We start from the raw sequence: 57671 nt of genomic DNA, 5'->3' as shown, positions 1-57671 counted from the left end.
AGTGGATCCAGGGCGACCAGGTGCGCCTCCTCGTCGAACACGCCGACCGCTGGTTCGCCACCCAGCACGAGTGGTCCCCCGCCTGGCGGGACGCCTTCGGCATGGGCGACATCTTCCTGACCGTCCCGCCGGAGCGGCTGGAGGCGCTCAAGGCGGAGGTGTGGGAGGTGCTGGAGCGCTACCAGCGGGAGGCCGAGCCGGTCGACACGGCCGAGCCCGCCGATCCGCAGGCCCGTCCGGTGCAGGTCTTCCTGGCCGCCTACCCGCTGCGGGACGGCCCCCGATGAGCGCGAGGAGCGAGCCGGGTCTGCGAGCCCCGCAGTCGCGAGTGGAGGTCATGTCGTGAGCGCGCTTACCGTCCGTCAGGTCCGGCGTCGTTACCTCACGCTGTACGGCCTGCGCTGGCTGCCCACGGGGATGATGATCCCGGTGATGGTCCTGCTGATGCAGGAGCGGGGTCTGTCGCTGCCGCAGATCGGCCTGGTCGGCACCGCGCAGGGCCTGCTGGTGCTCGCGTTGGAGCTGCCTACCGGCGGCTTCGCCGACGCTCTCGGTCGCCGGCCCGTCCTGCTCGCCGCCGGCGCGCTCAACCTCGTCTCGCTGTCACTGTTCGCGGTGGCCGACTCGTTCTGGTTGTTCTTCCTGGTCTGGGCGTTGCAGGGGATCTACCGGGCGCTTGACAGCGGCCCCCTGGAGTCCTGGTACGTCGACGCCACCCTCGCCGCGGACCCGCAGGCCGAGTACGAGAAGGGCCTCGGGTACGCCGGCACCGTCATCGGCGTCGCCATCGGCGGCGGCGCGCTGCTCAGTGGCGGCCTGATCGCGCTCGGTCCGCTGGGACCGGTCAGCGCGCTCACCGTGCCGGTGCTGGCCGCGATCATCGCGCAGGCGGTGGCGCTCGTCGCGTTGGTCGTCCTGCTTGTCGAGGAGCGGCCGGCCACCGGATTCGCGGCGGTGCGCGCCTCGGTGGTGCAGGCGCCCCGGATGATCGGCCAGGCCGTCGGCCTGCTGCGCCGGTCCCGGGTGCTGCTGGCCCTGGTGGCGGTGGAGCTGTTCTGGGGCTTCGGCATCGTCACCTTCGAGTCGCTGCTGCCGGTGCGGCTCGCCGAGGTGATCGGCGATCCGGAACGCGCCGCCGCGCTGCTCGGGCCGGCCAGCTCGGCGGCCTGGCTCGCCAATGCGGCAGGCGCGGCGCTGACCCCGCTGCTGCTGCGCTGGCTCGGCGCGGCGCCCGGCGCGGCCCTGCTGCGCATCCTGCAGGGCGTGACCGTCGTCGGGATGGGGCTGCTCGCCGGACCTGTCGGGGTGTTGGTGGCCTACCTGGCCTGTTACGCCGTGCACGGCGCGTCGAACCCGCTGCACAGTGGCCTGCTGCACCGCCAGGTCGACGGTCCGTACCGGACCAGCGTGCTCTCGCTGAACTCGATGATGGCGCAGCCGGCCGCCGCGCTCGGCGGGGTGGTGCTGACCGCGATCGCCGCCGCCGCCAGCGTCAGCACCGCGATGGTGGTCGGCGCGGTGGTGCTGGCCGTCGCCGCCCCGCTCTACCTGCCCGCCTGGCGGGCCGGCCGCAACGCCGCCGCCGATCCCGCCGACCCACCCGCGGTTCCCGTGCCAGTCGAGCAGCGCTGAGGCCGTGTCGCAGTCCTCGGGCCGCCGGTCGGTCCGGGGACTGCGGTGCGGGCCCGGGCGCCTCAGGCGAGGCGGACCGAGGTGACGTGGTGGGTGCTGGTGAAGCCGAGCCGGCGGTAGAGCCGCACCGCCCCCACGTTGTCCGGGTAGACGCCGAGCCCGACGGTGTCGTGCCGGGCCAGCAGCGCCCGGGTCATGCCTGCGGTCAGCGCCGCGCCGAGGCCCCGGCCGCGCTGGTCGGGGGCGACGGTCAGGCCCGCCAGGAACCCGACGTCGCCCCGGCTGCGGTCCGCGCCGCACGCCACCAGCCGGCCGCCGGCCCGGATGCCGTACCAGTCGACCACCCGCGGATCGCCCGGCCGGGTGGTGGTGCTCGGGAACGCCTCGTCGACAAGCGCGTGCAGCGCCGGGCGGTCGGCGTCGGTGAGCCGTACGACAGGCTGCTCGTCCGGCTGGGTCGGTGGCGCCACGGTGGTCCAGTGGAAGTCCCAGTCGACCTGCTCGGCCACCGGTAGTCGGGCGGCCAGCAGGGCGGGGTCGAGCCGGGGGAGGTGCAGCCGGTGCTCCGGCCGCAGCACCCCGTCGGCGACAAGCGTGGCGCAGATCGCCAGCACCGGCGCGACGGGGCCGACGGCGTCGGCGCCCAGCCCGCGCTCGGGCGGCAGCAACCACAGCACGGCCCCGTCGCGCCGGTACCCGTGCGCCGGCACGCCCGGCGAGAGCGAGTGCCTGACGAACGGGTGGTCACCGGCCGCGGCCAGGATCGCGGCCCGGTCGTGGATCGCCTGGTCGTCGGTGATCATGACGGTCAGCCTAGGAGCCGCCGTACGGGCGAGCGCGCCCGGTCCGGCAGCGCGCGGGCCGATCCACTGTCGAGATTGGCGAGCCGACCGATTGGGTACATCACGCGCCGACCTACTGGGAACCCCCACCGGAGGACCGACATGCTCGCCATTCTCGCCGCCATCGTCTTTGGCTTCGCCCTGCTGCTCGACCTGCTCAACACCGACTTCGGCGCGCCGGACCTGTTCAACTGGAACACCCTCGTGCTCATCGGCCTGCTCCTGCTCTCGCTCTACCTGGCCGGCGTCGGCAGCGGCCCGCGCGGCGGTGGCGGCGGCCGCTGGTACCGGGGCCGTCGTCCCGGCCGTGGCTGACCGAGACCGATCAGCGGTGGCCCGGCCCGCAGCGCGATTCCGGCGTCGCGGGTCGGGCCCGGTACTGTCTTCGTGATGGAGTCCGACGCCCTCTTCTCCCTCGGTGCGCCCACCGGGCCGCGCAGCGCGCCCGAGGGGCCCGCCGGTGTCGACGGCTTCACTCCGGTAGCGGACGATTCGCCCCTGCCCGTCCGCATGCGGCCCGTGAGCCTGGACGAGTTGATCGGGCAGGACCACCTGCTCGCCCCCGGCGCGCCGTTGCGGCAACTGGTCTCCGGCGGGGCGCCCATGTCGGTGATCCTCTGGGGACCGCCCGGCAGCGGCAAGACCACAATCGCGCACCTGGTGGCCGGTGCCACCGACCGCCGCTTCGTCGCCATGTCGGCGCTCTCGGCCGGTGTCAAGGACGTCCGGGCGGTGATCGAGACGGCCCGTCGCCAGCGCCGCTCGGGCGGCCCGCAGACGGTGCTGTTCATCGACGAGGTGCACCGGTTCAGCAAGACCCAGCAGGACTCGCTGCTCGCCGCAGTCGAGGACCGCACGGTCACGCTGCTCGCGGCGACCACCGAAAACCCGTACTTCTCCGTCATCTCACCCCTGCTGTCGCGGTGCGTGCTGCTCACCCTGCAACCGCTCGACGACGACGCGGTCCGCGGCCTGCTGCGCCGCGCGGTCGCCGACGAGCGCGGCCTGGGCGGCACGCTGACCCTGGCCACCGACGCCGAGGACCACCTGGTCCGGCTGGCGTCAGGGGACGTCCGCAAGGCGCTTACCGCGCTGGAGGCGGCGGCGGCCTCGGCCACGGCGCTCGGCGTCGGGCGCATCGACCTGGCGACCGCCGAGCAGGCGGTCGACGTCGCGGCGGTGCGCTACGACCGCGACGGCGACGCCCACTACGACGTGGTCAGCGCGTTCATCAAGAGCATGCGCGGCTCGGACGTGGACGCCGCGGTGCACTGGCTGGCCCGGATGCTTGTCGCGGGGGAGGACGCCCGGTTCATCGCCCGCCGGCTGGTCATCTTCGCCAGCGAGGACGTGGGCATGGCCGACCCCACCGCGCTGAGCGTGGCCACCGCCGCCGCGCACGCCGTGGAGTACGTGGGCCTGCCCGAGGTGCAGCTCAACCTGGCGCAGGCGGTTATCTACCTGGCCACCGCACCGAAGTCGAACTCGGCCACCACCGCGATCGGCGCGGCCATGGCGGACGTACGGGCCGGCCGGGGTGGCCCGGTGCCCCGTGGGCTGCGGGACGCGCACTACGCAGGCGCCCGAGGGCTGGGCCACGGCACCGGGTACCGCTACCCGCACGACGACAAGCGCGGCGTGCTCACCCAGCAGTACGTCCCGGACGACCTGGTGGGCGTCGACTACTACCAGCCCAGCCCGCACGGGGCGGAACGGTCCGTGTCGACGCGGCTGCCGTTGCTGCGCCGGATCGTACGCGGCCTGCCGGCCCCACCCGCCCGCCCCGAAACCCCGCCCGCCTCCTCGCCCGCGACAGCGGGCCCGTCGGTGGCGGCCCCGACCGTCGGGTCAGCGGTAACGCCGCAGCCCGATCCGACGCTTGCCGGTCGGAACGGCCGGTCGGCCACGGATGCGGGCGGGCCCGGCACGAAGCAGGACAGCGGCACGAACGCCGCAGGAGAGGGTCAACAGTGAGATCGCGTGGTGCGGACCGCCCCGACGAGGGCCCGGACGAGCGGCGTGATCCCCGCGCCAAGGGCCGCCGCTGGGGACGAGGCCGAGCCGAGGCCGAGCCGGAGGAGCCGGTGGCCGGCGAGGAGTTCGGTTGGATCGACGACCTGCGCTCGGCCAAGCAGCAACGCGGCGAGCTGGGACCGGACGGCGCCCCGGCCGAGCCCGTGCCGCCGCGCGCGGGTGCGCCGACGCCGCCGGACGCGCCGCCCGGTCCACGCCGCCCCGACGCGGAGGCCGCCGGTGCGCGCCGCCCGGTCGACGGGCCCTGGCCGGGAGAGACGCCCCCGTCGGGTCGCCGCCCGGACGCCCGCCCGCCCGCCGACCGCGAGCACTCCGACCGCCCACCTGCCGACCGCGTCCGGGCCACCGGGCCCGCGGGCCCCGTCGCGGGCCCGCCGACGCCGCGCGGCGCTCCGCCGGTCCCCGGCACCGGGCCCCGAGCCGCCGCAGCGCCCCTCGCGCCACCCGCCGCCCGCCCGGGCGGCGGTGACCCGGCCAGTCCGCCCGGCCCTCGCCCGACGACACGCGGTCCCGCCGGCCCGGCCCGACCGCGTCCGACAGTGGGACCGTCCGGCCCGCACACGGGGCAGCCGACCGCGGGTGGCCCGGCCGGCCACCGCCCGGATGCCGCCGCCCCGACCGGGCGGGCGGACGCGATGCCGCCGCTGCGCCGGCCGGACGCCGTGCCGCCGGGCCGCCGACCCGGACCCGACCCGACCGGGAGTGGCCGGCCGCTGACCGGTGACGGCCCCCCCGCCGGGCGACGTACGACAGGACCCGGGCCCGATCCGGCGCGACCCGCCGCGACCGGTCCGACCCCCTTCGGTGGGCCGCCGGTAGGCGTCGCGCCGCAGGTTGCCGACGGGCTGCGAGCCGACCCCGCGATCGACAACGACCCGCGCACGGCCCGACGTCGTCCCGGCCCGGTCGACCCGGGAGCGCCGGAGCCCGTGGGCCACACCCCCCCGACCGGGGGTGGTCGCCGCCGTGCCGCCGAGCCGGACGGGCCTGTGGTGCCCCGCTCGGGCAATGCCCCACCGATGCCCGAGGCGCCCGCCGCGCCCGCAGCCGCAGCGCCAAGTGCCGGGGTCGCCGGCGCCGGGCCTGCCAGCGTCACGTCCACCGACGGCACCGGCCGCCGTCGCGCGGTCCCCGACGACCAGGGCCGGCGCACGCCGACAGGCGGTGAGCCGCGGGCCGACCGCCCGGAGCGTCCGGCCGACTGGCTGCGTCAGGCCGGCCGGCTGCCACACACCGACCCCGGCCTGCCGGTGGTAAACCGCCGAGGCGGCGACGCGCAGGCCCCGACCGCGAACAGGCCCGTCGGCCGCCGCGCCGCCCCGCCGCCCGCCGGTGATCTGACCGATCGCTCCGGTGGCCCACTGGCCGTACCCGATCCGGCCGCGGAACGCGCCGCCGGCCGCCGTCCCGTCGGGCCACCCGCCGACCCGGGCGCGGACGCTCCCACCGGCCGCCGGGCCACCCGACCCGGTGCGCCGGAAGTCACCGGAGAGCAGGCGAGCGGTTCCGTTCCTCGTCCGCCGGTCACCGGTGAGCGGCCCGTCGGCCGTCGAGCCGCTCCGGGAACCGCCTCGGATCCGATCAACCGACGCCGCCGCCCGCCTACCGAATCCGGCCCCGAGGGACCCACCGGGCGTCCCGGTCCGGTGGACGACCGTGGCGACGACCCGTACGCCGGTCCTGCCGGCGGCGGACGACCCGCGCCCGCCCGGGGCGGCCGCTCCGCTCCGCCCGGGGGCCGGGCCCGACTCGCGCCCGGCGACGCGCCGGTCTCCGGCGCCGGTCGCCGTGGTTCCGACGGTCCACCCCGTCCCGGCGGCGTGCCCGAGCGGGGTGCCGCCCGTCCCGGCGGCCCGGCTCGCGCCGCCGTGCCGCCGGGCGCTGGTCCGGACGGTCCGCCCCGGCCTCGCGGGGACGGCCAGGCTCGCGCCGCCGTGCCGCCGGGCGCTGGTCCGGACGGTCCGCCCCGGCCTCGCGGGGACGGCCCGGCTCGCGCGAACGTGCCGCCGGGCGCCGGTCCGGACGGTCCGCCCCGCCCCGGCACTGCCCGGCCCCGTCCGGACGGCCCGGACGGTCCGGCTCGCGCCGCCGTCCGCCCGCCGGGCGTCGGGCAGCCGCCCGCCGGCGACGACCGGGCGGGTGTCGAGCACGCCGGCCCCGGGTCACCCGTGGCCGCGCGTGCTGCCGCTCCGCGACCGGCGGACCGTGCCGCGGGCCGCGCCCTGCCGCCGCCACGTGAGGCCGGCCGGCCCGAGCCCAGCGGCGTCGCCCCCGTGCCACCGCCCGGCCGCCCCGGCGAGCCGGTCGGTGTGGCCCGCGCCGCCGTCGTGGTGCCCGCCGCGACGGCGCCGATCGCCGAGCCGACCGACGGGCCCGCACTGCGCGCGGCAGGCCAGGATGCCTCCGCCGACGACGACGCCCCGGGCGCCCGATCCGAGGTACGACGGCAGTCACGCGAACGTCGCCGACTCCGGGTGGCCATTCTGGCGCTGGTCAGCGTCGTGCTGCTCGGCGCGGTGCCGCTCTTCTTCGGGGTTCGCACGCTGAGCCGGGATCCGGTCTTCGACAACCTGGACCAGCTCGGCGTGCCCGCTTGGGCCGCGACGAAGACTGTCGACGACGTCAGCGGCAGCCGTTGGTGCCTGCTCGACTGCCGGCTGCGTGAGCGCACCGTCACCTCGGAGAAGTCGCCGGAGGACACGACGAAGGTCTACGAGGAGGCGCTGCGCCAGGACGGCTGGCAACCGTGGAAGGTGAGCCGCTGCCCGGAGCAGAAGACTAAGGGCAGCTACACCTGCTGGCGTCAGGACGAGCTGACCCTCGACCTGTGGGTACGGGCACCTGCCTGCGTGCCACCACCGGTCGACGGGGAACCGGCGATCGTGCCGTCGGTGGAGCCGTCGGCCGCTGCGGGGGAGTGCACCGGCTCGTTGGTGTCGGTGAAGGTGCGCAACGCGATCGACGACGAGCGGACCAGGCCGCAGCCCAGCACCGATCCGTCACTGACCGGAGAGGACCCGTACCCGACGGTCAGCGGGGATCCGCTGGGCGACGTGACACCCTCACCGTCCTGAGCCGCTCTCCATCACGGACGGTAGGGTCTGGGGCTGGCGGGCCTGCCCGTGCCCGGCGACCGGCGACGGCTCGGTGGGTTCGGAGGGCACCACTGTTGTGCGTTCCGGGGACGTCGGGTCCGGCGGAACTCTGCTTGAGGAGGACAGGCGTGGGCGACATTTTGGCGATCGCGGCGCTGATCGCGGCGAGCGCGTTCGCGGTGCTGGTGCTCATCCTGACGCTGCCCATCCTGCGGCTGCGGCACACGGTGGACGCCACCACGCGGATGATCAACGACGTCAACGATCGGACCGGACCGCTGCTCGGCGACGTGAACACCACTGTGAAGAACGTCAACGTCGCGCTGGAGCAGGTGCAGACCTCGCTCGACGGCGTGAACCTTCAGCTGGCGAAGGTCGACACGATGACCAGCCACGCCCAGAACGTCACCGCAAACGTGGCCAACCTCGCCACAGTGGTCTCCGCCGCCGCCGCGAACCCGCTGGTGAAGGTGGCCGCGTTCGGCTACGGCGTGCGTAAGGCCGCCGCCGGCCGCCGGCACGCCGAGACCGAGCGCGAGGTGCGCGACACCATCAAGCAGCAGCGACGGGCCGCCCGGCGCGGCAACAGCTGACCGGCCGGCGTACCAGGAGGTAGCGAGACATGAGGCGCTTGTTCTGGCTCGGCATCGGCGTGGCCGTCGGCGTGATCGTGGTCCGCAAGGCGACCCGCACCGCCCAGGCGTACACCCCCGCCGGCATCGCCAGCTCGTTGTCGGAATCCGCTGGCGGCCTGATGGAGTCGCTGCGTAGCTTCGTGGAGGACGTCCGGGTCGGGATGGCCGAGCGCGAGCAGGAGATCCACCAGGCGTTCGCCCAGGGCGAGGCGTTCGACGACCAGTTCGCCGAGCTGCGGGAGGACCCGCGGATCGGCGATCGAGACATCTTTCCGGAGGAACACCAGCGATGAAGACGGCGGAGATCAAGCGGCGGTACCTCGCCCACTTCGAGGCGAACGGTCACGCCGTGGTGCCGTCCGCTCCGCTGCCCGCCATCAGCGACCCGAACCTGCTGTTCGTCAACGCCGGCATGGTGCAGTTCGTGCCCTACTTCCTGGGTCAGCAGACCCCGCCGTACCGGCGGGCGGTGAGCGTGCAGAAGTGCATCCGCACCCCGGACATCGACGAGGTCGGCAAGACCAGCAGGCACGGCACGTTCTTCCAGATGAACGGCAACTTCTCCTTCGGCGACTACTTCAAGGCCGGCGCGATTCCGCTGGCCTGGGAGTTGTCCACCAAACCGATCTCCGAGGGTGGTTACGGGCTGGATCCGGAGCGGATCTGGCCGACGATCTACCTCGACGACGACGAGGCGTTCGAGATCTGGCGGTCGGTGGGTGTGCCGGCCGAGCGGATCGTCCGCCGGGGCAAGGCGGACAACTTCTGGTCGATGGGCATTCCCGGCCCGTGCGGTCCGTCGTCGGAGCTGTTCTACGACCGGGGCCCGGAGTACGGCGCCGAGGGCGGGCCGGCGGTCGACGAGGACCGGTACATGGAGTACTGGAACCTCGTCTTCATGCAGTTCGAGCGCGGCCCGGGCACGACCAAGGAGGACTACCCGATCCTTGGTGACCTGCCCGCGCAGAACATCGACACCGGCATGGGCCTGGAGCGGATGGCCTCCATCCTGCAGGGCGTCGACAACCTGTACGAGATCGACGAGGTCCGGCCGATCCTGGCCCGGGCGGCGGAGCTGACCGGCAAGCGCTACGGCGCGCACTCGGGGCACGTGGCAAGTGAGTCGCACCCGGACGACATCCGGCTGCGGGTGGTCGCGGACCACGTGCGGACCGCGCTGATGCTGATCGGCGACGGCGTGACCCCGAGCAACGAGGGTCGCGGCTACGTACTGCGTCGGATCATGCGCCGGGCGATCCGGTCGATCCGGCTGCTCGGCTGGCAGGACCGGGCGCTGCCCGAGCTGCTGCCGGTCGCGCGGGACTGCATGGCGCCGTCGTACCCGGAGCTGGCGACCGACTTCGACCGGATCGCGCAGTACGCGTACGCCGAGGAGGAAGCCTTCCTGTCGACGCTGCGCGCCGGGACGACGATCCTGGACACCGCGATCGCCGAGACCCGCACGGCGGGCGGCACGGCGCTGTCCGGGGCGAAGGCGTTCCAGCTGCACGACACGTACGGCTTCCCGATCGACCTGACCCTGGAGATCGCGGCGGAGCAGGGCCTGAAGGTCGACGACGAGGGCTTCCGCCGGCTGATGGCCGACCAGCGGACCCGGGCGAAGGCGGACGCGCAGGCCCGCAAGACGGGGCACACAGACGTGTCGGCGTACCGGTCGGTGCTCGACGCGGGCGGCCCGGTGACGTTCACCGGCTACAGCGAGGTGGCCCGCGAGTCGCGGGTGCGGGCGCTGCTGGGCGCCGACGGCCCGCGTCAGGCGGCGACCGAGGGTGAGACAGTCGAGTTGGTGCTCGACACGACCCCGTTCTACGCCGAGGGCGGTGGCCAGCAGCCCGACCACGGCATCATCACCGTCGGCGACGGTCAGGTCGAGGTGCTCGACGTGCAGCAGCCGGTGCCCGGCCTGATCGTGCACCGGGCGCGGGTCATCCGGGGTGAGGTGCATCCCGGCGACACCGGCTACGCCGAGATCGACACCACCCGGCGGCGGGCGATCTCCCGATCGCACACGGCCACCCACCTGGTGCACCAGACCATGCGCAACTTCCTCGGCGAGTCGGCCACCCAGGCGGGTTCGTTGAACGCGCCGGGCCGGCTGCGGTTCGACTTCAACACCCCGACGGGTGTGTCGCCGACAGTTCTGCGGGACGTGGAGCAGCAGGTCAACGAGGTGCTCCTGGCGGACCTGGAGGTGCACGCCTTCATCACCTCGCTTGACGAGGCGCGGCGGATCGGCGCGATGGCGCTGTTCGGCGAGAAGTACGGCGAGGAGGTGCGGGTCGTCGAGGTCGGCGACTACGCCCGGGAGCTGTGCGGCGGCACGCACGTGGCCCGCTCGGCACAGCTCGGCCTCGTGAAGATCCTCTCCGAGTCGTCGATCGGCTCCGGTGTCCGCCGGGTCGAGGCGCTCGTCGGCATGGACGCCTTCGGCTTCCTGGCCAGGGAGCACCTGCTGGTGTCCCGGCTGGCCGAGCTGTACCGGGTGCCCAACGACCAGGTCGCCGACCGGGTGGAGCAGACAGTCACCCAGCTCCGGGACGCGGAGAAGGAGTTGGAGAAGCTGCGCGCCCAGTTGGTGCTGGGCGGGGCGGGGGCGCTCGCCGCGCAGGCCAAGGATGTGCGCGGGGTGGCGTACGTGGGCACCGAGGCGCCGGAGGGCGCGGCCGGCAACGACGTACGGACCCTGGCGCAGGAGATTCGCGGCAAGATCGACCCGGCGCGGCCGGCGGTGGTCGCGGTGGCGGCCCGGGCGAACGGCAAGGCGTCGCTCGTGGTGGCGGTCAACGCGGCAGCCCGTGGTCGGGGCCTGGCCGCCTCGGACCTGGTGAAGGCGGCGTTCTCCGGGCGCGGCGGGGGCAGCCCCGACCTGGCCCAGGGTGGCGGCCTGCCCGCGGCCGAGGCGCCGAACCTGCTGCTCACCGTCGAGAAGGCGATCACCGAGGCGTGATGGACGGTAATGGTCGACCAGGGCGGGCCGATCGGTCCGCCCTGGTTCGTCGACAGCCGAGGGGTGACCTTCGGTGAGCGGGTTCACACGGGGTGTTCGCATCGGCGTGGACGTCGGCCAGGTGCGGGTCGGGGTGTCCCGCTCGGATCCGGACGGGGTGCTGGCCACGCCGCTTGTCACCCTCGCCCGCGATCTCACCGCCGCGCCGGACGCGGTGCCGAGCGACATTGCCCAGCTCGTGGCGTTGGTGGCCGAACACGAGGCGGTCGAGGTTGTCGTCGGCCTTCCGGTCAATCTGGCCGGCAAACACGGTCCCGCGGCGGTCGGGGTGAAGGCGTACGCTGACCGACTGGTCGACGTGATAGCGCCCGTACCGGTAACGCTTACCGACGAGAGGATGTCGACCGTGGTCGCTTCTCGTAGGCTTGCCGAACGTGGCGTCCGAGGTAAACGTCAACGTGCGGTTGTCGACCAGGCGGCCGCGGTGGAGATCCTGCAGAGCTGGCTGGACGCGCAGCGGAGGCGGACGTAATGATCGACGATCTGGACCTTGGGTTCGACGAGCCGGACCGGGGTGAGAAGGGCCGGCATCGGCGCAGCTTCGTCCGTAAGCGCGACGGCGGCTCCAGCTCCGGGGGTCGCGGCAAGACCTTCCTGGCGCTGCTGATGGCCCTGCTCCTGCTGGGCGGCATCGGTGGCGGCGCGTTCTACGGGTTCGACCGGATCCAGAACTACTTCGTCACCCCCGACTACGACGGCGCCGGGTCCGGCGAGATCACCGTCGAGATCAAGAACGGCGCGCTGCTCGCCGACATGGCCGACGCCCTGGTGGCCGCCGACGTGGTGAAGAGCCAGAAGGCGTTCATCGAGGCCGCCGAGGCCAACTCCCGCAGCAAGAACATCCAGCCGGGCACGTACAAGCTGCGTAAGCAGATGAGCGGCGCGAGCGCCGTGACGGCGATGCTCGACCTGAAGAACAAGATCGTCAACGGGCTGACCATCCCCGAGGGTCGGACCAGCATGAACATCTACAAGCTGCTCTCCGACAAGACCAAGATCCCGGTCAAGGACTTCCAGGCCGCCGCGAAGGACCCGGAGGCGCTCGGCGTCCCGGACTGGTGGTTCAAGCGCGACGACGGCAAGAAGGTCGTCAAGTCCGTCGAGGGCTTTCTCTACCCGGACACGTACGAGATCCCGCCGAAGGCCACCGCCGAGAGCATCCTCAAGCTGATGGTGGACAACTTCCTCTCGGTGACCGGCGAGATGAAGTTCGCCGACCGGGTGCAGAAGGAACGCAAGGTCAGTCCGTACGAGGCGCTGATCGTGGCGTCGCTCGCGCAGGCCGAGGCCGGTAACAAGGACGACCTCGGCAAGGTCGCCCGGGTGGCCTACAACCGGGCGTACGGCGAGTTCGACTGCAACTGCCTGGAGATGGACGTCACGGTCAACTACTACCTGGAGTCGATCGGCAAGCCGACGAAGTCGTCCAAGCAGATGACGGCGTCCGAGCTTGACGACCCGAAGAACCCGTACAACCGCAAGCTGCGCGGCATGATCCCCACCCCGATCAACAACCCGGGCAAGCAGGCGCTCGAAGGGGCGATGGACACGCCGGTGGGCAAGTGGCTCTACTTCGTGGCGATCGACAAGCAGGGCCACTCCGCCTTCGCCGATACGTATTCTGAACATCAGCGCAACGAGGCCAGGGCCCGCGAGGCCGGCATCATCTGACGATTTCCGAGCACCGAAAAGGCTCCCTTCCCGCGCCGGGAAGGGAGCCTTTCTGGTCAGGCCGGAAACACTATTTACGGTGTCGTTGTCAGTGGCTGGTGCCGGTCCACGAGCCGGTGCGCGGGTTCAGGAACGTCCACACCCCGTTGCTGTTCTGCTTGCGCAGCGCGAACGTGCGGTTGTACCCGTAGTAGAAGTACCCGGTCTGGGTGCTCGTGTCGTAGCCGGTGTTGCGGTTGACCGCGCCGTACGCCTTGCCCCAGGTCTGCGGCCCGACCGACCCGTCGATGCCGATGTTCATCACGTCCTGCCAGGTCCTGGTCTTGGCGGCGGTGTTGGAGCCGTACTCGCCGTCGATGAAGCTGGTGCCGACGGTGCCGCTCAGGTCGTCCGCCCAGATGATGGACTGCCAGAGCCGCACGATGTTGCCGGCGCGGACGCACGAGCTGGACGCGCACAGCTCGTGGTTGTCCGACCAGCTGCCCGCCGCGCTGTCCGCACGCGCGGGCGCGGCCGCCAGCAGCGACATGCTGAAGGCCGCGGCAATCGCGATGAGGACGCGCAGAATCCGTTTGTTCATGGTTCCCCCCAGTTTTCGATCGATCGTCCTGCGCCGAATGCTTTCATCGGCGTCGATGAAACGTCAAGCGAAAAACCGTCGGCGCGGTCGACGAAGGGTGGTGCGGCGGTCGGTGCGGTGGGTAGGGTCGAGGCGACGTGTACGGGGGGCGGACATGACGCGGACCGTGGTGGCCCGTCGGGCCGCGGTGCTGGGCAAACCCATCGCGCACTCGCTGTCCCCGGTGATCCACACCGCCGGCTACGCCGCCGCCGGGCTCGCCGGCTGGTCGTACACCCGGATCGAGTGCGCGGCAGCGGAGCTGCCGGCCCTGGTCGCCGGCCTGGGCCCGGAGTGGGCCGGGCTGTCGGTGACCATGCCGGGCAAGGAGGCGGCGCTCGCCGTGGCCGACGCCGCGTCGCCGGTCGCCGTCGCCGTCGGCGCGGCCAACACGTTGGTACGCCGACCGGACGGCTCCTGGTACGCGGACAACACCGACGTCGGCGGCATGGTCGAGGTGCTCACCGGGGCCGGAGTGGTGCCCGGCGCCGCCCTGACAGTCCTCGGCGCGGGGGGAACGGCTCGCGCCGCGCTCGCCGCCGCCGCGCGGCTGGCCTGCTCGTCGGTAAGCGTGGTGGCCCGCCGGCCGGAGGCGGTCGACGAGCTGCGTCCGGTGGCGGCCGCGCTGGGCATCGCGCTGACTGTTGGCGCCTGGGCGGACGCGCCTCGGCATCTCGCGGCCGCCGACGTGGTCGTCTCCACTGTGCCGAAGGGGGTCGCCGATCCACTGGCCGGTGCCGTGACCTGGCGGTCGGGGGCGGTGTTCTTCGACGCGCTCTACGATCCGTGGCCCACGCCGATGGCCGCGGCCGCCCTCGGGGCCGGCCTGCGGGTGGTGTCCGGATTGGACCTGCTGCTCGCCCAGGCGGTCGGGCAGTTCGAGCAGTTCACCGGCGTGGTCGCGCCGAGGGCGGCGATGGCCGCCGCGCTGGCGGCCGCACCCGTCGCCTGACGCCTTTCGCCGGGGGTCTTGATGTCCGTCCTGATGCTTCTCGCCATCGGTGCCCTCAGCGTGCTGGTGCTGGTCGCCGCGCTCGGGTACGGCTCACTTGGTTGGCCCTTTGTGGCAGTCATTGCCATCGTGGCTGCTGTCGTGGTCGTCCAGCTGTGGCGGAAGGGCCGCTCGGGTGTGGTGCGGCCGCACGACGGTGGCAGGCAGCATCTGCTGCTTGGCGGCTTGGCCACGGCGCTGTGGCTGGTGGGAGTGGCCCTGTACCTCACCTTCGACCTTTCGGTGCCGCTCTACGCGCTGGCGCTGCTCCTCGTCCCGTGCGTGACCTTCCTGGTCGCTGGACTCCTGCAACGCCGTAGCTGACGACCAGGCGGTGCGTTCGACGACCCATCGGCGTCTGACCACGCTGAAGTCTCCGCTGTGGGCCTTCCTTAGCTGACGGTTAAGACGCGCTTACGGGAAACTGTCCTGCCCGCGACATGCCCTGGTCGTCGATACGCTGCTCACGGTTATCGCAGCAGACACAGGGAGTTCTCCTTGACCAGGCATGGACTGCACCGCATCACCCGGCTCCGCAACGGTCCCCGGCGCAAGGCGATCGCGATCGGCGTGGTCGGGGGTGCGGTGGTGGCCGGCATCGTGGCCACCATGATGCCGCTGCTGGCCAGCGACGATCTGTCGATCCGCGCGGTGGCCGACACCACCGCGACGGTGGTGACCCAGGACGGCGACAACGCCACCAAGACGACCCTGGCGACCTGCCCGGCGCGTTGCGACGGCAACCCGCGTGGTGGCCGGGAGGCGGTCGTCGAGTTCGCCGTGACCACAGTTCCGGCCGCCGCCGTCAACGTCCGGGCGACGTTGCGTATGCACGCCTGGCAGCAGTTCGCCGCCACGGTGACGGCGCACGCCTCGGCGTTGAGCGCCCGCGAGACGCGCCCGACCCCGGCGACGGCGGGGGCCGCGCTGGACACCGTGACCGGCGTGGCCAAGGGCGTCAACGAGTGGGACGTCTCCAAGCTGGTCACCGGCAACGGCACCTGGACGGTGTCGCTCGCCCAGACCGGCCTCGAGACACGCGTCTACTGGGGGTCGGTCGAGAACCGCAACCCGGACCTGCGGCCCAGCCTGGTGATCAGCTACGACCTCGGCACCCCGCCGTCGTCGACGCCGACGACCCGTCCGACGCCGCCGCCCTCGCCGAGCGCGCCGCCGACCACCGCCGCGCCCAAGCCCACGCCGACGGTCGCGCCGTCCCGCACGCCCACGCCCACGGGTAGCCCGGAACTTCCGTCCGGCAAGTGCGGCCAGGTGTCGGACACACTCGTCCCCTCCTGCGGCGCCTGGTGGGGGATGTACTCACCCGCCAACGCGGGCAGTGGCTGGGACCACGGCAAGGCCATCGCGAACGTCGAGGCGCAGGTCGGGCGCAAGTTCGACATCGTGCACCGCTACCACGACTTCTCCAACGCCGGCAGCAACGGCGCCTTCCCCGACGCGTACGAGTCGCAGCAGATGCGCGAGGGGCGGCTGATGTTCTTCGCCTGGGAGTCGCGCGACTTCTCCGCCGGTACGACGCTGAAGTGGTCCGATGTCTACAGTGGCCGGCAGGACGCCACGATCGACGCGGTCGCCGGCCGCATCCGGGCCGCCAAGGTGCCGGTGTTCCTGGGCTTCGACCACGAGCCGGAGGACGAGCCGAACAAGGGCAGCGACGCCGACTTCGTCCGCGCCTGGAAGTACGTGTACGAGCGGTTCGCCAAGGCCGGCGCGGACAACGCGGTCTGGGTGTGGACGATGATGGGCTGGTCCGGGCACTACTCCCGGTACGCCGGCCTGTACCCCGGCGACCGGTACGTCGACTGGGTGGCCTATGACCCGTACAACTTCCACGTCTGCAACGGCAGCACCGTGTGGAAGAGCCCGAGCACGACTGTGGACGGCTTCTACCGGTGGCTCGACGAGAACGGCATCGGGGCCGGCAAGCCGCGGATGCTCGCCGAGTTCGGCACGAACTTCAACTCCGCCGACAAGGGAGCCAAGCAGCGCTGGTTCCAGGAGTTCCCGGCGGCCCTGAAGGCTCACCCGAAGATCAAGGCAGCCATCTACTTCAATTCGCCGGGCATGACCACCCGCACGGCGACCTGTGACATGACGATGAACCACGACGCGTCCGCAGTGGCCGGCTTCACGCAGGCCGGCAAGGACGCGTACCTGCGGCAGCCCACCGGAGGGAGCCGCTGAACGAGATGACGACATCGTGAACGCCGACACCGTTCATCGGGAGTTCGCTGGCTGATCCTCCGGCGTTCTGTCGGCTAGCAGATTCATGCACCGCCCAATCGGCGGATGCGCCTACCAGGCTGGGCGAGGCACGCTACCTCGGGTTCTCATCCATCTTGGAGGCGCAGCGTGCCCAAACTCTCGCACTTGTGGCGGTTGTCAGGACGACGTCGTACTCGGGCGGGGGTGGTCGCCCTGGCGACCGTCGCCGCGGTGCTCAGCGTGCCCTCGGTGTCCTCGGCGGCGGTGGTGCCGGTCCCCGAGACCGCGACCCTGGTGTCCGGAAATCCCAGCGACACGACCCCGCACGCCCGCGACGGTGAGACCCGCGCCTTCGCGCAGGTCGGCAACACCGTCTTCGTCGGCGGCAGCTTCACCCAGCTCCGGCAGACCGCCAGCTCCCCGTGGATCACGCAGCGCTACCTCTTCGCGTACGACCGCACCACCGGCACCATGTCCACGACCTTCCTGCCGGTGCTCGACGGCGCGGTCAACACGTTGCTCGCCGGCCCCGGCGGCACGCTCGTCGTCGGCGGCGCCTTCAAGAACGTCAACGGCGTCTCCCGCAAGAACCTGGTCGCGTTGAACCCCGCGACCGGCGCGACAATCGACAGCTGGGTCGGGCGCTCCGACGGCGGCACCGTCCGCGACCTGGTGCTGTCGGGCAACTCGCTCTACGTGGCCGGCGCGTTCAACTGGCTCAACGGCACCGCGCACGCCGGTCTCGCCCGGCTCAACGCGACGACCGGCGCGATCGACCCGACGTTCGCCGTCGACGCCACAGTGGGGCGGAACAGCACCACGTCGTACGTGTGGACGATCGACGTCACGCCGGACGGCCACACCCTGGTGCTGGGCGGCAACTTCACGCTCGTCAACGACCTGCCGCGCAACCAGATCGCGCTCGTCGACCTCACCGGCACCCCGACGGTGCTGGACTGGAGCACCGACAAGTACGTGCCGCCGTGCGCGGCCCCGGCCACGTTCGTGCACTACGTGCAGGACGTGCGGTTCGGTGAGGACGGCAACTGGTTCGTGGTCGGCTCCAACGGCGGCGGCGGTTGGCCGACCGCCTACTGCGACGCCCTGGCCCGTTTCGAGACCCCGGCCCGGGGCGCCGGCCAGCTCGCCACCTGGATCGACTTCACCGGTAACGACACCATCACCTCTGTCGAGGTGGCCGACAACGTCATCTACCTCGGCGGGCACTTCCGGTGGCTGAACAACCCGAACGCCAGCGACACCGCCGGCAACGGCGCGATCGACAGGCTCGGCATCGGCGCGGTCACCCCGGCCACCGGCCTGCCGGTGAACTGGAACCCGCGCCGCAGCGGCAGCGCCTCGATGCCCGCCGGCACCACCGCCTGGGGCTCCGCGGTGCCGGTGCTCTGGCGCGGCTCGGACGGCCTCTACTTCGGGCACAACTCCGACGGCATGGGCGAGGAGTACCACGGGCGGCTCGGCATGTTCCCGCTCGCCGGCGGGCGCACGTTCACCGCGAAGAACCCGCCGTCGGCGACCACTGGCAACCTCTACGTGGCCACCGCCCCGGGCGCCGTGACCAAGGTGCCGTTCGACGGCGCCGCGCTGGGCACCGCGACCGCGACCAGCCAGCCCGCGTACACGGCGGCGGGCGCGACCTGGCGGGTCGACGACCGGATCTACTGGGCGCACACAGTCGCCGGCACGCCCACCGGCAGCCGGATCGACATCTCGCTGTTCAACGGCGGCGCGATCGGATCGCCGTGGGAGGCGTCCGGTTACAACGACTGGTTCAACCCGGCGCTGCTGACCGGCGCCTTCTATCTCGACGGTCGGCTTTACTACACCCGCACCGGCGCCAACAACCTCTACTACCGCTACTTCGAGATCGACGGCAGCTATCTGGGCGCCACCGAGTTCGCGCTGCCCACCACAGGTGTCACCTGGTCGGGTGTGCGCGGCATGGCCTGGGTCGGCGGTCGGATCGTCTACGGTGCCACCGACGGCACGCTGCGCAGTACGCCGTTCGACCCGACGGCCGCGCCGACCGCAGTGGTCGACGGCACCACGGCGACGGTCATCGCCACCGCGACGCCCGAGTTGTCCTGGTCCACCCCCTCGCTGTTCTTCTCGGTGCAGTAACGGTCCACCGTTCGTAACGGAGCGTCGGTAGATTGTTCACGTTGGGTCGGCGGCGGGACCACCGCCGCCGACCCCACGATGTGGGGGAGGGTCGTTGGTCGGCGCTGCTGGCATCCGCGCGAAACGCGCCGTGCACCTGGTCTTCGCGCTCAAACGCGCCTGGTACAGGCTGCGCTACCGGCGGCTCACGCTCGGCCGGGACGTGGAGATCCGAGGCCGGATCCGGCTGCGCCGGGGCGTACGGGTCAGCATCGGCGACCGGAGCCGGCTCAACAAACTGGTCCGCTTCGCCGGCCCCGGCGAGGTACGCATCGGCGCCGACTGTCTGCTCAACGCCACCTGGATCGGCACCTGGACGTCGGTGACTGTGGGAGACCGGTGCCTGCTGTCCGATTGCGAGCTTCTCGACAACGACTTCCACAACCTGCCGCCCGAGCAGCGGCACGCCCCACCCGGCCCGGCCACGCGTGCCCCGATCGTCCTCGAGGAGAACGTGTGGATCGGCGCGCACGCCCTCGTCCTCAAGGGGGTCCGCGTCGGCCGGGACAGCGTCGTGGGCGCGGCGACTGTGGTGCGCACCGACGTGCCGCCGGGCGTCGTCGTCGTCGGCAATCCTCAACAGACGGTGAAGAAGTTCCATGACTGACGCGACGCCCGCCTCCTGGCCGACGGACAGCCCGTCCTCCGGCACCGCCCGTTCCGTCACGCTCACCGACCTGCTGCGGGTGCCGATGCACCGGCTGCGGCTGGTGGTCGCGGTCGCCCTGGTCGGCCTGCTCGCCGCCCTCGGCTACGTGCTGCTCGTCCCGGCGGCGGTGAGCGCGAGCGCTGTGGTGGCGGTCCGCCCGGTGGTCACCGACGCCTTCACACCCAGCGGTGCGGGCGCCGACCGCGCCGTCAACATGAACGTGGAGAGCGGCCTCGCCACCGGCACCCAGGTGGTCCAGCGCCTCGCCGACGCCGTCGACGGCGAGCCGCGCGAGATCCGCAACGCCCTCGAAGTCGAGGTCCCCACCGGCGGGCAGATCCTGCGCTTCACCTACCAGGCGCGCGACGCGCAGCGGGCGGTGCAGGGAGCCAACCTCGCCGCGCAGGCGTACCTCGACGTGCGGCGCACCATGTACGAGCAGCAGCGCGCCGAGATGCTGCGCTCCTACGACGCCAGCATCACCAAGGTCGCCGCCCAGCAGACCGCCGTGCAGAAGCGGGTCAGCAGCGCCAAGGGCACCGCCGCCGGTGACGCCGCGCTTGCCGAACTGTCCGGAATCAACAACCAGCTCACCCAGCTCAACTCCTCCCGTACCGAGATCGCCGCGGTCGACGTCAACCCCGGCTGGATCACGCAGACCGCCGAGCGGGCACTTGCCACCTCCGCCGGGCACCGGCCGCTCTACCTGGTCGCCGGCCTGCTCGGCGGCGCGCTGATCGGCGTCGTGCTGGCGTACGCCTGGGAGTCGACCGACCGGCGGGTCCGCTCGGTAAGCGACGGTCGGGACGCCACCGGCCTGCCGCTGCTCGGCACGGTGCGCCGGCCGGCGTTTCGGGGCAGCCCCCGGGCCGTCGACGCGGACATCCGCTACGTGGCGATGGCCGTCGCCGAGCGGGTCCGCCAACCGACCCGGGTCGCGCTTGTCACCGCCCGGGAGGACGCCACGGCACTCACCGCCGGGCTGGCCGTGGCGCTCGCCGCCGACGGCCGGGAGGTCTTCGTCGCCGACGACAGCGGCCGCTCCGAACGCCTGCGCGCCGCCGTCCTGGCCGACCGCGGGCGGCTGCCCATCGACCCGTCCCGGCCGCCGGTGCCCAAGCCCCGCCCGGCCGGCGCTCCGAGCCCCGCCGGCGCCACCGCGGAGGGCCCCGCCCCTCGGCGGCCCTCCCCCCACCCGCCCGGCGCCCGGCCGTCCACCGACCCGGACGCCACGCTGACGCTGCCCCGGGTGGCGTCCGCGCCTGAGAACGGCCGGCCGGCGTCGGCCGAAGAGGTGACAGTCGGGGTGGGCAGCGTCCGCTTCGGCACCTGGCGGCAGGGCGCCGACCACGGGCTGGTGCTGTTCAACGCCCCACCTGCGGAGTCCGACGAGCGTGGCGTGGCGGTGGCCCGGCAGGGCAGCGCGGTGGTGGTGGTCGAGCGGGACCGCACCCGGCAGAGCGACCTGCGGCGGCTCGTCGAGCGGCTGCGTGCCGCCGGGGTCACCCCGCTGGGCTTCGTGCTCACCCGCAACGGCCGGGCCTGACAGGTGTCGGTCACCCGTGCCCCGGCGACCGAGCCGCCACCCGGCGAGGCCGCCGCCGCCCTCGGGCCGGCGCCACCGACCCCACCCCCCGCCCGGCTGCCGCTCTGGCCGTTGGCGTTGATGTTCGGGCTGGTGCCGCTCTGGTGGGCGCTCGGGGCGTTCTACCTGGGCTGGCCGCTGCTCGGCGCGCTGCTGCTCGCGTTGTTGCTCACCCGGGGTCGGGTGCCGCTGCCACCGACGTCCGGCATCTGGCTGCTGTTCCTGGCCATCGTGGTCGTCAGCGCCACCCAGCTGCCGTCGCCGGCCTCGCTGCTGACGTTCGCCCTGCGGTTGGCCTTCTACCTGACCGCGCTTGTGGTCGCCGTCTACGTCTACGTCGCCGCCCGGGAACGCGCCGACCTGGTGGCGGTGCTCACCCCGCTCTGCGCGTTCTGGTTCGCGCTTGTCGTGCTGGGCTGGCTCGGGGTGCTGGTGCCCCGGCTGGGGATGACCACCCCGATGGAGGTGCTGCTGCCCAGCGGGGTGGCCCGTACCCCGTTCATCCGGGACATGGTGCACCTGAGGACCGCTGAGTACAGCGAGCGCTCGCTCAACCCGATCTACCGGCCGGCCGCGCCGTTCTCGTACACCAACAACTACGGCAGCGCGTACGCCATGACCCTGCCCTGCGTGGTGGCGTACACGATGCTGCGCCGTCGGGGGTTGCTCCGCTGGGCGCTGCTGGCGTCGTTGCCGCTGTCGCTGGCGCCGGCGTTCCTGACGCTGAATCGGGCGATGTTCCTCAGCCTGGGCGCCGGTCTCGCGGTGCTCGGGGTGCGGGCCAGCCTGCGCGGCAACGTCCGGGTCGCCGCGTCCATCGTCGGCGTGGTCGTCATCGGCGCGCTGGCCACCCTGTTCATCCCGATCACCGACCTGATCAGTAAGCGGGTCGATTCCAGCGACACCAACACGGACCGCCTGTCGCTCTACGCCGAGGTGATCCGCCGCGTGCAGGACTCGCCGTGGCTGGGCTACGGCGCGCCGGTGAACGTGGACACGGTCTCCGCTGCCGCGCCGATCGGCACCCAGGGGCAGTTGTGGATGGTGTTGTTCAGTCACGGCGTACCGGCGCTTGTGTGTTTCCTGGCCTGGTTCGTCGCCGCCGCGGTGATCTGCGCGCGGGCGACCTCGGCGGCCGGGCAGTGGCTGGCGGTGGTGCCTGTGGTCTGCCTCGTGCAGGTCCCGTTCTACGGCATGGCCAACCAGAACCTGTCTGTCGCGTTCTTCGCGGTCGCCTTCGCCATGGCGCTCGCCGAACGGGAACGGCTCACGACCATGCCGCGGTCGCGTCCGCCGCGCCCCGCCGGTAAGGCGGTGCCGGCATGACCGCCGCCACCCGGCCGCCGGCCGGCGCCGGCCCCGACGGGCCGCGCCGCAAGCCGCCCGACGCCGTCGGCACTGTCGACATCGGCGCGGCCGAGACCCGCCGCAGCGCACGCAGCGGCGTGGCCGGGCTGCTCGGCGCGGCCACCAGCGGACTGTTCGGCTTCGTGCTGGCCGTGGTTATCACCCGGGGGTACGGGACGACAGGCGCGGGCGCGTTCTTCGCCGCGATCGGCGTGGTCACCGTGGCCACCGCGGTCTGCACGCTGGGCGCGGAGACCGGTCTGATGTGGGCGCTGCCCCGGCGTCGTCTCGGCGTCCGGGGCGACGCGGCCCAGGTGCTACCGGTGGCGCTGATCCCACCGCTGCTGGCCGGGCTCGTGGTCGCCGCCGTGGGAGCGCAGAGCGCCGACGCGCTCGCCCCTCGACTGCTGCGGGGCTCGGGCGAGCACGGCGACGCGTTGTTGACGCTCACCTTCGCCGCCGTGCCGGTGGTGGTGGCGATGACCCTGCTGCTGGCCGCGCTGCGCTGCGTGCGATCCATCCGCGCGTACGTCGGCGTGCAGTTCCTCCTGCTGCCGGTGGCCCGCCCGGCGCTTGTCGGCGCCGCCGCGCTGGCCGGCGGCGGCCTGCTCGCCGGGATGACCGGCTGGCTGGTGCCGGCGGCGCTGGCGCTGCTGGCCTGCCTCACCCTGGTGGCAGGCCCGCTCGGCCTGGGCCGGGGCGCGGCGCTGCGACCGGTCCGGGCCGACTGGTCGACGTTCTGGCGTTTCGCGCTGCCCCGGGCCGCCTCGGCGGCCATCGACGCGGGCAGCATGTGGGTGGGGGTGCTGCTGACGTCGGTGCTTGCCGGGCCGGCCGACGCGGGCGTCTTCGGCGCGGTCGGTCGGTACGTGCTGGCCGGTCAGCTCGCCATGCAGGGGTTGCGGGTGGCGGTGTCGCCGCAGCTGTCCCGGCTGCTGGGGCGTGGTGAGCGGGCCGCCGCGGCGGCCGTGCACCGGCAGTTGACGACCTGGGGGCTGGTGCTGTCCTGGCCGGTGTACGTGCTGCTCGCGGTGTTCGCGCTCGCGTTCCTGCAGCTGTTCGGCCCGGAGTTCACCGCAGGCGTGCCGGCGATGACTGTGCTCGCGCTGGCGATGCTCGTGAACACCGGCGTGGGCAACGTGCAGAGCCTGCTGCTGATGGGCGGGCGCAGCGGCCTGCACCTGGTCTCCACGGTGGCCGGGCTCACCGTGACCGTCTCGCTCGGGCTCTGGCTGATCCCCGGGCACGGCGCGACGGGCGCCGCGTTCGCCTGGGCCGCCGGCATCGCCACCGAGAACCTCACCGCGGCGGCGTTCGCCCGTGCGGTGGTCGCCGAGCCGCTTGTCGACGCCGCGACGCTGCGCGCGGCGGCGGCCACCCTCGGCGGTGTCGGCCTCGCGGCGGGTGTCGGCGTGCTGGCCGGGGGCCGTGGCCTGCCCGGCCTGGCAGTGGCGCTGGGCGTGCTGCTTGCCGGTTGCGTCGGCATGTTGACGTTGCCCCGGGTGCGCGCCGGCATCCGGGTGACCATGAGGCAGATCCGTGGGTCGGACGACGCGGCCACGGCCGCCGGGTCGGCCCCGGAATCGACGAGAGGCAGGTGAGGGCCATCGTGGCGTCCATCCGTGACCGGGTCAAGCAGTTGGTGCCGACCCAGGTGACCACCCGGGTGCGTGAGTCCCTGGTCGACTACGGGGTACGCACCAGTGACCGGCGACCCCTGCCGGACTTCCTGATCATCGGCACCAAGCGGGGCGGCACCACCTCCCTGTGGAACTACCTCATCCAGCACCCCCTGGTGCCCCGGCTCTTTCCCGCGTGGAACACCAAGTCGGCGCACTACTTCGAGGAGCACTGGGGTCGCGGTGAGGCGTGGTACCGCTCGCACTTCCCGACCGAGCGGCAGCGCGAGGCCCTCGCGAAGCGGCACGGCGGGCCGGTCCGGGTCGGCGAGGCCGCCCCGCTCTACATGTTCCACCCGCTCGCCGCGCAGCGGGTCGCCGCGCTGATCCCGACCGTGAAGCTGATCGTGCTGCTGCGCGACCCGGTCGAGCGGGCGTACTCGCACTGGAAGGAGCGCCGCACCCACGGCATCGAGCCGCTTGACTTCGCCGCCGCGCTGGCCGCCGAGCCGGAGCGCACGGCGGGGGAGCGGGAGCGGCTCATCGCCGAGCCGGAGGCGTTCAGTGAGGCGTACGACTGGTACACGTACCGGGCCCGGGGGCGTTACCTGGAGCACCTGGAGCCGTGGCTTGAGCGCTTCGACTCCGCGCAGATCCTCTTCCTGCCCAGCGAGGACCTGTACCGCGACTCCCGGGCGACCTACCAGCGCACCCTCGACTTCCTCGGGCTGCCCCCGTACGACCTGCCGAACTTCAGGGTCTACAACGACAGGCGCTCCGCCCCTCTGGAGCCGGCCCTGCGCGCCGAGCTGACCGACTACTACCGCCCGTACAACGACGCGCTGCGCGAGCGGCTCGGGTTGGACCTCGACTGGGCGGACCGGGCGGCGTGACGACAGCTGTCATCCCGGCCACCGATCCCCGGTCCCGGGTGGACGGGCTGGGCTGGGTGAGCCGCGCGGTGTTCCCGGACGACCGGGTCGGCCTGACTGTGGGTGGCACGCTGCCGGCCGGGCATCGGGCGGTGGCCCGGTACGCGGTGGTGCCGTCGGTGGCCCGGGCCCGGTTCCTCGTGCCGCTTGGCGCACCCCGGGCCGGCGCGGCGTCGTTGCTTGCGTACAACGCGTTGCGGCCGCCGAAGGTGCGGGCGCTGCGGGCGGCGCTCGGTGGGCTGGCCCGCCTCGGTGGGGCGGGTCTGGCGCCGTTTCCGACGCTCACCGTCTCGGTGCCGGTGGGTGCGCCGGTGGCCGAGCTGCTGCTGACCGAGCGGCTCGCCGCCGCGCTGGGCGGTACGCCGCTGTTGGCCGCGTGCGGTGTCCGTCCGCCGGACCCGAACGTCAAACCCACCCTGCAACTGTTCACAGTCGATGGTCGTCCGCGCGGCTACGCGAAGATCGGCTGGAACGACGCCACCCGCGCGCTTGTCACCGCCGAGGCGAGCGCGCTGCGGGCGTTGCGCGCGGTGACCGGCGTCGCCGACCATCCGGTGCCGCCGGGGCTGCTCACCGAGACGGCGTGGGCAGGTCAGACGGTCGCGGTGATCGAACCGCTGCCGCCGGACGTACGCGGCGTGCCTTCCGACGATCCGCCGCGGATCGCGGCGCTGCTCGCGGTCGCCCGCCGGGGCGCCTCGGCCGGGACGCCCCGACCGCTGGCCTCCTCGACGTTCCTGGCCCGGTTGGCCGCTCAGGCCGAGCGGGCCGCCGGAGCCGAGCCGGCCGGGGCGCGGGCGGTCGCCGCCGTCGCCGAGTTGGCCCGCCGGCACGGCGACACGGCCGTCGAGTTCGGCCACTGGCACGGCGACTGGGTGCCGTGGAACCTGGGCACGCACGACGGCCGGCTGGTGGCCTGGGACTGGGAGCACAGTGGCCCGGACGTGCCTGTCGGCTTCGACCTGGCGCACGACGCCTTCCAGCGGTCGCTGGTGCTGCGCGCCGAACCGGCGCGGGTGGCCGTCGCGGCGGTGGACGCTCAGGTGGACAGGCACGGCGCGGGGCTCGGTCTCGGCCCGGCGCAGCGTCGGCTGGTGGCCGACGCGTACCTGCTGGAGATGTGGCTGCGGACGTGGCGGCTGGCGGACGCCGGCGCCGGCTGGAACGGCGCGCTGCATCCCGCACTGTTGGACGTCATCGAGAAACGACATAGCGACTGAACCGGAGACGGCACGACGCCGGGTGCGCGTCGTAGAGTGACGACAAAATGGCAGGTCGTGATGACGATCAATGGGCCGTGGGGTCGACAGTGGGCCTGACCACGCCGAGTGGAGATCGTCGCCGCGTCCGGTCGCGCTATTCAACGACCGGGAAACCTGTGATCTGCTTCTGCCTGGCGTGAATCGGAATTCCAAGCGGACTTGTGGGGAGTCGCGTGGACACGAACAACGACGACAATTCGCCGGTGCTGCTGCTGGTGGGATCCAGCGGCGGCCATCTGGCTCAACTGCTCGCCCTGCGGCCCTGGTACGAACGGTGGCGGCGCTGCTGGGTCACCTTCGACACCCCGGAGGCGGTGTCGCTGCTGGCCGGTGAGGACCTGGTGCCGGCGCACCACCCGACCACCCGCAACGTGCCGAACCTGTTGCGCAACGCCCGCCTGGCCTGGCGGGTGCTGCGGGTCCGGCGGGTGGCCGCCGTGGTCACCACCGGCGCCGGCGTCGCCGTGCCGTTCGTGGTGCTGGCCCGCCTGCGTCGCATCCCGACCGTCTACATCGAGGTGTACGACCGGATCGACACCGCGACGCTCACCGCCCGGCTGTGCCGCCCGTTCCTGTCCGCGATGCTCGTGCAGTGGGACGAGCAGCGCCGGCAGTACCCGGAGGCCACAGTCGTCGGGACCCTGCTGTGAGCGGGGAGACGGGCACGGCCCGGCGCGACACGACCGCCGACGGGTCCCGGATGCCGCGCCAGCGCGACACCACCGACGTCGGGCAGACCCGGCTGCTCGTCGCGGTCGGCACCGACAAACACCCCTTCGACAGGCTCGTCGACTGGCTGGCGCAGTGGCACGCGCAGGCCGGACCGGTCGGGTTGACGGTGCAGCACGGTCACACCACGGCGCCGCCACTGCCCGGCGCGGTGCCCTTCCTCGGTCACGACGCCCTCCAGGAGGCGATGGCCGACGCCGACCTGGTGGTGTGTCACGGCGGCCCGGCGACGATCCTGGAGGCCCGCCGGCACGGGCACCTGCCGATAGTGGTGCCGCGCGACCCGGCGCACGGTGAGCACGTCGACGACCACCAGCAGCTCTTCGCGCGCCGGCTCGGCGCGGCAGGGCTGGTGGCGCTCTGCGAGACCCGGGAGGCGCTGCACGACGCGCTCGCCGCCGGGCAGGCCGACCCGTCCCGGTACGCGGTGGCCGCCGACCCGGCCGCGCACGAGGCCCGCCGCGCGGCAGTCGCCCGCGTCGGCGAGATCGTGGATGACCTGGTCGCCCGGTCGACCCGGCGCCGACCCCGCTGGCGGACCTGGCCGCGAGCCGGCCAGGACACGGAGGAGACCCGATGACCGGACTACCGAGCGTCAGCGTCGTGGTGCCCACCCGGGATCGCCCCGAGCTGCTGCGCGCCGCCGTCGCGGCGATCCTCGCCCAGGAGTACCCGGGCAGCATCGAGGCAGTCGTCGTGTTCGACCAGTCCACGCCCGACGAGTCGCTTACCGGCCTGAGCGGGCCGGACCGGGCGGTGCGGGTCATCGGCAACGGGCGCGCTCCGGGGCTGGCCGGGGCGCGCAACAGCGGCACCCTCGCCGCCGAGGGTGAGCTGATCGCGTTCTGCGACGACGACGACGAGTGGCTGCCGGGCAAGCTGGCCGCCCAGGTCGACGCCCTGGCCGCCGACCCGGCGGCCGAGTTCGTCTGCTGCGGCATCCGCGTCAGCTACGACGGAAACACAGTCGACCGGGTGCTCGACAAGGACCGGATCACCCTCGACGACCTCCTGCGGGACCGGTTGACCGAGCTGCACCCGTCCACCTTCCTGATCCGCGCGACGGCGCTGCGCGACGGCTTCGGTCTGGTGGACGAGGAGATCCCGGGCAGTTACGCGGAGGACTACGAGTTCCTGCTGCGGGCCGCCCGCAGCGCGCCGCTGATCAACCTGCCGACGCCGTCGGTGCTGGTGCGCTGGCACAAACGCTCGTACTTCGCGCAGCGCTGGGACACCATCTCCGAGGCGTTGCAGTGGCTGCTGCGGCGCTACCCGGAGTTCGCCACCCAGCCGGCCGGCGCGGCCCGGGTGGCCGGGCAGATCGCGTTCGCCCAGGCCGCCTCAGGTGATCGCCGGGGCGCGTTGCGCTGGGCGCGTCGCACCCTGCGCAGCAATCCCCGCGAGCCGCGCGCCTACCTGGCGCTCGCGGTCGCCGGTCGGGTGGTCCGGGCCGACGCGGTGCTGCGCACCCTGCACAAACGCGGCCGGGGCATCTGATCCGTCGCGCGGAGCGCCGCGCGCAGCCGCCCTGCGGACGGTCCCGGCCGTCCGCAGGGCGGGACGCGGCGGGCAGCGCGACGCGCCCGTCGCGCGCCGTGACAGACTGACCGCTGTGTTGCGTTGGCTGACTGCAGGTGAATCGCACGGTCCCGCCCTCGTCGCGTTGATGGAGGGGGTGCCCGCCGGCATCGAGGTGAGCACCACCGAGATCGCCGGCGAGCTGGCCCGCCGTCGGCTGGGCTACGGCCGTGGTGCCCGGATGTCGTTCGAGCAGGACGAGATCGAGGTGATCGGCGGGCTGCGGCACGGCCTGACCCTGGGCAGCCCGGTGGCGATCCGGGTGGGCAACTCCGAGTGGCCCAAGTGGCGCACGGTGATGGCCGCCGATCCCGTCGACCCCGACGAGCTGGCCCGGCAGGCCCGCAACGCCCCGTTGACCCGCCCCCGGCCCGGCCACGCCGACCTGGCCGGCATGCAGAAGTACGGCCACCACGACGCCCGGCCGATCCTGGAGCGCGCGAGCGCCCGGGAGACCGCCGCCCGGGTGGCCGTCGGCACCGTCGCCAAGGCGTTGATCCGGCAGGCCCTGGGCATCGAGATCGTCTCGCACGTCGTCGAGCTGGGGCCGGTGGCCGCGAAACCCGGGCTGCGCCCGACTCCGCAGGACGCCGACCGCATCGACGCCGACCCGCTGCGCTGCCTCGACCCGGAGGCCAGCGCCCTGATGGTCGCCGAGGTCGACGCCGCGAAGAAGGCCGCCGACACCCTCGGCGGCGTGGTGGAGGTGCTGGCGTACGGGGTGCCGCCGGGCCTGGGCAGCCACGTGCAGTGGGACCGCAAGCTCGACGCCCGGCTGGCCACGGCGCTGATGTCGATCCAGGCGATCAAGGGGGTGGAGATCGGCGACGGGTGGCAGCAGGCCCGTTCCCGCGGCTCCGAGGCGCACGACGAGATCATCCCGTCGGCCACCGGCGTCCGCCGCGTCACCGACCGGGCCGGCGGGCTGGAGGGCGGCATCACCACAGGCGAGCCGCTGCGGGTACGCGCCGCCATGAAGCCGATCTCCTCGCTGAACCGTGCGCTGGCCACCGTGGACGTCGTCACGGGCGAGCCGGCGACCGCCATCAACCAGCGCTCCGACGTCTGCGCGGTGCCCGCCGCCGCGGTCGTCGCCGAGGCGATGGTGGCGCTCGTGCTTGCGGAGGCGGCCACCGAGAAGTTCGGCGGCGACTCGGTCGCCGAGATCCGCCGCAACCTGGCCGGCTACCTCGACGCGCTGGTCATCCGCTGATGGCGCCTGTAGTGGTCCTGGTCGGGGTGCCCGGCTGCGGCAAGACCACAGTGGGTCAGGCGCTCGCCGCCGCCCTCGGCGTGGAGTTCCGGGACACCGACGCCGACATCGAGCAGTTGGCCGGCAAGGCCATCCCGGAGATCTTCATCGACGAGGGTGAGGAGCACTTCCGGGCCCTGGAGCGGGCCGCCGTGGCGGCGGCGCTCGCCGCCGGCACCGGTGTGCTGGCGCTCGGCGGGGGCGCCGTGCTGGCCGAGGAGACCCGGGCCGCCCTGGTGGGGCACCGGGTCGTGCACCTCTCGGTGGAGCTGCCCGACGCGGTGAAGCGGGTGGGACTCGGGGCGGGCCGGCCGCTGCTGGCGATCAATCCGCGCGCCACCCTCAAGCACCTGATGGATCAGCGCCGGCCGCTCTACGCCGAGGTGGCCACCGAGACGGTGGTCACCGACGGCCGGCCCCCGGCGGCGGTAGTCGCCGAGATCGCCGCGCTCCTGCCCCGCTGACCCGGCCGGGCCCGCATCGGGCCCGCGCCGGGCCCGCGCCTATTCGCGGGCGACCGCGTCGAGCACGTCGGCGAGGCCCTTCGGTTCGCTGAGCATCGGCCAGTGCCCGGTGGGCAGCTCGAACAGCCGGCCACCGGCCAGCCCGGTGAAGTACGGGTGCCCCTGGTCGATCATCTCGCGTACCACAGTGAGCGGGAAGGTGCTCGCGACGAGCGCGGTCGGCACCGGGTGGCCACCCGTGCGGCGTACCGGATCGGTCGCCGTGCGCAGGGGCTGCGGCGTGGCGCGTTCGCGCAGGAGCGACAGCATCGGCTCGTCCAGGCCGGCCAGGTTGGTCGGGTCGGCCGACGGGTCCCAGGCCGGCGGTGGCAGCAGGTGCCCGTCGCCGATCGCCGCGCGCTGCCGCTGCTGCTCCTCCGGCGGCACCGTGTCGAACTGCGCCGTGCCGTCCGGCAGCGGCCCGCTCTCCACGTAGACGACGCGGGCGATGCGGTCCGGGACGCGGTCGGCGGCCTGGGCCACCGGCATGCCGCCGCCGGAGTGCCCGACCAGCAGCACGTCGCGCAGATCCTCCATCTCGATCAGCCGGACGATGTCTGTGGTGTGCGTCTCCAACGTCACCTCCGGCCCCGCGAGGTGGTGGCGCTCGGCCACCCCGGTAAGCGTCATCGGGTGGACGTCGTGCCCCTGCGCGCGCAGCAGGCCGGTCACCTCCCGCCACGCCCAGGCGCCCAACCAGAACCCCGGGACCAGTACGAACGTCGCCATCTGTCGCTCCTTCTCTCGGCTACCGACCGACCGTACGATCGAATCCGGACAGGATCCGCCCGGTTTTAAGGAGTGGCCCGTGTCGCATCCCGCCGGTCGGGTGCTGGCCCTGCTCGAACTGCTCCAGGCCCGCCACCGGGCGACGGCCGGCGAGCTGGCCAGCCGGCTCGGTGTGGACGAGCGGACCGTGCGCCGGTACGCGGCCACCCTGGTCGAGCTGGGCATCCCGGTGCTCGCCGACCGAGGCCGTCACGGCGGCTACCGCCTGCACCCCGGGTTCAAGCTGCCGCCGCTGATGCTCACCGACGACGAGGCGGTGGCCGTGCTGCTCGGCCTGGTCGTCGCCGAACGGGTCGGGCTGACCACCGAGCTGCCGGCCACCGCGACCGCGCTGGCGAAGATCCGCCGGGTGCTGCCGGCGGCGCTCGCCGACCGGCTGACAGCCGTGCAGGAGCACCTCGGCTTCACCCTGCGGCGGCCCGATCCCCAGGCGCGACCGGCGTCGGGCACCCTGCTGGCCCTGGCCGCGGCCGCCCGACGTCGGCAGCGGGTGAGCCTGGACTACCGCTCCTGGCGCGGTGAGCTGTCGCATCGTGAGCTCGACCCGTACGGGCTGGTCTTCCACGCCGGCCGCTGGTACGTCACGGGCCACGACCACCGGCGCGGGGAGGTGCGCACGTTCCGACTGGACCGGATCGGGGCCGTGACGCCCGGGACGGCGACGTTCACGGTGCCGGACGGCTTCGACGCGGTGGCGTGGCTGACCCGGTCGCTGGCGGGCGTTCCCTACCGGCACGAGGTCGAGGTGCTGCTGGAGACCGACCTGGTCGCCGCCCGGCGGCGCATCCCGCCAAGCGCGGCCGAGTTGACCGCCAGCGGCGACGGGGTGCTGCTGCGGGCCCGGGCGGAGAGCCTCCCCGGGATGGCGGCGCTGCTCGCCGGGCTGGGTTGCGCGTTCACCGTTCGCCACCCGGAGGCGTTGCGCGCCGCAGTGGCCGAGCACGCACGCCTGCTTGCCGAGTGGGCCGCCCGGCCAGCAGGTGGACAGACGCCGTCGCCACGCCGTCCGCTGGACTAGGCTGCCGGCGATGGACGAGGTGACCCGGATTCCGGTCGGCGGCGAACGGCCGTACGACGTGCTGGTCGGGCGCGACCTGGTGGACGCGCTGCCCGGGCTGCTGCCCGGCGCGACCCGGGCGGCGGTGCTGCACACGCCCCCGCTCAAGGCCCTGGCCGACGCGACAGGCGAACGACTGCGCGCGGCAGGCGTCGAGCCGCTGCCGATCGAGGTGCCCGACGCGGAGTCGGGCAAGCAGATCGACGTGGCGGCCGCCTGCTGGGACCGGCTGGGCGCGGCCGGTTTCACCCGTACCGACGCGGTGGTCGGGGTCGGCGGCGGCGCGGTGACCGACCTGGCCGGCTTCGTCGCGGCCTGCTGGCTGCGCGGGGTGCGCTGGGTGCCGGTGGCCACCTCGCTGCTGGGCATGGTGGACGCGGCCGTGGGCGGCAAGACCGGGATCAACACCGCCGCCGGCAAGAACCTGGTCGGCGCGTTCCACCCGCCGGTCGGCGTGCTGGCCGATCTGGCCACCCTGGACGGTCTGCCCGCCGTCGACCTGGCGGCCGGCCTCGCCGAGGTGGTCAAGTGCGGCTTCATCGCCGACCCGGTGATCCTGGATCTCGTCGAGCGCGACCCGGCGGCGGCCACCGACCCGCGCGGGCCGGTGACCCGGGAGCTGATCGAGCGGGCCATCCGGGTCAAGGCCGACGTGGTCGCCGGCGACCTGCGCGAGTCGGGCCTGCGGGAGGTGCTCAACTACGGCCACACCCTGGCCCACGCCATCGAGCAGGTCGAGGGTTTCCGCTGGCGGCACGGCCACGCCGTGGCCGTGGGTCTGGTGTACGCCGCCACGCTGGCCCGGCTCGCCGGCCGGCTGGACGCGCCGACGGCCGACCGGCACCGGCGCACCCTGGCCGCGCTCGGCCTGCCGGTGAGCTACCCCGCCGACGCCTGGCCGCGACTGCTGGCCGTGATGCGGGTGGACAAGAAGGCCCGGGGCAGCCGGTTGCGGTTCGTGGTGCTGGACGGCCTGGCCCGCCCGGCAATGCTGGAGGGCCCGGACGACGCGCTGCTCGAAGCCGCCTACCGCGAGGTGGCCACTTCGTGAGGGTGTACGTGCTGAACGGGCCGAACCTGGGCCGGCTGGGCACCCGGGAGCCCGCCGTGTACGGCTCGACCAGCTACGCCGACCTGGTGACGCTCTGCGAGGCCACCGGCCGGGAGTTGGGGCTCGACGTGACGGTCCGGCAGACCGACGCCGAGCACGAGCTGCTCGGCTGGCTGCACACCGCCGCCGACGAGGGCGCCGCCGTCGTGCTCAACCCGGCCGCCTGGTCGCACTACTCGTACGCGGTGCGCGACGCCTGCGCCATGCTGCGCGGGCCGCTTGTGGAGGTGCACCTCTCCAACATCCACGCCCGCGAGGAGTTCCGGCACCACTCGGTGGTCTCCGCGGTGGCGACCGGGGTGATCTGCGGTCTCGGCATCGACGGCTACCGTCTCGCCCTGCACCACCTGGCCGCCCACCCGGCTGCCCGCCCGGCCTGACCGATCACCCCCCGAGTTTCACCAAGCGTTTTCACCCACAGTGAGGTCGTCTGTCGGCGGTGGCGTCACTGTTGGTCGTCGCCGTCCTCCCGCCCCGAGGGGTTCACCCTGCTGGTGCGCGCCCTTTGCCCTGCCCAACCGGCGCCATACCTGCTCTGAGCTGCTGATCCTGGGAGTTGGTAGGTGTGCGAGCGGATCACGGGTGCAGCACGGACCGTGACTGTTGCGTCCGTTGAAGCAGCGCAAAGGGGTGGGGGCATGCGGCCGGGTGGTGGGTCGACGATGACGGAGAGTAGCCGTACGCGGGCATCGGACGTCCGTGCACGCGGACGAACGACCACGGCGGGTAACGCGCCTCGGCGCAGCTTGTAGACTTGCCAGGTCTGTCCGCCAATTGATGATCAAGGCAGGAAATGGCCTCCACCAACGACCTCAAAAACGGCCTGGTACTCAACCTCGACGGCGAGCTCTGGGCCGTCGTCGAGTTCCAGCACGTCAAGCCCGGTAAGGGTGGTGCGTTCGTGCGCACCACGCTGAAGAACGTGCTGTCCGGGAAGGTGGTCGACAAGACCTTCAACGCGGGCACCAAGGTCGAGACCGCGACCGTGGACAAGCGCACGATGCAGTATTTGTACGCCGACGGCGAGGACTTCGTCTTCATGGATCTGGAGACCTTCGACCAGATCACCGTGCCCGGTGGCACCGTCGGCGAGGCAGCCAACTACCTGCTGCCCGAGGCGGAGGCGACAGTCGCACAGCACGAGGGTGTGCCGCTCTACATCGAGCTGCCCACAAGCGTCGTGCTTGAGGTCACCTACACCGAGCCCGGTCTGCAGGGCGACCGTTCGACCGGCGGCACCAAGCCGGCGACCGTGGAGACCGGCGCCACCGTGCCGGTTCCGCTGTTCATCACCACCGGTGAGAAGATCAAGGTCGACACCCGCGACGGCCGTTACCTCGGCCGCGCCTGATGGCTGAGGGTCCCAAGCAGCAGATGCCGGCGCGCCGCAAGGCGCGCAAGCGGGCGCTGGACGTCCTCTACGAGGCCGACCTGCGGGATCGGCCGCCCGTCGAGGTCCTGGCCGGCTACCTCCAGCGCATCGAACAGCCCCACCCGGAGCACCTGGGTTACGCGGTGGGCCTGATCGAGGGGGTCGCCGAGCACCTCAACCGCATCGACGAGCTGATCGCCAGCTACGCCGAGGGTTGGACGTTGGAGCGGATGCCTGTGGTCGACCGCAACCTGGCCCGGATCGCCGTCTACGAGTTGCTCTACGTCGACGAGATCGACGACGCGGTGGCGATCAGCGAGGCCGTCGAGTTGGCCCGGCAGATGTCCACCGACGATTCGCCACGGTTCCTCAACGGGGTGCTCGGCCGCATCGCCGAGTACGCCACCCGCTGAGCGCGCCGCGCACCCGTACGACGAGAAGGGCCCGTGCCATCCGGCACGGGCCCTTCTCGCGGTGAAGCGACAGCTCAGGAGGCGAAGAACGCCCTGGGGTCGGCCACCAGCACGCCGTGCTCGGTGAGCCGCTCGATCAGGCCCGACGGTGAGGCGTCGTAGACGATCGCGAGGGCCCGCAGGTCGTCGGCGCGGATGGAGAGCACCCGGCCGTTGTAGTCACCGCGCTGCTGCTGGATGGCGCGGGCGTAGCGGGCGACGTAGGCCAGGTCCTCGGAGGCCTCGTCGTAGAGCCGCTCCAGGTCCAGGACGATCTTGCTGGTGGGCTCGTGCCGGACGCCGCTGCCGTCCGGCAGCAGTTCCGAGACGGGGACACGGTAGAACTCGGCCAGCTCGGCCAGACGGGACACCGTCACGGCCCGGTCGCCACGCTCGTACGAGCCGACCACCACGGCCTTCCATCGCCCGTTCGACTTCTCCTCCACACCCTGCAGGGAGAGGCCCTGCTGCTGGCGGATGGAGCGCAGGCGTGCGCCCAGAGATTTGGCGTATTCAGAGGGCATTCGGACACTCCCAGTGCTGCTCGGGGTTCTCCCGTCGATCGCTACGGAGCGTGACGGTACGGGGAATGCGACACGTGGTCAAGTGGTCGTGACCTTACCGTTGGGGAGCGCCGCGGGAGTTATCCCCATTTCGTCGGCCTGATCCAGTGGTCAGCGGCCGCCGTCCGTCGGCCCGGTGACCACTGGTAACGTGGCGTGAAGCCCCGGCCGGGTCTGCTCACGCTCGTCGGCCGGAGGTGCCCGACATCCTTTAACGACCCGTCCCGTGAGGCGGGGAAGGAGGTCCGCCGTGGCATACCCACCGGCTGCCCGTTCGTCACCACCGCGACAACCCTCGGTGAAGGTGATCCTCGCCAGCGCCGACGTGCAGCGTGTGGTCGACCGCATCGCCCACCAGATCCTGGAGAAGACCCAGGGCGCCGCCGACACCGTGCTGCTCGGGATTCCCACCCGGGGCGCGCCCCTCGCGCGACGGCTCGCCTCGCGGATCAGCACCTTCGAGGACGTCGTCGTCCCGGTCGGTGTGCTCGACATCACGCTCTACCGCGACGACCTGCGCCGGCATGCCACCCGCGCGATCGGCCCGACCCAGGTGCCCAGCGGCGGCATCGACGGCAAGCGGGTGATCCTCGTCGACGACGTGCTCTTCTCCGGCCGCACCGTCCGGGCCGCGCTCGACGCGCTCAACGACGTGGGCCGCCCGGCGTCGGTGCAGCTCGCCGTCCTGGTGGACCGCGGCCACCGTGAGTTGCCGATCCGCGCCGACTACGTCGGCAAGAACATCCCGACGGCGCTCGCCGAGAGCGTCAAGGTGACGCTCGCCGAGACCGACGGCGCCGACGAGGTCAAGCTGTACGGGGGAACCACCTCATGATCAGGCACCTGCTCTCCGGCGCGGACCTGGACGCCGACACCGCCACCGAGATCCTGGACACCGCCGCCGAGATGGCCACGGTCGCCGGCCGCGAGATCAAGAAGCTGCCCGCGCTGCGCGGCCGGACGGTGGTGAACCTCTTCTACGAGGACTCCACCCGCACCCGGATCTCGTTCGAGGCGGCGGCGAAACGGCTCAGCGCCGACGTGATCAACTTTTCCGCGAAGGGGTCGAGCGTCGCCAAGGGCGAGAGCCTGAAGGACACCGCGCTCACCCTCCAGGCCATGGGCGCCGACGCGGTGGTCGTGCGGCACCCCGCCTCCGGCGCCCCGCACCGGCTCGCGAACTGGGTCGACGGGTCGGTGGTCAACGCCGGCGACGGCACCCACGAGCACCCGACCCAGGCGCTGCTCGACGCGTACACCATGCGGGCCCGGCTGGGCCGGCTGGCCGGCCTGTCGGTCGCGGTGGTCGGGGACGTGCTGCACTCCCGGGTGGCCCGCTCCAACGTCCTGCTGCTGTCCACCCTCGGCGCGAAGGTCACACTTGTCGGCCCGCCCACCCTCATCCCCGTCGACATCGCAGGCGCCCTCGCCCCGGGCACCGACGTGTCCTACGACCTCGACGCGGTGCTGCCCGACGTCGACGTGGTGATGATGCTGCGCGTGCAGCGGGAGCGGATGAAGGACTCCTACTTCCCCTCCGCGCGCGAGTACTCCCGCCGCTACGGGCTGGACGGCCCGCGGATGCGCCGCCTGCCCGAACACGCGATCGTCATGCACCCGGGCCCGATGAACCGGGGGATGGAGATCACCCCCGAGGTGGCCGACTCGCCCCGCTCCACAATCGTCGAACAGGTCACCAACGGGGTCTCCGTGCGGATGGCTGTTCTTTACCTGCTGCTCGGAGGGAACAACAGGTGACCGCGTACCTCATCACAAGCGTGAGCATCGTCGGCGCCGCGCCGACCGACCTGCTGATCCGCGACGGCGTCGTCGCCGAGGTCGGTCCGGGGCTGTCCGCGCCGGACGCCGTGGTCGTCGACGGCGCCGGGCTGGTCGCCCTGCCGGGCCTGGTCGACCTGCACACCCACCTGCGCGAGCCCGGCCGGGAGGACGCCGAGACCGTCGAGTCCGGGTCCCGGGCGGCGGCGCTGGGCGGCTACACCGCGGTCTGCGCGATGGCGAACACCTCACCCGTCGCGGACACCGCAGGCGTCGTCGAGCAGGTCTGGCGCCTCGGCCGGGAGGCCGGACTGGTCGACGTGCAGCCGGTCGGCGCGGTCACCGTCGGGCTGGCCGGCGAGCGCCTGGCCGAGCTGGGCGCGATGGCCGACTCCGCGGCCCGGGTGCGGATCTTCTCCGACGACGGGCACTGCGTCGCCGACCCGTTGCTGATGCGCCGGGCCCTGGAGTACGTCAAGGCGTTCGACGGGATCATCGCCCAGCACGCCGAGGAGCCCCGCCTCACCGAGGGCGCCCAGATGCACGAGGGTGAGGTGTCCACCCGGCTCGGCCTGCTCGGCTGGCCGGCGGTCGCCGAGGAGGCGATCATCGCCCGGGACGTGCTGCTCGCCGAGCACGTGGGCAGCCGCCTGCACGTCTGCCACGTCTCCACCGCCGGCAGCGTCGAGGTGCTGCGCCAGGCCAAGGCCCGTGGTGTACGCGTCACCGCCGAGGTCACCCCGCACCACCTGCTGCTCACCGACGAGCGGGCGGCGACCTACGACCCCGTCTTCAAGGTCAACCCGCCGCTGCGGACGGCCGCCGACATCGCCGCCCTGCGTGCCGCGCTCGCCGACGGTGTCATCGACATCATCGCCACCGACCACGCCCCGCACGCCGTGGAGGACAAGGAGTGCGAGTGGGCGTACGCCCGGCCGGGGATGCTCGGCCTGGAGACGGCCCTGTCCATCGCGCTCGACGTGCTCGGCCCCGAGTGGGACCTGATCGCCGAGCGGATGTCGCGCACCCCCGCCCGGATCGCGGGGCTGACCGGGCACGGTGTCGACCCGGCACCCGGCGTGCCGGCCAACCTGACAGTGATCGACCCCGCCGCCCGCCGCACCATCGAGCCGGCGGAGCTGGCAAGTCGCAGTCGCAACACCCCGTACGCCCGCATGACGCTGCCGGGTCGCATCGTGGCGACCTTCCTGCGCGGCGAGCCGACGGTCCTGGACGGAAAGGCAGTCAAGTGACCCGTAGACGTTCCGCGATCCTCGTCCTCGAGGACGGGCGCACGTTCCCCGGCGAGGCGTACGGCAGCGTCGGGGAGACCTTCGGCGAGGCGGTCTTCAACACCGGCATGACCGGTTACCAGGAGACGCTCACCGATCCCTCCTACCACCGGCAGGTGGTGGTGCAGACCGCCCCGCACATCGGCAACACAGGCGTCAACGGCGAGGACGACGAGTCCGGTCGGATCTGGGTGGCCGGCTACGTCGTCCGCGACCCGGCCCGCATCGGCTCCAACTGGCGGGCCACCGGCAGCCTGGAGGACCGCCTCGCCACCGAGGGCGTGGTGGGCATCAGCGGCGTGGACACCCGGGCGTTGACCCGGCACCTGCGCGACCGGGGCGCCATGCGGGTGGCCATCTCCAGCGTCGAGAAGGACCCGCAGAGCCTGCTGGCCCGGGTCCGGCAGTCACCGCAGATGGTCGGCGCGGACCTGTCCGCCGAGGTGAGCACCGCCGAGCCGTACGTCGTCGAGGCGCTCGGCGAGCACCGGTTCACAGTGGCCGCGCTGGACCTGGGCATCAAGCGCAACGTGCCGCGCCGGTTGGCCGCGCGCGGGGTGACCACGCACGTGCTGCCGGCCTCGTCGAGCATCGAGGACCTGCTGGCCACCGGCGCCGACGCGATCTTCCTGTCGCCCGGCCCCGGCGACCCGGCCACCGCCGACGGCCCGGTGGCGCTGGCCCGGGAGGCGCTGCAACGGCGGGTGCCGCTGTTCGGCATCTGCTTCGGCAGCCAGATCCTCGGCCGGGCGCTCGGCTTCGGCACCTACAAGCTGGGCTACGGCCACCGGGGCATCAACCAGCCGGTGCTCGACCGGGCCACCGGCAAGGTCGAGGTGACCAGCCACAACCACGGCTTCGCGGTGAAGGTGCCGGGCGCGGGTGCGGGCGCGGTGGTCCCCGACCAGGTGATCGACACCGACTTCGGCGGTGTGCGGGTGTCGCACGTCTGCCTCAACGACAACGTCGTCGAGGGGCTGCGGGCCGTGGACGTCCCCGCCTTCACCGTGCAGTACCACCCGGAGGCGGCGGCCGGCCCGCACGACGCGGACTACCTCTTCGACCGATTCGCCGATTTGATCGAGGGCCGGAACCACAGCAGGGGGCGCAGCAATGCCTAAGCGGACCGATCTCCAGCACATCCTCGTGATCGGCTCCGGGCCGATCGTCATCGGGCAGGCCTGCGAGTTCGACTACTCGGGCACCCAGGCGTGCCGGGTGCTGCGCAGCGAGGGGATCCGGGTCAGCCTGGTCAACTCCAACCCGGCCACGATCATGACGGACCCGGAGTTCGCCGACGCCACGTACGTCGAGCCGATCACCCCGGAGTTCGTGGAACTGGTCATCGCCAAGGAGCGCCCGGACGCGATCCTGGCGACGCTGGGCGGGCAGACCGCGCTGAACACCGCAGTCGCCCTGCACGAGGCCGGCGTCCTGGAGAAGTACAACGTGGAGTTGATCGGCGCGAACATCGACGCCATCAACCGGGGCGAGGACCGCCAGCTGTTCAAGGAGATCGTGGCGAAGGCCGGCGTACGCCTCGGCGTCGAGGACCCGGCCGCGCTGGTGCCCCGCTCGCGGGTCTGCCACTCCATGGACGAGGTCGAGGCGACAGTCGCCGAGCTGGGCCTGCCGGTGGTGATCCGGCCGTCGTTCACCATGGGTGGCCTGGGCTCCGGCATGGCGCACACCCCGGAGGACCTGGCCCGCATCGCCGGCGACGGCCTGACCGCCAGCCCGGTGCACGAGGTGCTCATCGAGGAGAGCGTGCTCGGCTGGAAGGAGTACGAGCTTGAGCTGATGCGCGACAGGCACGACAACGTGGTGGTCGTCTGCTCGATCGAGAACCTCGACCCGATGGGCGTGCACACAGGCGACAGCGTCACCGTCGCGCCGGCCATGACGCTCACCGACCGGGAGTACCAGCGCCTGCGCGACCTGGGCATCGCGGTGCTGCGCGAGGTCGGCGTGGACACCGGCGGCTGCAACATCCAGTTCGCGGTCAACCCGGTCGACGGTCGGATCGTCGTGATCGAGATGAACCCGCGGGTGTCGCGCTCCTCGGCGCTGGCCTCCAAGGCGACAGGCTTCCCGATCGCGAAGATCGCCGCCAAGCTGGCCATCGGTTACACCCTCGACGAGATCCCCAACGACATCACGCTGAAGACCCCGGCGGCGTTCGAGCCGACCCTTGACTACGTCGTGGTGAAGATCCCCCGGTTCGCGTTCGAGAAGTTCCCCGGCGCGGACCCGGAGCTGACCACCACGATGAAGTCGGTGGGCGAGGCGATGAGCCTCGGGCGCAACTTCACCGAGGCGCTGAACAAGGCGATGCGCTCGATGGAAACCAAGGCGGCGGGCTTCTGGACGCAGCCCGACCCGGCTGGTGTCACCCTGGCCGACACCCTCGCCGCGCTGCGTGTCCCGCACGACGGTCGGCTCTACACCGTCGAGCGGGCACTGCGCCTCGGCGCGTCGATCGCCGAGGTCAACGAGGCGTCCGGCGGGATCGATCAGTGGTTCCTGGACCAGATCGCCGCGCTGATCGAGCTGCGCGCCGAGATCGTCGACGCGCCAGTGCTCGACGCCGAGCTGCTGCGTCGCGCCAAGCGGGCCGGCCTGTCCGACCGGCAGCTCGCCGCGCTGCGTCCGGAGCTGGCCGCCGAGGACGGCGTACGGACCCTGCGGCACCGCCTCGACGTGCGCCCGGTCTACAAGACCGTGGACACCTGCGCGGCCGAGTTCGAGGCCACCACGCCGTACCACTACTCCACGTACGACCTGGAGACCGAGGTCGCGCCGTCGGGCCGGCCGAAGGTGCTGATCCTGGGCTCCGGCCCGAACCGGATCGGGCAGGGCATCGAGTTCGACTACTCGTGCGTGCACGCGGTGCAGGCGCTGCGGTCGGCCGGCTACGAGACCGTCATGGTCAACTGCAATCCGGAGACCGTCTCCACCGACTACGACACCGCCGACCGGCTCTACTTCGAGCCGCTGACCTTCGAGGACGTGCTGGAGGTCTGGCACGCGGAGGACTCCTCCGGCCGGGCGGCCGGCGGGCCGGGCGTGGTCGGGGTGGTCGTGCAGCTCGGCGGGCAGACCCCGCTGGGGTTGGCGCAGCGGCTCAAGAACGCCGGTGTGCCGATCGTCGGCACCTCCCCGGAGTCGATCCACCTGGCCGAGGAGCGGGGCGCGTTCGGCGCGGTGCTGGCCCGTGCCGGCCTGCGCGCGCCGGCGCACGGCATGGCGACGTCCTACGACGAGGCCAAGGCGATCGCCGACGAGATCGGCTATCCGGTGCTGGTCCGGCCGTCGTACGTGCTGGGCGGGCGGGGCATGGAGATCGTCTACGACGACCCGACGCTGCGCGACTACATCGGTCGGGCCACCGACATCTCCGGTGACCACCCGGTGCTGGTGGACCGGTTCCTCGACGACGCCATCGAGATCGACGTGGACGCCCTCTGCGACGCCGACGGCGCGGTCTACATCGGTGGCGTGATGGAGCACATCGAGGAGGCCGGCATCCACTCCGGCGACTCGTCCTGCGCGCTCCCGCCGATCACCCTCGCGGGGTCGCACCTGGCCGAGGTCCGCCGCTACACCGAGGCCATCGCCCGCGGCGTCGGCGTCCGCGGTCTGCTCAACGTGCAGTACGCGCTCAAGGACGACGTGCTCTACGTCCTGGAGGCCAACCCGCGCGCGTCGCGGACCGTTCCGTTCGTGTCGAAGGCGACGGCCGTTCCGCTGGCCAAGGCGGCGGCCCGGATCGCGCTCGGCGCGACCATCGCCGAGCTGCGCGCCGAGGGCCTGCTCCCGGCGACAGGGGACGGGGGCACGATGCCCGCCGACGCGCCGATCGCGGTCAAGGAGGCGGTGCTGCCGTTCAAGCGCTTCCGGACCCGGGCGGGCAAGGGGATCGACTCGCTGCTCGGACCGGAGATGAAGTCGACAGGCGAGGTGATGGGCATCGACACCAACTTCGGCCACGCCTTCGCCAAGAGCCAGTCCGCCGCGTACGGGTCGTTGCCGACCGCCGGGAAGATCTTCGTGTCGGTGGCCAACCGGGACAAGCGCGGCATGATCTTCCCGATCAAGCGGCTGGCCGACCTGGGCTTCGAGATCGTGGCGACCACCGGCACCGCCGAGGTGCTGCGCCGACACGGCATCGCCTGCGAGCAGATCCGCAAGCACTACCAGAGCGGCGAGGGTGACGACGCGGTGTCGCTGATCCTCGGCGGCGACGTGGCTCTGGTGATCAACACGCCGCAGGGCTCGGGGGCGAGCGCCCGCTCGGACGGCTACGAGATCCGCAGCGCCGCCGTCACCGCCGACATCCCCTGCATCACCACGGTCCCCGGCGCGGCGGCGGCGGTCATGGGCATCGAGGCGCGCATCCGGGGCGACATGCAGGTCCGCCCCCTGCAGGACCTGCACGCCATGCTGCGGGCGGCCCAGTGACCCTGTTCGAGCGGGTCGTACGGCCGCAGTTGTTCCGCCTCGGCGGCGGGGACGCCGAGGCGGCGCACGAGTGGACACTGCGGCGGTTGGCCGCGCTGTCCCGGCGTCCGGTGGCCCTCGCCGCCCTGCGGGCCCGCTACGCCGTCCAGACGCCCCGCACGGTGTTCGGCGTCCGGTTCCCCAACCCGGTCGGCCTGGCTGCCGGCATGGACAAGGACGGCGCCGCGCTGGCTGCCTGGCCGGCGCTCGGCTTCGGCTTCGTCGAGGTCGGCACGGTGACGGCGCACGCCCAGCCGGGCAACCCGCGACCACGGCTGTTCCGGCTGCCGGGCAGCGAGGCGGTGGTCAACCGGATGGGCTTCAACAACGCCGGGGCCGCCGCGCTCGCCGCCCGGCTGGACGCGTTGCCGCGCCCCGTCGGGGTGCCGCTGGGCATCTCCCTGGGCAAGTCCAAGGTGACCCCGCTCGAGGATGCCGTCGGGGACTACCTCACCTCGTACCGGGCGCTGCGCGGGCACGGCGACTACTTCGCGGTAAACGTGTCCTCGCCGAACACCCCGGGCCTGCGCTCGTTGCAGGACCGCGCGCACCTGGACGCCCTGCTGGCCGCGCTCGTGGGGGAGAAGCCGGTCCTGGTCAAGATCGCGCCGGATCTCACCGAGGCGGCGATCGCCGACCTGCTGGAGGTGTGCCTGGCCCGGGGCGCCGCCGGGGTGATCGCCACCAACACCACGCTGTCCCGGGACGGGCTGGCCCCGGCCGACTCCGCACGTGGCGCCGAGACCGGCGGACTGTCCGGCCGGCCCCTGACCGGCCGCGCCCGGGACGTGGTCGCCTTCGTGCACACCGAGACCGGTGGCCGCCTGCCGATCATCGGCGTCGGCGGGGTGCTGGACCCGGACGACGCGGCGCGGATGGTCGACGCCGGCGCCGCCCTGGTGCAGCTCTACACAGGCTTCATCTACCGGGGCCCGGCGCTGGTCCGCGCCGCCGCCCGGGCCGCTGCCCGCACAGCGGCCACGGCGGTGGCGCCGGACCCGGTCGCCGGACGGTGATCGGCCCCGGCCCGGTGCTGGCCCGCCCTCAGCGCCGGGCCAGCACCGGGCCGGGCTGCACCGGGCCGGGCTGCACCGGGCCGGGCTCCCCTGTGCCGGGCTGGTTCCGCGCCGGCCCGGCCCTCAGCGCCGTGCCGGCACCGCGCCGGGCTGGCCCTGGGCTGGACCCGATCCGCTCGGCGTCAGGTCCCCACCCCCTTCGCCGCACCTCTGCTCTGCTTCGACCCCCGCAACGGTCGGCGTCCGGTATCCGGACACCGGGCGATGCGTCCGATGAAGCAGAGCAGAGGGGGCGAGGGAACCGCCCGATCCGGCCGCCTGACCACCACGGCCCGGCACGTCCGTGCGGAAAGACACGCCCGCGCCGAAAAGAGGAGGGGGAGTACGTGTGACACCCGAGGAGATCCTGGCCGCCGACCGGGCGCACGTCTGGCATCCGTACGCCGCGCTGCCACCGGCGAACCCGCCGTACGTGGTGCGCGGCGCCGAGGGCGTACGGCTGACCCTCGCCGACGGGCGGGAGTTGGTGGACGGGATGTCGTCCTGGTGGGCGGCGATCCACGGCTACCGGCACCCGGTGCTTGACGCGGCCGTCACCGACCAGCTCGGACGGATGAGCCACGTGATGTTCGGCGGGCTCACACACGAGCCGGCCGTGCAGCTCGCCGAAACACTTGTCGACCTGACTCCGGAGGGTCTGGAGCACGTGTTCCTGGCCGACTCCGGCTCGGTGAGCGTCGAGGTGGCGGTGAAGATGTGCCTGCAGTACCAGCGGGCCGTCGGCCGACCCCAGCGACGCCGGTTGGCGACGTGGCGGGGCGGCTACCACGGTGACACGTTCCACCCGATGAGCGTCTGCGACCCGGAGGGCGGGATGCACCATCTCTGGGGCGACGTGCTGCCCCGGCAGATCTTCGCCCCGGTGCCGCCCGGCGGCTTCACCGACCCGCCCGACGAGGCGTACGTGGCGGCGTTGGTGGAGACGGTCGAGCGGCACGCCGACGAGTTGGCCGCCGTGATCGTCGAGCCCGTCGTCCAGGGCGCCGGTGGGATGCGGTTCCACCATCCCGGTTACCTGCGGGTGCTGCGCGAGGTGACACGCGCGCACGGGGTGCTGCTGATCTTCGATGAGATCGCGACCGGGTTCGGCCGTACCGGCGCGATGTTCGCCGCCGAGCACGCCGGGGTGGCCCCGGACGTGATGTGCGTGGGCAAGGCGCTCACCGGGGGCTACCTGACCCTGGCCGCGACGCTGTGCACCGCGGAGGTCGCCCGGGGCATCTCCGCCGACGGCGTGCTGGCGCACGGGCCCACGTTCATGGGCAACCCGCTGGCCTGCGCGGTCGCCAACGCCTCCATCGGGCTGCTGCGGGCCGGGGACTGGGCGACGCAGGTGTCCAGGGTCGGCGCCGGCCTGCGCGCCGGCCTGGAGCCGCTGCGCGCCGCCCCGGGCGTGGTCGACGTGCGGGTGCTCGGGGCGATCGGTGTGGTCCAGCTCGACCACGAGGTGGACCTCGGCGCGGCCACCGCGGCGGCCGTCGCGCGCGGCGTGTGGCTGCGGCCGTTCCGCGACCTGATCTACACGATGCCGCCGTACGTCACCGACGACGACGACCTGGCCCGGATCGGGGCCGGGGTTGCGGCGGCGGTGGCGGCCGGCTGAACGGTTTCGGTCAACGAGTACGCCGAGGCGGTCCGCCGCCCGGACGAGAAGAGGGGAAGTACGCGATGGAGAGCTTCGGCAACCGACTGCACCGGGCCGTCGCGGAGCGTGGGCCGCTCTGCGTGGGCATCGACCCGCACCCCGGTCTGCTGGCCCGCTGGGGCCTCGCGGACGACGTCGACGGGCTGGATCGGTTCACCCGGACCGTGGTGGACGCCCTCGGTGACCGGGTTGCGGTGGTCAAGCCTCAGTCGGCCTTTTTCGAGCGGTTCGGATCCCGCGGTGTGGCGATCCTTGAGTCAACTATCCGACAGTTACGGGAAGCCGGTTCGCTCGTTCTCCTGGACGTCAAGCGCGGCGACATCGGCTCAACGGTCAGCGCGTACGCCTCCGCGTACCTTGATCCATCCAGCCCGCTGTATGTCGACGCGGTCACGGCCAGTCCCTACCTGGGAGTAGGTTCGCTGGCGCCGATGTTCGAGTTGGCCGCGAAGCACGGCGGCGGGGTCTTCGTGCTGGCCCTCACCTCGAACCCCGAGGGCGCGGCCGTGCAGCGGGCCCGCACGGCCGACGGGCGGACCGTCGCGCAGACCGTGATCGACGAGATTTCCCAGCTCAATCGGGGTGCGGACCCCCTCGGCAGCTTTGGTCTGGTGGTCGGCGCGACCATCGGTGACACCGGTCATGACCTCTCCGGTGTGGGGGGTCCGCTGCTCGCTCCGGGGCTCGGCGCGCAGGGTGCGGGTGCCGCCGATCTGCGCACCGTCTTCGGTTCCAACCTCGCCGCGGTGCTCCCGTCGTACTCCCGGGAGGTCCTGTCGGCGGGACCGGACGCCGACGCCCTGCGGGCCGCCGCGGACCGGGTGTCGGCCGAGTGTCGGGCCGTTCTGGCTGCCCGTTGACTGACTGACGGCTCGGTCACTTTGCGATGATCATCGCGCGCCCACGTTGCCGAAAGCTCCGTTGACCGCTAGTTTTCCCCGCGCTGGGAACCACGGACCCCTTGGTTCACAGCGACACCACGTTTCACAGATGCGGCGGTGCGCCCCGCCCGCCGCGATAGGGACCTGAGGAGAACTGGTGCCGCTCCCGTCACTGACCCCCGAACAGCGCGCTGCCGCGCTCGAGAAGGCCGCGGAGATCCGCAAGGCCCGTGCCGAGCTGAAGGAGCAGCTCAAGCAGGGCAAGACCACCCTCGGTGCCGTCCTCGAGCGGGCCGAGAGCGACGACGTCGTCGGCAAGCTCAAGGTTTCGGCCGTCCTGCAGGCGATGCCGGGCATCGGCAAGATCCGGGCCACCCAGATCATGGAGAAGCTCAAGATCGCTGACAGCCGTCGCCTGCGTGGCCTCGGCGAGCAGCAGCGCAAGGCACTGCTTGGAGAGTTCGCCGCCAACTGAACCTGGCAGCGTGTAGAAACAAGCAGTGAGCACGGATGACGAGGCGCGCCCGGCGGCTCGGCTCACTGTCCTGGCTGGACCTTCGGGTTCCGGCAGGGAGAGTGTCGTCGAGCTCGTTCGGGCGCGTTTCCCGTCCGTGTGGATCCCGGTGCCGGCAACGACCAGGCCGCGCCGGGAACCGGAGGTCGACGGAGAGCAGCGCGTCTTCCTCGCCCCGGCCGAGTTCGAGCGCCGGGTGGCCACCGGAGACCTGCTGGAGTGGTCCCGGATCGGCGCGTACCGCAGGGGCACCCTCGACCCGCCGCTGCGCGGCCGGCTCGACGCCGGGCAGCCGGTCCTGCTGCCGCTCGACGTCGCCGGGGCCCGGTTGGTGCGGGCGCGAGTGCCCGCCGCGCGACTGGTGCTGCTGATCCCACCCGGACACCGACCCGACGCCGCCGTGGCCGCCGCCTTCGCACACACCCTGACGCACGACCACACCGATCGGGTCGCCGGCGAGCTGGTAGGCTTACTCGGTTCTTCTTATCCGGGTCCGACCTGGTCGCGTGTACGCGGCTGACGGCCGGCAGCCGTTGAGACTCAGCACCGCGTCCGCGCGGTTCGAAAGACGCAGAGGTTAATTCGTGGGATCCATCGCCAACCCCGAAGGCATCACCAACCCGCCGATCGACGAGCTCCTCGAGAAGACGACGTCGAAGTACGCGCTCGTCATCTTCGCCGCCAAGCGCGCGCGCCAGGTGAACGCCTACTACAGCCAGCTCGGTGAGGGCCTTCTGGAGTACGTCGGCCCGCTCGTCGAGACCACCCCGCAGGAGAAGCCCCTCTCCATCGCCATGCGCGAGATCAACGCGGGCCTGCTCACCGCCGAGCCGACCGACCAGCCGTAAGCCCGCACCGGTCGATGTCCGCCTCGATCGTCCTCGGCGTCGGCGGCGGCATCGCCGCCTACAAGGCGTGTGAGCTGCTGCGACTGTTCACCGAGTCGGGCCACCGGGTCCGTGTCGTGCCCACCGCTTCGGCGCTGAAGTTCGTCGGGGCACCGACCTGGGCGGCGCTCTCCGGTCAACCGGTCGCCGACGACGTCTGGTCCGACGTGCACGAGGTGCCGCACGTCCGCCTCGGCCAGCAGGCCGACCTGGTGGTGGTCGCGCCGACCACCACCGACCTGCTCGCCAAGGCCGCCCACGGGCTCGCCGACGACCTGCTGACCAACACGCTGCTGACCGCCCGCTGTCCGGTGGTGCTGGCCCCGGCCATGCACACCGAGATGTGGGAGCACCCGGCCACCGTCGCCAACGTCGCCACGCTGCGGTCCCGGGGCGTCCGGGTCATCGAGCCGGCCGTCGGGCGGCTCACCGGCGCCGACTCCGGCAAGGGCCGACTGCCCGACCCGGCGGAGATCTTCGCGGTCGCCCGCCAGGTCCTCGCCCGGGGCGTGTCCGCCCCCGCCGACCTGACCGGCCGCCGGCTGGTGGTCACCGCCGGCGGCACCCGCGAGCCGCTGGACCCGGTCCGCTTCCTCGGCAACCGCTCCTCCGGCAAGCAGGGCTACGCCTTCGCCCGGTCGGCGGTCGCCCGGGGCGCGCGGGTCACGCTGATCACGGCCAACGTCTCCCTCGCCGACCCCGCCGGGGTCGACCTGGTCCGGGTGGGCACGACCGCCGAGCTGCGCGAGGCGACCCTCAAGGCCGCCGTCGAGGCCGACGCGGTCGTGATGGCGGCGGCTCCGGCCGATTTCCGACCGGCGGCGTACGCGCCTGGCAAAATCAAGAAGTCGGACGACGGTGTGGCGCCCACCATCGAGCTCGTCACCAACCCGGACATCGCTGCGGAGCTGGGCCACCGCAAGCGACCGGAGCAGGTGCTCGTCGTGTTCGCCGCCGAGACCGGCGACGCGGAGGCCAACGGCCGGGCGAAACTCGCCCGGAAGCGGGCCGACCTGATCGTGGTCAACGAGGTCGGTCCGGACCGGGTCTTCGGCGCCGACACCAACACGGTGACGGTCATCGGCGCGGACGGCTCGGTGAGCCGTCTGCCGGAGCAGGCCAAGGAGGCCGTTGCCGACACCGTGTGGGACCTCGTCGTGGCGCGGCTGGCCAACCGCTCCTGACGGGTGGAACAGCGCGCGACCGACCCCGACACCGGCCGCAGCGGTGACTAGACTGCCGCGGAACGACCTCACACGCTTAGGAGTGCCGTGACACGCCGCCTCTTCACGTCCGAATCGGTCACGGAAGGCCACCCGGACAAGATCGCCGACCAGATCAGCGACGGCATCCTCGACGCGCTGCTCGCCGAGGATCCGCACAGCCGGGTCGCGGTCGAGACCATGATCACCACCGGCCAGGTACACATCGCCGGTGAGGTCACCACGAAGGCGTACGCCGACATCCCCGCCATCGTCCGGCGCACCATCCTCGACATCGGCTACGACTCGTCGAAGAAGGGTTTCGACGGCGCGTCCTGCGGGGTCAGCGTCTCCATCGGCGCGCAGTCCGAGGACATCGCGCAGGGCGTGGACAACGCCTTCGAGCTGCGCACCGGCGCGTCGGAGAGCGCGCTGGACGCGCAGGGCGCCGGTGACCAGGGCATGATGTTCGGCTTCGCCTGCTCGGAGACTCCGGAGCTGATGCCGCTGCCGATCGCGCTCGCCCACCGGCTGGCCCGCCGCCTCGCCGCGGTGCGCAAAGACGGCACCATCCCGTACCTGCGTCCGGACGGCAAGACCCAGGTCACCATCGAGTACGAGGGGCTGCGCCCGGTCCGCCTCAACACCGTTGTGGTCTCCAGCCAGCACGCCGCGGACATCTCGCTGGAGTCGCTGCTCACCCCGGACGTGCGCGACTCCGTCATCGCTCCCGAGCTGGAGAGCCTCGGCCTGGACACCGACGGCTACCGGCTGCTGGTCAACCCGACCGGCCGGTTCGAGATCGGCGGCCCGATGGGTGACGCGGGCCTGACCGGTCGCAAGATCATCGTCGACACCTACGGCGGGTACGCCCGCCACGGTGGCGGCGCGTTCTCCGGCAAGGACCCGTCCAAGGTGGACCGCTCGGCCGCGTACGCGATGCGCTGGGTGGCCAAGAACGTGGTCGCCGCCGGCCTGGCCGAGCGGTGCGAGGCGCAGGTCGCCTACGCCATCGGCAAGGCGCACCCGGTGAGCCTGTTCATCGAGACGTTCGGCACCGAGACCGTGCCGGTGGCCTCGATCGAGAAGGCCGTCTCCGAGGTGTTCGACCTGCGCCCGGCCGCGATCATCCGGGACCTCAACCTGCTCCGCCCGATCTACCAGCAGACCGCCGCGTACGGCCACTTCGGCCGGGAGCTGCCGGACCTGGCGTGGGAGAGCACCGACCGGGCCGCCGACCTCAAGTCGGCCGCGGGAGCCTGACCGCCACCAGGCGTAGCGACCGGCGACCCGCGGATGGGTCGCCGGTCGCGCGCGTCTGCGTGGATGTCCCGCTGGCGCACCTGGACCGCCCGTTCGACTACCTGGTGCCCGCCGAGCTGGACGACGTGGCGGTGCCCGGCACCCGGGTGAAGGTGCGCTTCGCCGGGCAGCTCGTCGACGGGTGGTTGCTGTCGCGCGCCGACGACTCCGGGCACACCGGCCGGCTCGCCTACCTGGAGAAGGTCGTCTCGCCCGAGCCGGTGCTGGCGCCCGAGATCGCCCGGCTGGCCCGGGCGGTCGCCGACCGGTACGCGGGCAACCTCGCCGACGTGCTCCGCCTCGCCGTGCCACCCCGGCACGCCAGGGTCGAGAAGGAACCCCACACCACAGGCGCGTCCGTCCCACCGGACGCCGCCGCCCTCGACGGTGCCACAGGCGACCCGGCGACCGCTGAAGCGTCCACCGCCCCCGGCTCCGTCGAGTCGGTGCCCGCCGTCGGGCCGGTGCCGGCCGTCGGGCCGGTGCCCGCCGTCGGGCCGGTCGCCGTCGGGCCGGTGCCGGCCGTCGGGTCGGTGTCCGCCGTCGAGCCGGTCGCCGTCGGGTCGGTGTCCGCCGTCGAGCCGGTCGCCGTCGGGCCGGTGTCCGCCGTCGAGCCGGTCGACCCGCGCGGCTGGCGGGACTACCCGACCGGTCCGGCGCTGCTGCGGGCGCTCACCGACGGCCGGGCGCCCCGCGCGGTCTGGTCCGCGCTGCCCGGGGAGGACTGGGCCGCCCGCTACGCCGACGCGGTGGCCGCCACCGTCGCAGGTGGGCGCGGCGCCGTGGTCGTGGTGGCCGACGCCCGCGACCTCGACCGTCTCGACGCCGCGCTGACCGGCGTGCTGGGTCCGGGGCGGCACGTCACCCTCTCCGCCGCCCTCGGGCCGGCCCGGCGCTACCGGGCGTTCCTCGCCGCCCGGCGCGGGCAGGTGCCGGTGGTCATCGGTACCCGCGCCGCCATGTTCGCCCCGGTCGACCGACTCGGCCTCGTCGCCGTCTGGGACGACGGGGACGACCTGCACTCCGAGCCCCGGTCGCCCTATCCGCACGCCCGTGACGTGCTGCTCACCCGGGCGCAGCTCGCCGAGGCCGGCGCGCTGGTCGGCGGGTACGCCCGGACGGCCGAGGCGCAGCTACTGCTGGAGACCGGCTGGGCCCGGGAGGTGGTCGCGGACCGGGCGACGGTACGGGCCCGGATACCTGCCATCGCGCCGACCGGTGACGACCCGCAGCTCGCCCGTGATCCCGGTGCGGCCACCGCCCGGCTGCCCAGCCTGGCCTGGACGGCTGCCCGCGACGCCCTGCGGGCGGATCTGCCGGTGCTCGTGCAGGTGCCCCGCCGGGGCTACCTGCCCTCGGTCTCCTGCGCCGACTGCCGTACCCCGGCCCGCTGCGCGCACTGCGCGGGCCCGCTCGCGCTGCCGTCGGCCGGCGGCACCCCCGCCTGCCGGTGGTGCGCCCGGGTCGCCGCCGCGTACGCCTGTCCGGAGTGCGGCGGGCGGCGGCTGCGGGCCGCGGTGACCGGTGCCCGGCGTACCGCCGAGGAGCTGGGCCGGGCCTTTCCCGACGTGCCGGTGCGGACCTCGGGACGGGAGGAGGTGCTGACCGACGTGCCCGGCGGGGCCGCCCTGGTCGTCGCGACCCCCGGCGCCGAGCCGGCCGCCGAGGGCGGCTACGGCGCGGTGCTGCTGCTCGACTCGTGGGCCCTGCTGACCCGGGCCGACCTGCGGGCCGGTGAGGAGGCGCTGCGCCGGTGGCTGGCGGCCGCGGCCCTGGCCCGCCCGGCGCCGGCCGGCCGCGTGGTGGTGGTCGCCGACGGCGCGCTCGCCCCGGTGCAAGCGCTGCTGCGCTGGGACGCCGCCTGGTTCGCCGGCCGGGAGCTGGCCGAGCGCCGCGAGCTGGGCTTCCCGCCGGCGGTACGGATGGCGAGCGTCACCGGTCCGGCCGAGGCGGTCGCCGACCTGCTCGCCGCGGCCCGGCTGCCCGGCGATGCCGAGGTGCTCGGGCCGGTGCCGGCCGACGAGGGGCGGGAGCGGATGCTGGTCCGGGTGCCCCGGGCGCGGGCCGCCGCGCTCGCCGAGGCCCTGCACTCGGCCGCCGGGGTGCGTGCCGCCCGCAAGGCCGCCGACCCGGTTCGTCTCCAGGTCGATCCGCTGAGCCTGTTCTGACCGTTTTCCGGGTTGTGGAACCCGGCCTGGCGCCCAGTGCCCGCACACCGCGTCCGGCAAGGCGCTGGTGTCGAGGTGGTAGCATCGCCCGTCATGCTCGGGCGTACGACGGCCCCAGGTCACGGCACCGCCGGAACGGGCGGGCCGGGAACGCGTCGGTCGGACGCGATGTCGATGATGTCAGGAAGCCGGTTATCAGGGGTGGGCCAGTCGTGACCGTTCGACAATCGATCGTCTTCAACGGCGACCTCGGCAGCGGCAAGAGCACCGTGTCGGTGGAGATCGCCAAGCGGCTCGGGATGCGCCGGGTCAGCGTGGGTGACCTCTACCGGGAGATGGCGCAGCAGCGGCAGATGACGGCCCTGCAGCTCAATCTGCACGCCGAGCTGGACCAGGCCGTCGACGGTTACGTCGACCAGCTCCAGCGCGACATCGCCGCCTCCGGCGAGCATCTGATCATGGACTCGCGGCTGGCCTGGCACTTCTTCACCCACGCGCTCAAAGTGCACATGATCACCGAGCCGGGTGAGGCGGCCCGCCGGGTGCTGGCCCGCCCGTCCGGGCCGGCGGAGAGCTACGCCTCGCTCCAGGAGGCCAAGGCCAAGCTCCGCGAGCGCAGCGAGAGCGAGCGCAGCCGGTTCATCGTCCGCTACGGGGTGGACAAGGCGCGGTTGCGCAACTATGACCTGATCTGCGACACGACCCGGGCCTCCGCCGGCGAGGTCGTCGAGCACATCATCGCCGCGTACGAGGGCACGCTCGGCGCGGACGTGCTGCGCGACGGCCCGCCGCTGCTGCTGCTCGACCCGGCGCGGGTCTACCCGACCGAGGACATCGCGACACTGCGCGGGCTGTGGGACAGCGAGTTCGTCGGCGACGTGGCCGAGGCCGGCGACGAGTCCCTCGAACCGTTGAAGATCGGCTTCACAGGTGAGTACTTCTTCGTCGTCGACGGTCACCGCCGGCTCAGCGCCGCCCTGCAGAATGGTTTCTCCCTGGTCCCCGCCCAGCTTGTCGCCGAGGTCGACGAGCCGGTGGTGGGCGGCATGAGCGCCGTGGACTACTTCGCCGCGCAGGTGCGCCCCGGCCTGGTCTACGACTGGGAGGCGGCCCACAAGATCCAGCTGCCGCTGCCCGAGCCGGCGCTGCTCGGCGGCGACGCCGTGCTCGCCGCGGACCGGGGCGTCGGCGCCTGAGTCGAGCGCGGCGCCAGATTGGCGTCCGAGCCCAGCGCGGCGCCGGACCGGCGCGCGGGATGCGCGCCGGCCCGGCCGTCGGATCGAATGACGGAACGCCCCGAGGCGTCAGCCCAGGACCACGCCCGAGGCGCCGACCCCGGCCATGCCGGAGAAGATGTCCTCGTAGTAGATCCGCCAGGCGCACACCCGTCCGGTGGGGACGTAGCCGGTACACGCCGTCGCGGTGTTGGTGTCGTCGATTGCCGTGTTCGTGCCTGTCGCCCAGACCTGGAGGGTGTTCGCCGCGTTCACGATCTCCACCGGGCCGCCGCTGTCACCCTGGCCGATGGCGTTGGTGTGGGTGGTGTTCTCGGCCTGGACCTGACCGCAGACCGTGCCGAAGTTCCGCACGTTGATGCACAGGTTGCGGGCCTTCACCTGGATCGAGCACCGGGTGCCGGAGTAGGCGCCGGAGGTGCACACCCAGTTGCCGACCTGGCTGGCCTGTGCGCCGATCACCTGGTTGCTGAACTCGCTGACCACCGCGCCGGCCGCGTCGGTGCTGTTGTTGAAGACCCGGCCTCCGGCGCTGCCCGCGATGAGCAGGGTGTCGCTGCTGACGTTGCGGGTTCCGACGATGCCGATCGTCTGCCCGGTCGGGTCGGTGGCGAGGACGTTGAGGTTGGCGCAGTGCGCGGCGGAGAGCACCCGCGACACCCCGCCCTGGAAGACACCGAAGCCGGTCGAGCAGCCACCGCCGTTGGCGGTGTTCCGCCACGCGGCGCCACCCCACCACGGCGGCGAGTCGTCCCACCTGGTGGCGGGCGCGGCGGCGACACCTGTCTGCACTGTCACCGGCACGCCGGCGAGGGCCGTCGCGCCGAGCAGTCCGCTCTGCGTACCGACGAGCAGGCCGGCGCCGTCGGCGCGCGGACCCACCGTGGTGATCTTGTCGCCGGCTGTGGCGCGCAGCCGGTCGGCCGCGACCATCAGCTCCCGCTGCGAGTACGCGGCCGGCAGCACAGTCGTCGCGACGGTGGCCCGGGCGTTGGCCACCAGGTGCGCCGGCGGCTCGCCCTTCCAGTAGACCTGGAGGTGGCGGGTGGTGGGATCGGCGACGACACCGGCGAAGCCGGAGTTCGCGCTGCGCTGCGCCGCGTTCGTGATCTGGGCGGCGGCGGTGTTCATCCGCTGCTGCAACCGGAGCAGCTCGGACCAGGAGGCGAAGCCGCCGGGCACCGGCGCGCTGTCGACGAACGATCCGGCGGTGGTGGCCTTGCCTCCCGGCGCGGCGGTGGCCGGTGCGGCGCTCACGCCCGCGACGAGCAGCGTGAGGCCGCACGCGGTGACGGCGATGCGACGCAGCATCGCCGCGGACCGTCGGGCGGTCGGGTGTGGACGGATCATCTGGTACCCCTTCCCCAGGGTTTCGTGGCGCGGGCCGGGCCCGCACCGAGACGGTGGCACGAGACGTCGGTTCGGCACGGCGATCCTGGACGGGACTGGACACCGTCGGACACCACCGGACGGGGGAAAGGTCTGATGTGGAACTGTCAGACATCGGCCGCCTCCTATCTAGCCGTGTGTGACCGCAACTAGCCTGCCCGTGTCGGGACCCGGGTCGCCCGGGTGACCGGTAGGGGGTGGGGGCCGCATGTCCGACCAACGGGTACCGTCCGGGGTTCGTCGAGCACCGCAGGGGTCGCCAGCGGAGTTCGACGTGGCCCGCGGCGGTGTCGAGGCGCAGACCCTGCAGGAGCTGGCCGGCCTGCTGCGCCAGCTGCGCCGCCGTGAAGCCCGGCAGCAGGGCGAGACCCGGTTGACGTACCGGCAGTTGGCGGCGAAGACCGGCTGGTCACGCGGCATCATCGGGGAGTACTTCGCCGGCAACATCCTGCCGCCGCCGGAGCGGTTCGACGCGCTCATCCGACTGCTCGGGGCGACCCCCGCCGAGCAGGGGGTGCTGGCCACCGCGCGGGACCGGATCGAGGAGCGACGTCGACGCCCGACCCGGGACCACGCGGCCACCGGCCGGACGGGCACCGGGGCCGTACGGGCCAGGAGCGGCGGCGCTCGGACCGCCACGGCCCCGACCCGCTTCCCCGTGCCCCGCCAACTGCCCCCGGCGTTACCCGGATTCGTCGGACGAGCCGCCCAGCTCGCCCAGCTCGATGCCGCCTGTGCCAGCCCGGACACCTCCGGCGACGGCGGCCGGGCGTCGGCCACGGTCGTGACGCTGTCCGGCACGGCCGGGGTGGGCAAGACGACGCTTGCGGTGCACTGGGCGCACCGCGTCGCCGACCGCTTCCCGGACGGCCAGCTCTACGTCGACCTGCGCGGATTCGACTCCACCGGAACTGTGGTGACAGCCGTGGAGGCGGTCCGGGGCTTCCTGGAGGCACTGGAGGTGTCACCCGAACGGATCCCCACCCACCTGCCCGCTCAGGTGGGTCTCTATCGCAGCCTGCTCGCCGGTCGCCGGATGCTTGTGCTGCTGGACAACGCCCGCGACGCCGACCAGGTCCGGCCGCTGCTGGCCGGCAGCCCGACCTGCCTGGTCCTGGTCACCAGCCGTAACCGGCTTACCGGTCTGGTCGCCGCCGAGGGCGCCCGGCCGGTAGGCGTGGACCTGCTCAGCGCCGCCGAGGCGTGGCAGTTGTTGGCCCGGCGGCTCGGCGCCGACCGGCTGGCGGTCGAGCCGCAGGCCGTGGACGAGATGATCGAGCGGTGCGCGCGGTTGCCGCTGGCCCTGGCGGTGCTCGCCGCGAGGAGCGCGGCGAATCCCGCGTTCCCCCTGGCCACCCTGGCCGCCGAGCTGCGCGGGGCACCGCGCCCGCTGGACTCGTTCGACGCCGGGGACGCCGGCACCGACGTGCAGGCCGTCTTCTCCTGGTCGTACCGGAGCCTCACGCCCGCGGCGGCACGGCTGTTCCGGCTGTTCGGCTGCCACCCCGGCCCGGACATCGGGGTCGCCGCGGCGGCCAGCCTGGCCGGGCTGCCCCGGGAGCAGGTGCCCCGACTGTTGGCGGAGCTGGCCCACGCGCACCTCGTCACCGAGCACGCCCCCGGCCGGTTCGGCGCCCACGACCTGCTCCGGGCGTACGCCGCCGAGCAGGCCGAACGACTCGATCCGGCGGAGGCCCGGCGGGCGGCGATCCGGCGTGGGCTGGACCACTACCTGCACACCGCGCACGCGGCCGCGCTGCTGCTGCAGCCGGGCCGGGATCCGGTCACCCTGGCGGCGGCCCCACCGGATGTGGCGCCCGAGGAGATCACCGACCACGCGCAGGCGCTCGCCTGGTTCACAGTCGAGTACCCGGTGCTGCTGGCGGCCGTCGCGCACGCGAAACGTGCCGGGTTCGACGGCCACGCCTGGCAGCTCGCGTGGACGCTCGTGGACTTCCTGCAACGCCGGGGACGGTGGCCGGACCTGGCCGTCGCCCAGCGGACCGCCCTGGCCGGGGCGCGGCGGGCGGGGGACCGGCTCGGGCAG

At 73.1% G+C, this 57671-nt stretch carries 51 protein-coding genes (2 of these 51 running past the window's edge); 46 read left to right on the top strand and 5 right to left on the bottom strand.

Going from position 1 to position 57671, the window contains the following annotated elements; translation table 11 throughout:
- Together OOJ91_RS28620 and OOJ91_RS28615 are read left to right on the top strand one after the other, a co-directional pair.
- A protein-coding gene (locus OOJ91_RS28620; protein ID WP_266249959.1) for an ArsR/SmtB family transcription factor crosses the window boundary here: on the top strand, positions 1-287 show its final stretch. Its footprint begins 331 nt before the window's first position; 287 of the gene's 618 nt are visible here — the last part of the coding sequence; its start codon lies beyond the left edge, outside the window; it ends in the stop codon at positions 285-287.
- 55 nt (positions 288-342) lie between these two features.
- Complete coding sequence (locus tag OOJ91_RS28615) at positions 343-1632, top strand: MFS transporter (protein ID WP_266249958.1); 1290 nt, start codon at positions 343-345, stop codon at positions 1630-1632.
- Positions 1633-1694: 62 nt separating this feature from the next.
- Here OOJ91_RS28615 and OOJ91_RS28610 read toward each other — a convergent pair whose 3' ends face one another.
- Positions 1695-2435 carry a GNAT family N-acetyltransferase gene (locus OOJ91_RS28610; RefSeq protein ID WP_266249957.1) on the bottom strand — a complete coding sequence of 247 codons (741 nt, stop codon included), beginning with the start codon at positions 2433-2435 and terminating at the stop codon, positions 1695-1697.
- Positions 2436-2576: 141 nt separating this feature from the next.
- On the opposite strand from OOJ91_RS28610, the gene OOJ91_RS28605 reads away from it, so the two are divergent.
- From OOJ91_RS28605 to mltG, 8 genes are all read left to right on the top strand, one after another.
- Positions 2577-2789 carry a hypothetical protein gene (locus tag OOJ91_RS28605; RefSeq protein ID WP_007458297.1) on the top strand — a complete coding sequence of 71 codons (213 nt, stop codon included), beginning with the start codon at positions 2577-2579 and terminating at the stop codon, positions 2787-2789.
- Positions 2790-2864: 75 nt separating this feature from the next.
- The gene (locus OOJ91_RS28600; RefSeq protein ID WP_266249956.1) at positions 2865-4448 is read left to right on the top strand and encodes a replication-associated recombination protein A; all 1584 of its coding nucleotides are present in this window, start codon (positions 2865-2867) and stop codon (positions 4446-4448) included.
- 2438 nt (positions 4449-6886) lie between these two features.
- Positions 6887-7582, top strand: coding sequence for a hypothetical protein (locus tag OOJ91_RS28595; RefSeq protein ID WP_266251456.1), 696 nt, complete (start codon positions 6887-6889; stop codon positions 7580-7582).
- Between the two features lie 149 nt (positions 7583-7731).
- Positions 7732-8196 (top strand): DUF948 domain-containing protein, encoded by a 465-nt coding sequence (locus OOJ91_RS28590; protein ID WP_266249955.1) that lies wholly within the window; start codon positions 7732-7734, stop codon positions 8194-8196.
- 29 nt (positions 8197-8225) lie between these two features.
- Entirely contained in the window at positions 8226-8531 is a 306-nt protein-coding gene (locus OOJ91_RS28585) for a hypothetical protein (RefSeq protein ID WP_266249954.1), read from the top strand.
- Positions 8528-11206, top strand: coding sequence for an alanine--tRNA ligase (gene alaS / locus OOJ91_RS28580; protein ID WP_266249953.1), 2679 nt, complete (start codon positions 8528-8530; stop codon positions 11204-11206). Before OOJ91_RS28585 ends, alaS begins: the two co-directional genes overlap by 4 nt.
- Positions 11207-11279: 73 nt before the next feature.
- A complete protein-coding gene (gene ruvX, locus OOJ91_RS28575) occupies positions 11280-11738 on the top strand; it encodes a Holliday junction resolvase RuvX (protein ID WP_266249952.1) in 459 nt (152 codons plus the stop codon).
- Entirely contained in the window at positions 11738-12937 is a 1200-nt protein-coding gene (mltG, locus tag OOJ91_RS28570; protein WP_266249951.1) for an endolytic transglycosylase MltG, read from the top strand. Before ruvX ends, mltG begins: the two co-directional genes overlap by 1 nt.
- Positions 12938-13025: 88 nt before the next feature.
- On the opposite strand, the gene OOJ91_RS28565 is transcribed toward mltG, so the two are convergent.
- The gene (locus tag OOJ91_RS28565; protein ID WP_266249950.1) at positions 13026-13517 is read right to left on the bottom strand and encodes a peptidoglycan-binding domain-containing protein; all 492 of its coding nucleotides are present in this window, start codon (positions 13515-13517) and stop codon (positions 13026-13028) included.
- 154 nt (positions 13518-13671) lie between these two features.
- On the opposite strand from OOJ91_RS28565, the gene OOJ91_RS28560 reads away from it, so the two are divergent.
- The 15 genes from OOJ91_RS28560 to OOJ91_RS28490 all read left to right on the top strand — a co-directional run bounded on the left by OOJ91_RS28560 (position 13672) and on the right by OOJ91_RS28490 (position 30371).
- Complete coding sequence (locus tag OOJ91_RS28560; protein WP_266249949.1) at positions 13672-14508, top strand: shikimate dehydrogenase; 837 nt, start codon at positions 13672-13674, stop codon at positions 14506-14508.
- A gap of 21 nt (positions 14509-14529) precedes the next feature.
- Complete coding sequence (locus OOJ91_RS28555; RefSeq protein WP_266249948.1) at positions 14530-14871, top strand: hypothetical protein; 342 nt, start codon at positions 14530-14532, stop codon at positions 14869-14871.
- A 174-nt stretch (positions 14872-15045) separates the two neighbouring features.
- Positions 15046-16752 carry a glycosyl hydrolase gene (locus OOJ91_RS28550; protein ID WP_266249947.1) on the top strand — a complete coding sequence of 569 codons (1707 nt, stop codon included), beginning with the start codon at positions 15046-15048 and terminating at the stop codon, positions 16750-16752.
- A 225-nt stretch (positions 16753-16977) separates the two neighbouring features.
- Positions 16978-18915, top strand: coding sequence for a hypothetical protein (locus tag OOJ91_RS28545; protein WP_266249946.1), 1938 nt, complete (start codon positions 16978-16980; stop codon positions 18913-18915).
- 94 nt (positions 18916-19009) lie between these two features.
- Positions 19010-19561, top strand: coding sequence for an acyltransferase (locus tag OOJ91_RS28540; protein WP_007458324.1), 552 nt, complete (start codon positions 19010-19012; stop codon positions 19559-19561).
- Complete coding sequence (locus tag OOJ91_RS28535; RefSeq protein ID WP_266249945.1) at positions 19554-21149, top strand: lipopolysaccharide biosynthesis protein; 1596 nt, start codon at positions 19554-19556, stop codon at positions 21147-21149. The genes OOJ91_RS28540 and OOJ91_RS28535 overlap by 8 nt, the downstream gene beginning before the upstream one ends.
- Positions 21150-21245: 96 nt before the next feature.
- On the top strand, positions 21246-22514 hold the full coding sequence (locus OOJ91_RS28530) for an O-antigen ligase family protein (RefSeq protein WP_266251455.1): 1269 nt from the start codon (positions 21246-21248) through the stop codon (positions 22512-22514).
- Positions 22511-24136 (top strand): lipopolysaccharide biosynthesis protein, encoded by a 1626-nt coding sequence (locus OOJ91_RS28525; RefSeq protein ID WP_266249944.1) that lies wholly within the window; start codon positions 22511-22513, stop codon positions 24134-24136. Before OOJ91_RS28530 ends, OOJ91_RS28525 begins: the two co-directional genes overlap by 4 nt.
- 8 nt (positions 24137-24144) lie before the next feature.
- Positions 24145-25047, top strand: a complete 903-nt coding sequence (locus OOJ91_RS28520; RefSeq protein WP_266251452.1) for a sulfotransferase domain-containing protein — start codon at positions 24145-24147, stop codon at positions 25045-25047.
- Positions 25044-26306 carry a hypothetical protein gene (locus OOJ91_RS28515; protein WP_266249943.1) on the top strand — a complete coding sequence of 421 codons (1263 nt, stop codon included), beginning with the start codon at positions 25044-25046 and terminating at the stop codon, positions 26304-26306. The genes OOJ91_RS28520 and OOJ91_RS28515 overlap by 4 nt, the downstream gene beginning before the upstream one ends.
- Before the next feature lie 215 nt (positions 26307-26521).
- Positions 26522-26998 carry a polysaccharide biosynthesis protein gene (locus tag OOJ91_RS28510; RefSeq protein WP_007458332.1) on the top strand — a complete coding sequence of 159 codons (477 nt, stop codon included), beginning with the start codon at positions 26522-26524 and terminating at the stop codon, positions 26996-26998.
- A gap of 50 nt (positions 26999-27048) precedes the next feature.
- Positions 27049-27657: a glycosyltransferase gene (locus tag OOJ91_RS28505; protein ID WP_266251451.1), complete on the top strand. Its 609-nt coding sequence runs from the start codon at positions 27049-27051 to the stop codon at positions 27655-27657.
- A complete protein-coding gene (locus OOJ91_RS28500) occupies positions 27654-28574 on the top strand; it encodes a glycosyltransferase family 2 protein (protein WP_266249942.1) in 921 nt (306 codons plus the stop codon). Before OOJ91_RS28505 ends, OOJ91_RS28500 begins: the two co-directional genes overlap by 4 nt.
- 115 nt (positions 28575-28689) lie before the next feature.
- Positions 28690-29868 (top strand): chorismate synthase, encoded by a 1179-nt coding sequence (gene aroC, locus OOJ91_RS28495; RefSeq protein WP_266249941.1) that lies wholly within the window; start codon positions 28690-28692, stop codon positions 29866-29868.
- A complete protein-coding gene (locus tag OOJ91_RS28490) occupies positions 29868-30371 on the top strand; it encodes a shikimate kinase (protein ID WP_266249940.1) in 504 nt (167 codons plus the stop codon). Before aroC ends, OOJ91_RS28490 begins: the two co-directional genes overlap by 1 nt.
- A 39-nt stretch (positions 30372-30410) precedes the next feature.
- Here the strand turns inward: OOJ91_RS28490 and OOJ91_RS28485 are convergent, their stop codons facing one another.
- The gene (locus OOJ91_RS28485) at positions 30411-31139 is read right to left on the bottom strand and encodes an alpha/beta fold hydrolase (protein WP_266249939.1); all 729 of its coding nucleotides are present in this window, start codon (positions 31137-31139) and stop codon (positions 30411-30413) included.
- A gap of 79 nt (positions 31140-31218) precedes the next feature.
- Here OOJ91_RS28485 and OOJ91_RS28480 point away from each other — a divergent pair, with 79 nt between their 5' ends.
- From OOJ91_RS28480 to nusB, 5 genes are all read left to right on the top strand, one after another.
- Complete coding sequence (locus tag OOJ91_RS28480; protein WP_266249938.1) at positions 31219-32217, top strand: helix-turn-helix transcriptional regulator; 999 nt, start codon at positions 31219-31221, stop codon at positions 32215-32217.
- Positions 32218-32227: 10 nt separating this feature from the next.
- The gene (gene aroB / locus OOJ91_RS28475; protein ID WP_266249937.1) at positions 32228-33307 is read left to right on the top strand and encodes a 3-dehydroquinate synthase; all 1080 of its coding nucleotides are present in this window, start codon (positions 32228-32230) and stop codon (positions 33305-33307) included.
- The gene (gene aroQ / locus OOJ91_RS28470; RefSeq protein ID WP_266249936.1) at positions 33304-33747 is read left to right on the top strand and encodes a type II 3-dehydroquinate dehydratase; all 444 of its coding nucleotides are present in this window, start codon (positions 33304-33306) and stop codon (positions 33745-33747) included. The genes aroB and aroQ overlap by 4 nt, the downstream gene beginning before the upstream one ends.
- Positions 33748-34160: 413 nt before the next feature.
- Entirely contained in the window at positions 34161-34718 is a 558-nt protein-coding gene (gene efp, locus OOJ91_RS28465; RefSeq protein ID WP_007458344.1) for an elongation factor P, read from the top strand.
- Between the two features lie 23 nt (positions 34719-34741).
- The gene (gene nusB / locus OOJ91_RS28460; protein WP_266251450.1) at positions 34742-35152 is read left to right on the top strand and encodes a transcription antitermination factor NusB; all 411 of its coding nucleotides are present in this window, start codon (positions 34742-34744) and stop codon (positions 35150-35152) included.
- Positions 35153-35226: 74 nt separating this feature from the next.
- On the opposite strand, the gene bldD is transcribed toward nusB, so the two are convergent.
- Positions 35227-35715 (bottom strand): transcriptional regulator BldD, encoded by a 489-nt coding sequence (bldD, locus tag OOJ91_RS28455; protein WP_007458348.1) that lies wholly within the window; start codon positions 35713-35715, stop codon positions 35227-35229.
- A 289-nt stretch (positions 35716-36004) separates the two neighbouring features.
- On the opposite strand from bldD, the gene pyrR reads away from it, so the two are divergent.
- The 15 genes from pyrR to OOJ91_RS28380 all read left to right on the top strand — a co-directional run bounded on the left by pyrR (position 36005) and on the right by OOJ91_RS28380 (position 54196).
- Complete coding sequence (gene pyrR / locus OOJ91_RS28450) at positions 36005-36589, top strand: bifunctional pyr operon transcriptional regulator/uracil phosphoribosyltransferase PyrR (RefSeq protein ID WP_007458350.1); 585 nt, start codon at positions 36005-36007, stop codon at positions 36587-36589.
- Positions 36586-37512 (top strand): aspartate carbamoyltransferase catalytic subunit, encoded by a 927-nt coding sequence (locus OOJ91_RS28445; protein WP_007458351.1) that lies wholly within the window; start codon positions 36586-36588, stop codon positions 37510-37512. Before pyrR ends, OOJ91_RS28445 begins: the two co-directional genes overlap by 4 nt.
- The gene (locus OOJ91_RS28440) at positions 37509-38786 is read left to right on the top strand and encodes a dihydroorotase (protein ID WP_266249935.1); all 1278 of its coding nucleotides are present in this window, start codon (positions 37509-37511) and stop codon (positions 38784-38786) included. Before OOJ91_RS28445 ends, OOJ91_RS28440 begins: the two co-directional genes overlap by 4 nt.
- On the top strand, positions 38783-39946 hold the full coding sequence (gene carA / locus OOJ91_RS28435) for a glutamine-hydrolyzing carbamoyl-phosphate synthase small subunit (protein ID WP_266249934.1): 1164 nt from the start codon (positions 38783-38785) through the stop codon (positions 39944-39946). Before OOJ91_RS28440 ends, carA begins: the two co-directional genes overlap by 4 nt.
- Positions 39939-43286 (top strand): carbamoyl-phosphate synthase large subunit, encoded by a 3348-nt coding sequence (gene carB, locus OOJ91_RS28430; protein ID WP_266249933.1) that lies wholly within the window; start codon positions 39939-39941, stop codon positions 43284-43286. The genes carA and carB overlap by 8 nt, the downstream gene beginning before the upstream one ends.
- On the top strand, positions 43283-44341 hold the full coding sequence (locus OOJ91_RS28425; protein WP_266249932.1) for a quinone-dependent dihydroorotate dehydrogenase: 1059 nt from the start codon (positions 43283-43285) through the stop codon (positions 44339-44341). The genes carB and OOJ91_RS28425 overlap by 4 nt, the downstream gene beginning before the upstream one ends.
- 388 nt (positions 44342-44729) lie before the next feature.
- Positions 44730-46004: an adenosylmethionine--8-amino-7-oxononanoate transaminase gene (locus tag OOJ91_RS28420; RefSeq protein ID WP_266249931.1), complete on the top strand. Its 1275-nt coding sequence runs from the start codon at positions 44730-44732 to the stop codon at positions 46002-46004.
- A 65-nt stretch (positions 46005-46069) separates the two neighbouring features.
- Positions 46070-46906, top strand: a complete 837-nt coding sequence (pyrF, locus tag OOJ91_RS28415) for an orotidine-5'-phosphate decarboxylase (protein WP_266249930.1) — start codon at positions 46070-46072, stop codon at positions 46904-46906.
- Positions 46907-47084: 178 nt separating this feature from the next.
- Positions 47085-47402, top strand: coding sequence for an integration host factor, actinobacterial type (mihF, locus tag OOJ91_RS28410; protein ID WP_007458370.1), 318 nt, complete (start codon positions 47085-47087; stop codon positions 47400-47402).
- 25 nt (positions 47403-47427) lie between these two features.
- On the top strand, positions 47428-47961 hold the full coding sequence (locus tag OOJ91_RS28405; RefSeq protein ID WP_266249929.1) for a guanylate kinase: 534 nt from the start codon (positions 47428-47430) through the stop codon (positions 47959-47961).
- Positions 47962-48025: 64 nt separating this feature from the next.
- Positions 48026-48289 (top strand): DNA-directed RNA polymerase subunit omega, encoded by a 264-nt coding sequence (rpoZ, locus tag OOJ91_RS28400; protein ID WP_007075826.1) that lies wholly within the window; start codon positions 48026-48028, stop codon positions 48287-48289.
- Positions 48290-48303: 14 nt separating this feature from the next.
- Entirely contained in the window at positions 48304-49512 is a 1209-nt protein-coding gene (coaBC, locus tag OOJ91_RS28395) for a bifunctional phosphopantothenoylcysteine decarboxylase/phosphopantothenate--cysteine ligase CoaBC (protein ID WP_266249928.1), read from the top strand.
- An 87-nt stretch (positions 49513-49599) separates the two neighbouring features.
- The gene (metK, locus tag OOJ91_RS28390; RefSeq protein ID WP_266249927.1) at positions 49600-50793 is read left to right on the top strand and encodes a methionine adenosyltransferase; all 1194 of its coding nucleotides are present in this window, start codon (positions 49600-49602) and stop codon (positions 50791-50793) included.
- 59 nt (positions 50794-50852) lie between these two features.
- Complete coding sequence (locus OOJ91_RS28385; RefSeq protein ID WP_266249926.1) at positions 50853-53000, top strand: primosome assembly protein PriA; 2148 nt, start codon at positions 50853-50855, stop codon at positions 52998-53000.
- 212 nt (positions 53001-53212) lie between these two features.
- Positions 53213-54196, top strand: coding sequence for an AAA family ATPase (locus tag OOJ91_RS28380; protein WP_266249925.1), 984 nt, complete (start codon positions 53213-53215; stop codon positions 54194-54196).
- Between the two features lie 108 nt (positions 54197-54304).
- On the opposite strand, the gene OOJ91_RS28375 is transcribed toward OOJ91_RS28380, so the two are convergent.
- Complete coding sequence (locus tag OOJ91_RS28375; RefSeq protein WP_266249924.1) at positions 54305-55585, bottom strand: hypothetical protein; 1281 nt, start codon at positions 55583-55585, stop codon at positions 54305-54307.
- Positions 55586-55832: 247 nt separating this feature from the next.
- Here OOJ91_RS28375 and OOJ91_RS28370 point away from each other — a divergent pair, with 247 nt between their 5' ends.
- Positions 55833-57671: the 5' portion of an ATP-binding protein gene (locus OOJ91_RS28370; RefSeq protein ID WP_266249923.1), read on the top strand. The gene runs 654 nt beyond the window's last position; only the first 1839 of its 2493 coding nucleotides appear in the window; the start codon lies at positions 55833-55835; its stop codon lies off the right edge, out of view.

Origin of the sequence: Micromonospora lupini (genome assembly GCF_026342015.1) — a bacterium.
In the GTDB taxonomy this organism is placed as follows: domain Bacteria; phylum Actinomycetota; class Actinomycetes; order Mycobacteriales; family Micromonosporaceae; genus Micromonospora; species Micromonospora lupini_B.
This window is presented reverse-complemented; position numbering and strand designations above follow the sequence as displayed.

What these genes read in the sequence shown, in the direction of transcription:
- OOJ91_RS28610 (WP_266249957.1), bottom strand. Translation starts at nt 2,435, where the DNA reads ATGATCACCGACGACCAGGCGATCCACGACCGGGCCGCGATCCTGGCC.
- OOJ91_RS28605 (WP_007458297.1), top strand. Translation starts at nt 2,577, where the DNA reads ATGCTCGCCATTCTCGCCGCCATCGTCTTTGGCTTCGCCCTGCTGCTC.
- OOJ91_RS28600 (WP_266249956.1), top strand. Translation starts at nt 2,865, where the DNA reads ATGGAGTCCGACGCCCTCTTCTCCCTCGGTGCGCCCACCGGGCCGCGC.
- OOJ91_RS28585 (WP_266249954.1), top strand. Translation starts at nt 8,226, where the DNA reads ATGAGGCGCTTGTTCTGGCTCGGCATCGGCGTGGCCGTCGGCGTGATC.
- alaS (WP_266249953.1), top strand. Translation starts at nt 8,528, where the DNA reads ATGAAGACGGCGGAGATCAAGCGGCGGTACCTCGCCCACTTCGAGGCG.
- mltG (WP_266249951.1), top strand. Translation starts at nt 11,738, where the DNA reads ATGATCGACGATCTGGACCTTGGGTTCGACGAGCCGGACCGGGGTGAG.
- OOJ91_RS28565 (WP_266249950.1), bottom strand. Translation starts at nt 13,517, where the DNA reads ATGAACAAACGGATTCTGCGCGTCCTCATCGCGATTGCCGCGGCCTTC.
- OOJ91_RS28560 (WP_266249949.1), top strand. Translation starts at nt 13,672, where the DNA reads ATGACGCGGACCGTGGTGGCCCGTCGGGCCGCGGTGCTGGGCAAACCC.
- OOJ91_RS28555 (WP_266249948.1), top strand. Translation starts at nt 14,530, where the DNA reads ATGTCCGTCCTGATGCTTCTCGCCATCGGTGCCCTCAGCGTGCTGGTG.
- OOJ91_RS28535 (WP_266249945.1), top strand. Translation starts at nt 19,554, where the DNA reads ATGACTGACGCGACGCCCGCCTCCTGGCCGACGGACAGCCCGTCCTCC.
- OOJ91_RS28525 (WP_266249944.1), top strand. Translation starts at nt 22,511, where the DNA reads ATGACCGCCGCCACCCGGCCGCCGGCCGGCGCCGGCCCCGACGGGCCG.
- OOJ91_RS28505 (WP_266251451.1), top strand. Translation starts at nt 27,049, where the DNA reads ATGCCGCGCCAGCGCGACACCACCGACGTCGGGCAGACCCGGCTGCTC.
- OOJ91_RS28500 (WP_266249942.1), top strand. Translation starts at nt 27,654, where the DNA reads ATGACCGGACTACCGAGCGTCAGCGTCGTGGTGCCCACCCGGGATCGC.
- OOJ91_RS28490 (WP_266249940.1), top strand. Translation starts at nt 29,868, where the DNA reads ATGGCGCCTGTAGTGGTCCTGGTCGGGGTGCCCGGCTGCGGCAAGACC.
- OOJ91_RS28485 (WP_266249939.1), bottom strand. Translation starts at nt 31,139, where the DNA reads ATGGCGACGTTCGTACTGGTCCCGGGGTTCTGGTTGGGCGCCTGGGCG.
- aroB (WP_266249937.1), top strand. Translation starts at nt 32,228, where the DNA reads ATGGACGAGGTGACCCGGATTCCGGTCGGCGGCGAACGGCCGTACGAC.
- efp (WP_007458344.1), top strand. Translation starts at nt 34,161, where the DNA reads ATGGCCTCCACCAACGACCTCAAAAACGGCCTGGTACTCAACCTCGAC.
- nusB (WP_266251450.1), top strand. Translation starts at nt 34,742, where the DNA reads ATGCCGGCGCGCCGCAAGGCGCGCAAGCGGGCGCTGGACGTCCTCTAC.
- bldD (WP_007458348.1), bottom strand. Translation starts at nt 35,715, where the DNA reads ATGCCCTCTGAATACGCCAAATCTCTGGGCGCACGCCTGCGCTCCATC.
- OOJ91_RS28445 (WP_007458351.1), top strand. Translation starts at nt 36,586, where the DNA reads ATGATCAGGCACCTGCTCTCCGGCGCGGACCTGGACGCCGACACCGCC.
- carB (WP_266249933.1), top strand. Translation starts at nt 39,939, where the DNA reads ATGCCTAAGCGGACCGATCTCCAGCACATCCTCGTGATCGGCTCCGGG.
- pyrF (WP_266249930.1), top strand. Translation starts at nt 46,070, where the DNA reads ATGGAGAGCTTCGGCAACCGACTGCACCGGGCCGTCGCGGAGCGTGGG.
- coaBC (WP_266249928.1), top strand. Translation starts at nt 48,304, where the DNA reads ATGTCCGCCTCGATCGTCCTCGGCGTCGGCGGCGGCATCGCCGCCTAC.
- OOJ91_RS28375 (WP_266249924.1), bottom strand. Translation starts at nt 55,585, where the DNA reads ATGATCCGTCCACACCCGACCGCCCGACGGTCCGCGGCGATGCTGCGT.